The sequence below is a fragment of the Kribbella monticola genome (assembly GCF_003261635.1).
Lineage (GTDB): Bacteria > Actinomycetota > Actinomycetes > Propionibacteriales > Kribbellaceae > Kribbella > Kribbella monticola.
In genome coordinates this window covers 230,687-288,357 of the sequence record NZ_QFXK01000022.1, presented here as the reverse complement: position 1 = coordinate 288,357, position 57,671 = coordinate 230,687, and the positions used below count along the sequence as shown (strand labels likewise).

At 68.9% G+C, this 57,671-nt stretch carries 48 protein-coding genes (2 of these 48 running past the window's edge); 18 read left to right on the top strand and 30 right to left on the bottom strand.

Annotated elements, in window-relative coordinates; all coding sequences use genetic code 11:
* From DIZ26_RS10365 to DIZ26_RS10330, 8 genes are all read right to left on the bottom strand, one after another.
* Positions 1-639, bottom strand: partial view of a S1 family peptidase gene (locus tag DIZ26_RS10365; RefSeq protein WP_112239769.1) — the 5' portion only. The gene continues 591 nt to the left of window position 1, outside the view; 639 of the gene's 1,230 nt are visible here — the first part of the coding sequence; it begins with the start codon at positions 637-639; its stop codon lies off the left edge, out of view.
* 103 nt (positions 640-742) lie between these two features.
* The gene (gene ilvC, locus DIZ26_RS10360; RefSeq protein WP_112239767.1) at positions 743-1,762 is read right to left on the bottom strand and encodes a ketol-acid reductoisomerase; all 1,020 of its coding nucleotides are present in this window, start codon (positions 1,760-1,762) and stop codon (positions 743-745) included.
* A 149-nt stretch (positions 1,763-1,911) separates the two neighbouring features.
* On the bottom strand, positions 1,912-2,616 hold the full coding sequence (gene ilvN, locus DIZ26_RS10355; RefSeq protein ID WP_112239765.1) for an acetolactate synthase small subunit: 705 nt from the start codon (positions 2,614-2,616) through the stop codon (positions 1,912-1,914).
* Entirely contained in the window at positions 2,616-4,364 is a 1,749-nt protein-coding gene (locus DIZ26_RS10350; protein WP_112239763.1) for an acetolactate synthase large subunit, read from the bottom strand. The genes ilvN and DIZ26_RS10350 overlap by 1 nt, the downstream gene beginning before the upstream one ends.
* 355 nt (positions 4,365-4,719) lie before the next feature.
* Positions 4,720-6,429: a dihydroxy-acid dehydratase gene (gene ilvD / locus DIZ26_RS10345; protein WP_112239761.1), complete on the bottom strand. Its 1,710-nt coding sequence runs from the start codon at positions 6,427-6,429 to the stop codon at positions 4,720-4,722.
* A gap of 47 nt (positions 6,430-6,476) precedes the next feature.
* Positions 6,477-6,758, bottom strand: a complete 282-nt coding sequence (locus DIZ26_RS10340; RefSeq protein WP_112239759.1) for a ubiquitin-like small modifier protein 1 — start codon at positions 6,756-6,758, stop codon at positions 6,477-6,479.
* Positions 6,758-7,849: a WD40/YVTN/BNR-like repeat-containing protein gene (locus tag DIZ26_RS10335; RefSeq protein WP_112239757.1), complete on the bottom strand. Its 1,092-nt coding sequence runs from the start codon at positions 7,847-7,849 to the stop codon at positions 6,758-6,760. The genes DIZ26_RS10340 and DIZ26_RS10335 overlap by 1 nt, the downstream gene beginning before the upstream one ends.
* 78 nt (positions 7,850-7,927) lie before the next feature.
* The gene (locus DIZ26_RS10330; protein WP_112239755.1) at positions 7,928-8,860 is read right to left on the bottom strand and encodes a 2-hydroxyacid dehydrogenase; all 933 of its coding nucleotides are present in this window, start codon (positions 8,858-8,860) and stop codon (positions 7,928-7,930) included.
* A gap of 143 nt (positions 8,861-9,003) precedes the next feature.
* Here DIZ26_RS10330 and DIZ26_RS10325 point away from each other — a divergent pair, with 143 nt between their 5' ends.
* On the top strand, positions 9,004-10,383 hold the full coding sequence (locus DIZ26_RS10325; protein WP_232828236.1) for an FAD-binding oxidoreductase: 1,380 nt from the start codon (positions 9,004-9,006) through the stop codon (positions 10,381-10,383).
* On the top strand, positions 10,380-11,669 hold the full coding sequence (locus DIZ26_RS10320; RefSeq protein ID WP_112239753.1) for an SAM-dependent methyltransferase: 1,290 nt from the start codon (positions 10,380-10,382) through the stop codon (positions 11,667-11,669). Before DIZ26_RS10325 ends, DIZ26_RS10320 begins: the two co-directional genes overlap by 4 nt.
* Before the next feature lie 45 nt (positions 11,670-11,714).
* On the opposite strand, the gene DIZ26_RS10315 is transcribed toward DIZ26_RS10320, so the two are convergent.
* Positions 11,715-12,218 carry a hypothetical protein gene (locus tag DIZ26_RS10315; protein ID WP_112239751.1) on the bottom strand — a complete coding sequence of 168 codons (504 nt, stop codon included), beginning with the start codon at positions 12,216-12,218 and terminating at the stop codon, positions 11,715-11,717.
* Between the two features lie 133 nt (positions 12,219-12,351).
* On the opposite strand from DIZ26_RS10315, the gene DIZ26_RS10310 reads away from it, so the two are divergent.
* Positions 12,352-13,497: a PQQ-dependent sugar dehydrogenase gene (locus DIZ26_RS10310; protein ID WP_232828235.1), complete on the top strand. Its 1,146-nt coding sequence runs from the start codon at positions 12,352-12,354 to the stop codon at positions 13,495-13,497.
* Between the two features lie 5 nt (positions 13,498-13,502).
* Here DIZ26_RS10310 and DIZ26_RS10305 read toward each other — a convergent pair whose 3' ends face one another.
* Together DIZ26_RS10305 and DIZ26_RS10300 are read right to left on the bottom strand one after the other, a co-directional pair.
* On the bottom strand, positions 13,503-13,964 hold the full coding sequence (locus tag DIZ26_RS10305; protein WP_332872721.1) for a hypothetical protein: 462 nt from the start codon (positions 13,962-13,964) through the stop codon (positions 13,503-13,505).
* 166 nt (positions 13,965-14,130) lie between these two features.
* On the bottom strand, positions 14,131-15,147 hold the full coding sequence (locus DIZ26_RS10300) for a helix-turn-helix transcriptional regulator (protein WP_112239747.1): 1,017 nt from the start codon (positions 15,145-15,147) through the stop codon (positions 14,131-14,133).
* 116 nt (positions 15,148-15,263) lie between these two features.
* On the opposite strand from DIZ26_RS10300, the gene DIZ26_RS10295 reads away from it, so the two are divergent.
* On the top strand, positions 15,264-15,659 hold the full coding sequence (locus tag DIZ26_RS10295; RefSeq protein WP_112239817.1) for a RidA family protein: 396 nt from the start codon (positions 15,264-15,266) through the stop codon (positions 15,657-15,659).
* Positions 15,660-15,709: 50 nt separating this feature from the next.
* Complete coding sequence (locus DIZ26_RS10290; protein ID WP_198676024.1) at positions 15,710-16,186, top strand: DUF488 family protein, N3 subclade; 477 nt, start codon at positions 15,710-15,712, stop codon at positions 16,184-16,186.
* A gap of 914 nt (positions 16,187-17,100) precedes the next feature.
* On the opposite strand, the gene DIZ26_RS37420 is transcribed toward DIZ26_RS10290, so the two are convergent.
* The 4 genes from DIZ26_RS37420 to gatC all read right to left on the bottom strand — a co-directional run bounded on the left by DIZ26_RS37420 (position 17,101) and on the right by gatC (position 22,576).
* Complete coding sequence (locus DIZ26_RS37420; RefSeq protein ID WP_157979668.1) at positions 17,101-18,789, bottom strand: HNH endonuclease signature motif containing protein; 1,689 nt, start codon at positions 18,787-18,789, stop codon at positions 17,101-17,103.
* Between the two features lie 483 nt (positions 18,790-19,272).
* Complete coding sequence (gatB, locus tag DIZ26_RS10280; RefSeq protein ID WP_112239743.1) at positions 19,273-20,775, bottom strand: Asp-tRNA(Asn)/Glu-tRNA(Gln) amidotransferase subunit GatB; 1,503 nt, start codon at positions 20,773-20,775, stop codon at positions 19,273-19,275.
* Positions 20,772-22,277 carry an Asp-tRNA(Asn)/Glu-tRNA(Gln) amidotransferase subunit GatA gene (gene gatA / locus DIZ26_RS10275; protein WP_112239741.1) on the bottom strand — a complete coding sequence of 502 codons (1,506 nt, stop codon included), beginning with the start codon at positions 22,275-22,277 and terminating at the stop codon, positions 20,772-20,774. Before gatA ends, gatB begins: the two co-directional genes overlap by 4 nt.
* Positions 22,277-22,576, bottom strand: a complete 300-nt coding sequence (gene gatC, locus DIZ26_RS10270) for an Asp-tRNA(Asn)/Glu-tRNA(Gln) amidotransferase subunit GatC (RefSeq protein WP_112239739.1) — start codon at positions 22,574-22,576, stop codon at positions 22,277-22,279. Before gatC ends, gatA begins: the two co-directional genes overlap by 1 nt.
* Positions 22,577-22,802: 226 nt before the next feature.
* Here gatC and DIZ26_RS10265 point away from each other — a divergent pair, with 226 nt between their 5' ends.
* Complete coding sequence (locus DIZ26_RS10265) at positions 22,803-23,447, top strand: ACT domain-containing protein (protein WP_112239737.1); 645 nt, start codon at positions 22,803-22,805, stop codon at positions 23,445-23,447.
* Positions 23,448-23,625: 178 nt separating this feature from the next.
* Here the strand turns inward: DIZ26_RS10265 and DIZ26_RS10260 are convergent, their stop codons facing one another.
* The 7 genes from DIZ26_RS10260 to DIZ26_RS10230 all read right to left on the bottom strand — a co-directional run bounded on the left by DIZ26_RS10260 (position 23,626) and on the right by DIZ26_RS10230 (position 32,907).
* Positions 23,626-23,850, bottom strand: coding sequence for a hypothetical protein (locus DIZ26_RS10260; RefSeq protein ID WP_112239735.1), 225 nt, complete (start codon positions 23,848-23,850; stop codon positions 23,626-23,628).
* Between the two features lie 40 nt (positions 23,851-23,890).
* On the bottom strand, positions 23,891-25,177 hold the full coding sequence (locus DIZ26_RS10255; RefSeq protein WP_232828234.1) for a hypothetical protein: 1,287 nt from the start codon (positions 25,175-25,177) through the stop codon (positions 23,891-23,893).
* Between the two features lie 406 nt (positions 25,178-25,583).
* A complete protein-coding gene (gene ligA / locus DIZ26_RS10250; protein ID WP_112239730.1) occupies positions 25,584-27,713 on the bottom strand; it encodes an NAD-dependent DNA ligase LigA in 2,130 nt (709 codons plus the stop codon).
* Positions 27,714-27,853: 140 nt separating this feature from the next.
* A complete protein-coding gene (locus DIZ26_RS10245; RefSeq protein WP_112239729.1) occupies positions 27,854-28,861 on the bottom strand; it encodes a uroporphyrinogen decarboxylase/cobalamine-independent methonine synthase family protein in 1,008 nt (335 codons plus the stop codon).
* Between the two features lie 25 nt (positions 28,862-28,886).
* Positions 28,887-29,975: a tRNA 2-thiouridine(34) synthase MnmA gene (mnmA, locus tag DIZ26_RS10240; protein WP_112239727.1), complete on the bottom strand. Its 1,089-nt coding sequence runs from the start codon at positions 29,973-29,975 to the stop codon at positions 28,887-28,889.
* Entirely contained in the window at positions 29,975-31,177 is a 1,203-nt protein-coding gene (locus tag DIZ26_RS10235) for a cysteine desulfurase family protein (RefSeq protein ID WP_112239725.1), read from the bottom strand. Before DIZ26_RS10235 ends, mnmA begins: the two co-directional genes overlap by 1 nt.
* A gap of 1,073 nt (positions 31,178-32,250) precedes the next feature.
* Positions 32,251-32,907: a nucleotidyltransferase domain-containing protein gene (locus DIZ26_RS10230; RefSeq protein WP_112239723.1), complete on the bottom strand. Its 657-nt coding sequence runs from the start codon at positions 32,905-32,907 to the stop codon at positions 32,251-32,253.
* A 120-nt stretch (positions 32,908-33,027) separates the two neighbouring features.
* Between DIZ26_RS10230 and DIZ26_RS10225 the strand changes: the two genes are divergently transcribed.
* From DIZ26_RS10225 to DIZ26_RS10180, 10 genes are all read left to right on the top strand, one after another.
* The gene (locus DIZ26_RS10225) at positions 33,028-34,419 is read left to right on the top strand and encodes a serine hydrolase domain-containing protein (protein ID WP_112239721.1); all 1,392 of its coding nucleotides are present in this window, start codon (positions 33,028-33,030) and stop codon (positions 34,417-34,419) included.
* A gap of 15 nt (positions 34,420-34,434) precedes the next feature.
* Positions 34,435-36,024, top strand: a complete 1,590-nt coding sequence (locus DIZ26_RS10220) for an ABC transporter substrate-binding protein (protein WP_198676023.1) — start codon at positions 34,435-34,437, stop codon at positions 36,022-36,024.
* Positions 36,025-36,081: 57 nt separating this feature from the next.
* Positions 36,082-37,074 carry an ABC transporter permease gene (locus DIZ26_RS10215; RefSeq protein WP_112239717.1) on the top strand — a complete coding sequence of 331 codons (993 nt, stop codon included), beginning with the start codon at positions 36,082-36,084 and terminating at the stop codon, positions 37,072-37,074.
* Positions 37,074-38,987, top strand: coding sequence for a dipeptide/oligopeptide/nickel ABC transporter permease/ATP-binding protein (locus DIZ26_RS10210; RefSeq protein ID WP_112239715.1), 1,914 nt, complete (start codon positions 37,074-37,076; stop codon positions 38,985-38,987). The genes DIZ26_RS10215 and DIZ26_RS10210 overlap by 1 nt, the downstream gene beginning before the upstream one ends.
* Positions 38,984-39,763 (top strand): ATP-binding cassette domain-containing protein, encoded by a 780-nt coding sequence (locus DIZ26_RS10205; RefSeq protein WP_112239713.1) that lies wholly within the window; start codon positions 38,984-38,986, stop codon positions 39,761-39,763. The genes DIZ26_RS10210 and DIZ26_RS10205 overlap by 4 nt, the downstream gene beginning before the upstream one ends.
* On the top strand, positions 39,760-43,092 hold the full coding sequence (locus tag DIZ26_RS10200; protein ID WP_112239711.1) for a serine hydrolase: 3,333 nt from the start codon (positions 39,760-39,762) through the stop codon (positions 43,090-43,092). Before DIZ26_RS10205 ends, DIZ26_RS10200 begins: the two co-directional genes overlap by 4 nt.
* A complete protein-coding gene (locus DIZ26_RS10195) occupies positions 43,092-44,207 on the top strand; it encodes a M20 family metallopeptidase (protein WP_112239709.1) in 1,116 nt (371 codons plus the stop codon). Before DIZ26_RS10200 ends, DIZ26_RS10195 begins: the two co-directional genes overlap by 1 nt.
* Positions 44,204-45,073: a GNAT family N-acetyltransferase gene (locus tag DIZ26_RS10190; protein WP_112239707.1), complete on the top strand. Its 870-nt coding sequence runs from the start codon at positions 44,204-44,206 to the stop codon at positions 45,071-45,073. The genes DIZ26_RS10195 and DIZ26_RS10190 overlap by 4 nt, the downstream gene beginning before the upstream one ends.
* Entirely contained in the window at positions 45,073-46,176 is a 1,104-nt protein-coding gene (gene menC / locus DIZ26_RS10185) for an o-succinylbenzoate synthase (protein ID WP_112239705.1), read from the top strand. Before DIZ26_RS10190 ends, menC begins: the two co-directional genes overlap by 1 nt.
* A gap of 252 nt (positions 46,177-46,428) precedes the next feature.
* Positions 46,429-48,090, top strand: coding sequence for a PucR family transcriptional regulator (locus DIZ26_RS10180; protein WP_112239815.1), 1,662 nt, complete (start codon positions 46,429-46,431; stop codon positions 48,088-48,090).
* 61 nt (positions 48,091-48,151) lie between these two features.
* Here the strand turns inward: DIZ26_RS10180 and DIZ26_RS10175 are convergent, their stop codons facing one another.
* Together DIZ26_RS10175 and DIZ26_RS10170 are read right to left on the bottom strand one after the other, a co-directional pair.
* Positions 48,152-49,111, bottom strand: coding sequence for an electron transfer flavoprotein subunit alpha/FixB family protein (locus DIZ26_RS10175; protein WP_112239703.1), 960 nt, complete (start codon positions 49,109-49,111; stop codon positions 48,152-48,154).
* Between the two features lie 15 nt (positions 49,112-49,126).
* Positions 49,127-49,909, bottom strand: a complete 783-nt coding sequence (locus DIZ26_RS10170) for an electron transfer flavoprotein subunit beta/FixA family protein (RefSeq protein WP_112239701.1) — start codon at positions 49,907-49,909, stop codon at positions 49,127-49,129.
* A gap of 130 nt (positions 49,910-50,039) precedes the next feature.
* Between DIZ26_RS10170 and DIZ26_RS10165 the strand changes: the two genes are divergently transcribed.
* Entirely contained in the window at positions 50,040-50,765 is a 726-nt protein-coding gene (locus DIZ26_RS10165; protein ID WP_112239699.1) for a class I SAM-dependent methyltransferase, read from the top strand.
* A 192-nt stretch (positions 50,766-50,957) separates the two neighbouring features.
* Complete coding sequence (locus DIZ26_RS10160) at positions 50,958-52,226, top strand: hypothetical protein (protein ID WP_112239697.1); 1,269 nt, start codon at positions 50,958-50,960, stop codon at positions 52,224-52,226.
* 77 nt (positions 52,227-52,303) lie between these two features.
* Here DIZ26_RS10160 and DIZ26_RS10155 read toward each other — a convergent pair whose 3' ends face one another.
* The 6 genes from DIZ26_RS10155 to DIZ26_RS10130 all read right to left on the bottom strand — a co-directional run.
* Positions 52,304-53,284 carry a hypothetical protein gene (locus DIZ26_RS10155; RefSeq protein WP_232828233.1) on the bottom strand — a complete coding sequence of 327 codons (981 nt, stop codon included), beginning with the start codon at positions 53,282-53,284 and terminating at the stop codon, positions 52,304-52,306.
* Entirely contained in the window at positions 53,277-54,125 is an 849-nt protein-coding gene (locus tag DIZ26_RS10150) for an acyltransferase (protein ID WP_112239693.1), read from the bottom strand. The genes DIZ26_RS10155 and DIZ26_RS10150 overlap by 8 nt, the downstream gene beginning before the upstream one ends.
* 20 nt (positions 54,126-54,145) lie before the next feature.
* On the bottom strand, positions 54,146-55,093 hold the full coding sequence (locus tag DIZ26_RS10145) for a class I SAM-dependent methyltransferase (RefSeq protein ID WP_112239690.1): 948 nt from the start codon (positions 55,091-55,093) through the stop codon (positions 54,146-54,148).
* Positions 55,093-55,872: an enoyl-CoA hydratase/isomerase family protein gene (locus tag DIZ26_RS10140; RefSeq protein WP_112239689.1), complete on the bottom strand. Its 780-nt coding sequence runs from the start codon at positions 55,870-55,872 to the stop codon at positions 55,093-55,095. The genes DIZ26_RS10145 and DIZ26_RS10140 overlap by 1 nt, the downstream gene beginning before the upstream one ends.
* 90 nt (positions 55,873-55,962) lie before the next feature.
* On the bottom strand, positions 55,963-57,000 hold the full coding sequence (locus DIZ26_RS10135; protein WP_232828232.1) for a Gfo/Idh/MocA family protein: 1,038 nt from the start codon (positions 56,998-57,000) through the stop codon (positions 55,963-55,965).
* On the bottom strand, positions 56,997-57,671 hold the 3' portion of the coding sequence (locus DIZ26_RS10130; RefSeq protein WP_269815380.1) for a Gfo/Idh/MocA family protein. It continues 498 nt past the right edge of the window; 675 of the gene's 1,173 nt are visible here — the last part of the coding sequence; the start codon falls outside the window, past its right edge — the gene reads right to left on this strand; its stop codon occupies positions 56,997-56,999. Before DIZ26_RS10130 ends, DIZ26_RS10135 begins: the two co-directional genes overlap by 4 nt.

The following is a 57,671-nucleotide window of genomic DNA, read 5'->3' as shown; positions in this document are numbered from 1 at the left end:
CTCGGGCAGCGGGCGCGGCTGCGCCGTCGTACCGGCCTGCTGGATCGATTGTCTGCCACTCTGATCGAACCCGATGATCGCGCGCGAAGCCTTCGCATCCGGCGATGCCGTCGCGATCGTGGCCGTGGAACCGTCCAGCCGGCCGGCCAATTGCAGTACGGCGACGCCGTCGTCGCTCGTGCCCACCACCGGGGCGCGGCGGATCCGGCCGTCCGTGGTCACCACGGCGACCGACACCGGCTGCCGGATGGCCGACGCGGCGGTGAGCACCTTCCCGTCGTCGAACAGCACGCCGGTCGCCTCCCCCGTCCCGGCACACGTACTGGCCAGCACCCGTACGACGCTCGGCCCGCTCGCCTTCTGCACGGTGCCCGTATCGAGGCTCGACAGCGCAGCACCCTGAGTCTGCTCCCGCAGCACCCAGCCCGCGCCGACACCAGCCGAGATGATCAGCACCACCAAGGGGATGGTCGTCAGCAGTCCCAGAGCACGGGGCCGCGGGGCCGGCGAATCCGGCTCCACCGGCGCGGGTCGCGGCTGGATCGTCGTGCGGCTCCCGGCCGTCACTTCGTCGTCCACGGTCGCCCAGCTCGGGATGCGACGGGGTGGCTTCGGCAGATCGCCCGGGCCGTCCGCCATCGCTACCTCCCCTTGGCCGGTATCACCGCCGATTCTGTCAGACAAAAGGGCGACGCCCGGGCCCCCGCGACAGCGGCGACCCGGGCGTCCGGCGTACGGCGGATCAGCGCGCGGCGCTGCCCTCGACGTAGTCGTCGTCGTGCGACTTGACCCACGCCATCAGGCCACGCAGCTCCTTGCCGACAGCCTCGATCGGGTGCTCCTGGCTCTTCTTGCGGAACTCCGCGAACTCCGGCGCACCGGCGTCCTGGTCGGCGATGAAGCGGGCCGCGAAGGTACCGTCGGTGATGTCACCGAGCACCTCCTTCATCCGCTGCTTGACCGACTCGTCGATGATCCGCGGACCGGACACGTAGTCGCCGTACTCGGCGGTGTCGGACACCGACCAGCGCTGCTTGGCGATACCGCCTTCGTAGATCAGGTCGACGATCAGCTTGAGCTCGTGCAGGCACTCGAAGTACGCGACCTCGGGCTGGTAGCCGGCCTCGGTGAGCACCTCGAAGCCCGACTGGATCAGCTGGGACACGCCGCCACAGAGCACGGCCTGCTCGCCGAACAGGTCGGTCTCGGTCTCCTCGGTGAAGGTGGTCTTGATACCGCCGGCGCGCAGGCCGCCGATCCCCTTGGCGTAGGAGAGCGCGAGGTCCCAGGCCTTGCCGGTCGCGTCCTGCTCGACAGCGACGAGCACGGGCACGCCGCGGCCTTCGCTGAACTCACGGCGGACCAGGTGACCGGGGCCCTTCGGGGCGACCATGAACACGTCCACGCCGGCCGGGGGCTTGATGTAGCCGAAGCGGATGTTGAAGCCGTGACCGAAGACGAGCGCGTCGCCGTCGACCAGGTTCGGCTCGATGGCCTCCTTGTAGAGCGACCGCTGGGCCGGGTCCGGGGCGAGGACGACGATCACGTCGGCCTCCTCGCACGCCTCGAACGGGGTCAGCACCCGCAGGCCCTGCGCCTCGGCCTTGGCCCGGCTCTTGGAGCCCTCGGGCAGGCCGACCCGGACGTCGACGCCGGAGTCGCGCAGGGACAGCGCGTGGGCGTGGCCCTGGCTGCCGAAGCCGAGCACGGCCACGTTGCGGCCCTGGATCACCGACAGGTCGGCGTTGTCGTCGTAGAACATTTCTGCTGCCACTGGGAGCTCGTCTCCTTGATTTCTCGGAAGGTCGTGCCGGTACTACGGGGTGCCGGCCGGGGGTTTGGTTCGGTCCTGCCGCCGGGCAGGTGGTGGGCCTGGGTACTGCTTGCCGGGGCTTCCCGGCGCCGCGCTGCTCAGGCCGGGCGTACTCCGGCGGCGGGGCGACCCGGCGGCGGCGCCGGCACCGGGTGGTTCGGGTGGTGGGCGGCCGGTGAGTTGCCGGATGGACTCGTCGTACCGGTCGGACTGCTCGCGGAACCCGCCTGGCTGGTGGCCGGGCGGGCCTGCAGCGCCGGGGCTCCGGAGGCCACGTGCGGTGGCGGGACCGGGACCGGGCGCAGGGTGCGATCGGAGATGGAGCGGCTGCCCCGGCCGATCGCGACCATGCCGGACTGCACCAGCTCGCGGACGCCGAACGGCTCCAGCACCCGCAGCATGGCCTCGAGCTTCTCGGGGTTGCCGGTCGCCTCGATGGTGATCGCGTCCGGAGCCACGTCCACCACCTTGGCACGGAAGAGCTGGACGGTCTCCAATACCTGGCCGCGGCTGAGGGTGTCGGCCTTGACCTTCACCAGCAGCAGTTCGCGCTGCACGGTGGCGGTCGGCTCGAGTTCGACGATCTTGATCACGTTCACCAGCTTGTTCAGCTGTTTGGTGATCTGCTCCAGCGGCTGCTCGTCGACGCTGACCGCGATGGTCATCCGGGACACTTCCGGGTGCTCGGTCGGGCCGACCGCGAGCGAGTCGATGTTGAACCCGCGCCGCGAGATGAGCGCGGCCACGCGGGCCAGCACACCGTGCTTGTTCTCGACCAGGATGCTCAGGGTGTGTTTCGACATTACAGCTCCTCCCCGTCCCACTTCGGTGCCATGTCGCGGGCGATCTGGATGTCGTCGTTACTGGTGCCGGCGGCAACCATCGGCCAGACCATCGCGTCGCGGTGGACCACGAAGTCGACCACGACCGGCTGGTCGGTGACCGACATCGCCTTGTCGATGGTCGCGTCGACCGACTCCTTGTCGGAGCACCGCAGCCCCACGCCACCCATCGCCTCGGCCAGCTTGGCGAAGTCCGGGATCCGCGCGGAGTGCAGGTCGGTGTTGGAGTAGCGCTTGTCGTAGAACAGCGTCTGCCACTGCCGGACCATGCCCAGCGACTGGTTGTTGATGACGGCAACCTTGATCGGGATGCCCTCCAGCGCACAGGTGACGAGCTCCTGGTTCGTCATCTGGAAACAGCCGTCGCCGTCGATCGCCCAGACGGTCTTGTCCGGGCGCGCGACCTTGGCGCCCATCGCGGCGGGCACGGAGTACCCCATCGTGCCGAGGCCGCCGGAGTTCAGCCAGTGCAGCGGCTTCTCGAACGGCAGGTAGTGCGCGGCCCACATCTGGTGCTGACCGACGCCGCTGGTGTAGATCGCGTCCGGCCCGGCGATCTGGCCGATCCGCTGGATCACGTACTGCGGGGACAGGCTGCCGTCCTCCGGCTCGTCGTACCCGACCGGGTATTTCGCCTTGACCGAGTCCAGCAGGCCGCGCCAGGCCGAGTAGTCCGGCGTCCGGCCGTTGCTCGCGATCTCCGTCTGCAGCGCCTGGATGAGGTCGCTGATGACCTCCTTGCAGTCACCCACGATCGGCACGTCCGCGGCCCGGTTCTTGCCGATCTCGGCCGGGTCGATGTCGGCGTGGATGACCTTGGCCTCGGGCGCGAACGAGCTCAGCTTGCCGGTCACCCGGTCGTCGAACCGCGCGCCCAGGCAGATCAGCAGATCGGAGCGCTGGAGGGCACCGACGGCCGAGACCGAGCCGTGCATGCCGGGCATCCCGAAGTGCAGCTCGTGGGTGTCGGGCAGCGCGCCGCGGGCCATCAGCGTGGTGACCACCGGGATGCCGAGCAACTCCGCGAGCTGCTTCAGCTCGGCGCTCGCCTTCGCCCGGATCACGCCGCCGCCGACGTACAGGACCGGCTTCTCCGCCGCGGCGATCAGCCGGGCCGCCTCGCGCACCTGCTTGGGGTGCGGGCGGGTGACCGGCCGGTACCCCGGCAGCGACAGCTCGGTCGGCCAGTGGAAGTCCACGGTCGCCTGCATCGCGTCCTTGGTGACGTCGACCAGGACCGGGCCGGGGCGACCGGTGGAGGCGATGTGGAACGCCTCGGCGATCGTGCTGGCGATCTCGTTCGGGTCGTTGACCAGGAAGTTGTGCTTGGTGATCGGCATCGTGATGCCGCGGATGTCGGCCTCCTGGAAGGCGTCGGTCCCGATCGACGCGCTGGCGACCTGGCCGGTGATCGCGACCATCGGCACCGAGTCCATGTAGGCGTCGGCGATCGGGGTGACCAGGTTGGTCGCGCCCGGGCCGGAGGTCGCCATACAGACGCCGGTCTTGCCGGTCGCCGAGGCGTAGCCCTGCGCGGCGTGGCCGGCGCCCTGCTCGTGACGTACCAGGATGTGGCGGATCTGGGTCGAGTCGAGCATCGGGTCGTACGCCGGGAGGATCGCGCCGCCCGGGATGCCGAAGACGGTGTCGACGCCGGCATGTTCCAGTGCGCGGATCAGAGCCTGTGCCCCGGTCAGCTGCTCACTCATGAGTGCCTTCCCTTGTCAGTCACGGTAGATCTTTTCGGTGCGGCTTGCGCGATCGATCGTCCTCGGCCCTGGGGCCTGGTGGCCAGGCCCTGGATCGCAGGAACCGGCCCCGAACAACAGAAAACCCCCTCCGCCGGGTGGGCTGAAGGGGGCGCGCTCGACTCGGTGGTCGCGTCAGTCGGCGCGCCGCACAAGTACGAGGAGAATCGATCGCATGCAGTCACCTTTGCCGACTCCCCTCGATCCGGTCAAGCCTGCCGGCTGTGTGTCTCATTGAGTGAGACGACCGTCTTACAAATGACCAGTTTAGAACTGCCTCCAGGAACTAACGCTCCTGGGGGCAGTCAGGTCATGCTCAGATGCAGACGGCGCCTTCGGAGGCGGAGCGGACCAGGCGGGTGTACTTGCCCAGCACGCCCTTGGTGATCGCCGGGGTCTTCGGGGTCCAGCCCTCGCGGCGGCGCTCCAGCTCCTCGGGCTCGACGTGCAACTCGAGGGTGCGATTCTTGACGTCGAGCGTGATCCGGTCGCCGTCGCGGACGAACGCGATCGGGCCGCCGTCGACCGCCTCCGGAGCGACGTGGCCGACGCACAACCCCGTCGTACCGCCGGAGAAGCGGCCGTCGGTGAGGAGCAGGACGTCCTTGCCGAGGCCGGCGCCCTTGATCGCACCGGTGACCGCGAGCATCTCGCGCATGCCCGGACCGCCCTTCGGGCCCTCGTAGCGGATCACCACGACGTCGCCGGCCTTCATCGAACCGTCCTCGACCGCGTCCATCGCACCCCGCTCGCCGTCGAACACCCGCGCGGTGCCCTCGAACACGTCGGAGTCGAATCCGGCGCTCTTCACGACCGCACCCTCCGGCGCCAGCGTGCCGTTGAGGATCGTGATCCCGCCGGTGCCGTGGATCGGCTTGTCCAGCGCCCGGATGATCGTGCCGTCGACGTCCGGCGGTGCGATGTCGGCCAGGTTCTCGGCCATCGTCTTGCCGGTCACGGTCAGGCAGTCGCCGTGCAGCAGACCCGCGTCGAGCAGGGCGCGCATGATCACCGGGATGCCGCCGACGCGGTCGACGTCCGTCATCACGTAGCGGCCGAACGGCTTCAGGTCGCCCAGGTGCGGGACCTTGTCGCCGATCCGGTTGAAGTCGTCGAGGGTCAGGTCGACCTCGGCCTCGCGGGCGATCGCGAGCAGGTGCAGGACGGCGTTGGTGGAGCCGCCGAGCGCCATCACGACGGCGATCGCGTTCTCGAAGGCTTCACGGGTGAGGATCTGCCGGGCGGTGATCCCCTTGGCCAGCAGGTTCACCACGGCCTCGCCGGACTTGCGGGCGAACCCGTCGCGGCGGCGGTCCACCGCGGGCGGAGCGGCCGAGCCGGGCAGCGACATGCCCAGTGCCTCGGCGGCCGAAGCCATCGTGTTCGCGGTGTACATGCCACCGCAGGCGCCTTCGCCCGGGCAGATCGCGCGCTCGACGGCGTCGACCTGCTCGCGGGTGATCAGGCCGCGGGCGCACGCGCCGACCGCTTCGAAGGCGTCGATGATCGTGACGTCCTTGTCCCCGAGCCGGCCCGGCATGATCGAACCGGCGTACAGGAACACACTGGCGAGGTCGAGGCGGGCGGCTGCCATCAGCATGCCGGGCAGCGACTTGTCACAGCCGGCCAGCAGCACCGAGCCGTCGAGGCGCTCGGCCTCCATCACCGTCTCCACCGAGTCGGCGATGATCTCGCGGCTCACCAGCGAGTAGTGCATGCCGACGTGGCCCATCGAGATGCCGTCGGACACGCTGATCGTGCCGAACTCCAGCGGATACCCGTTGGCCGCGTGCACGCCGTCCTTGACGGCCTTCGCGAGCCGGTCGAGGGACAGGTTGCACGGGGTGATCTCGTTCCAGCTCGACGCTACGCCGATCTGCGGCTTGACCCAGTCGTCGTCACCCATGCCGACGGCACGGAGCATGCCGCGGGAGGCAGTGGCCTCGAGCCCGTCGGTGACGGTCCGGCTTCTGGGCTTGATGTCAGGTGTGTTCTTCGCAGCGTCTGTACCGGTGTTCGTGGACATGTGTCTCACTGTATGACCGTCCACTTCGTGGTCACCACCGGCCCGGTTCAGCCGCCGGCCACGCTGGGGAGGATGAGCAGTTCGTCGCCGTCGGACAACGGTGTACTCAGGCCGTTCAGGTCGCGGACGTTGTCGTTGCCGAGGAACACGTTGACGTGCCGGCGGAGCGCGCCCTGCTCGTCGACCAGCCGGCGCCGCAGTGCCGGATGATCGCCTTCCAGGGTGGCGAAGACGCCGCCGACCGTCGCTTCGGCCGGCTCGACCTCGACCCGCTCCGCATCGCCCGCGAACGGTCTCAGCACCGTCGGCAGCCGCACCCCGACCTTCATCAGCCGAGAACCGCCGCGCGGACGGTCAGCACGTCCGGGAGATGACGAGCCACCTCGGTCCAGTGGTCACCGGCGTCCGCGCTCGCATAGACGCACCCGTCGCGCGTGCCGACGTACACACCTGCCGGGTCGCCCTGGTCGGTGCAGAGCGCGTCACGCAGGACCGGCGCGTACGAGGGGACGTCGGGCAGCCCGTTCGACAAGGCCTCCCAGGTGGAGCCAGCGTCGCGCGAGCGGTAGACCCGGCACTTCGCGTCGGTGGGGATCCTGTTCCCGTCGGCGATCAGCGGGAAGACGTAGACGGTGTCCGGCTCGTGCGGGTGCACCACGATCGGGAAGCCGAAGTCCGACGGGAGACCGTCCGCGATCGACTTCCAGATCGTGCCGCCGTCGTCGGACCGGTAGACGCCGTGGTGGTTCTGCGCGAACATCCGCTCCGGTACGTCGGGGTGCGCGGCGAGCTTGTGCACGCATTGGCCGAACTCGGGATACGGGTCGGGGAAGAAGTACGCCTTGATGCCCTGGTTCGCCGGCTCCCAGGTCTCGCCGCCGTCCGCGGTCCGGTAGACCCCGCCGGTCGACATGGCGACGCTGACCTTGCCGGGGTCGGTCGGATGCGGCAGCACGGTGTGCACGGCCTGGCCGCCGAAGCCGGCACCCCAGTCCTTGCGGTGCGGGTGGTCCCACAGGCCGCGGACCAGCTCGAACGTCACTCCCCCGTCGGTCGACTTCCACAACGAGGACGGCTGCGCACCGGCGTACACGACTTCTGGCCGGTCGGGCGGACCGGGCTGGATCTGCCAGACCCGCTCGAGCGAGGCGTCCGCCTCCTCGGGGAAGCCGATCGAACCCTCCGGTGGCTCCGCCCAGGTCTGACCGAGGTCGTCGGAGTGGAACACCGCCGGCCCCCAGTGCTCGCTGGTGCCGCCCGCGAACAGCCGTGGTCGCTCGCCGCGCGTGTCGATGCCCACCGAGTAGACGCCCTGCATCTCGAACGACGGCCCTTCCAGGACCCACTCCCGGCGCGCGGCGTCACTCCGCCCGACCCAGAGCCCCTTCTTGGTCCCGATCAGCAACACAGCCTCGGACATCGTCGTCCTCCTTCTCCCCGGAACAGCCTCGGCCCGGAACGGCCGTTCAGTCAGCTAAGCGGACCTCACCGACAGTTTTCATCGGGCCGGCCCGGCCACCACGTTGATCAGTGGTTCGCCTCTCGCGTAGCGCTCCAGCTGGGCGCGGACCAGCCGGGCGACCCGGGGCTCGAAGGCCGTCGAGGCGCCGCCGCGATGCGGGTTCACCAGCACATTCGGAGCAGACCACAGCGGATGGCCGGGGGGCAACGGTTCGGGGTCGGTGACGTCGAGGGCGGCGCGGATCCGGCCCGAGGTCAGCTCGGACAGCAACGCGTCCGTGTTCACGACGACACCGCGGGCGACGTTGACCAGCAGCGCGCCGTCCTTCATCCCCGCCAGGAACTTCTCGTCGACCAGACCGCGGGTCTCGGCCGTCGCGGGGGTGAGCAGCACGACGACGTCCGCCTTCGGGAGCAGACTCGGCAGCTCGGTGATCGGGGCGACGCCTTCGCGAGCGCGGCGCGCCACCCGGAGTACCTCGCACTCGAAGCCGGCGAGGCGGCGCTCGAGCGCCTCGCCGATCGAGCCGTAGCCGAGGATCAGCACGGTCCGGTCGGCAAGTGAGTCGTCCATCTCCGCGTACGACGAGGGCCAGTGCCCGCGCTCCTGGTCGCGCACGGCCCGCGGGAGATTCCGGTATGACGCGAGGATCAGCGCGACGGCGAGCTCGGCGGTGGACGCGTCGTGCACGCCCCGCGCGTTGCACAAGGTGACGTCTTCGCCGAGGAAGGGCAAGAAGTTCTCGAAGCCGGCTGTCTGGGTCTGGACGACCTTGAGCGCGGGCATGTCCTGGATGATCTCGGCGAGGGCCGAACTGCCCATGTAGCTGGGAACGTAGAACTCGACCGTCTCCAGCGACGGCGGCCGGTCACCTCCCGCGAAGTACTCGACGTCGAATCCCGCCGGCAGCCCACCGAGGAAGCTGTCCGCGTCCTGCCAGGGCAGCCACGCCTTCACCGCATCAGCCATGTCCAGAACCTACCCGCAGCCGCGGACAGAACTCGATCACGTCCGGCAGGCGGTTAGGACCACTGGACCGCGTGGTCCTAAAGGGGACTCGAAGATGGTGAGAATTCCGTGCCTGACCACGCGATCGGTCGTACTCTGGATCGGTGCCTTCGACATCGGATCTGGCCGCTACTCTCGATCACGATCAGGCCGTAGGACGGCTGCGAGCGTCCTACCAGCGCATCCCGGCGGGGCAACCCGTCCGGCTGGCCAAGCGCAGTTCGAACCTGTTCCGCCCCCGGACGACGGTCGAGACCCCGGGTCTGGACGTGTCCGGCCTGACCGGCGTGATCAGCGTCGACCCGGTCGGGCGCACGGCGGACGTGCAAGGCATGTGCACGTACGAAGACCTGGTCGCCGCGACCCTCCCGCACGGGTTGATGCCACTGGTCGTCCCGCAGTTGCGCACGATCACGCTCGGTGGCGCGGTCACCGGGCTCGGGATCGAGTCGACGTCGTACCGCAACGGCCTGCCGCACGAGTCCGTCCTCGAGCTCGACATCCTGACCGGCTCGGGCGAGCTCGTCACGGCGCGCCCCGAGGGCGAACACGCCGACCTGTTCCGGACCTTCCCCAACTCCTACGGCTCCCTCGGCTACGCGACCCGGCTGCGGATCGAGCTCGAACCGATCTCCCCGTACGTCGCGCTTCGGCATGTCCGCCTCGGTCTGGACGAACTGGGCCCGGCGATCGAGTCGATCGTTGCCGCCGGCACCTATGCCGACCAGCCGGTGCACTTCGTCGACGGCGTCGTCTTCACCCCCGACGAGGCCTATCTGACCCTCGGGCGGAACAGCGACGCCGCAGTACGGACGAGTGACTACACCGGTCAGCAGATCTTCTACAAGTCGATCCAGCAACGATCGACCGACTTCCTCACCGCCAACGACTACCTGTGGCGCTGGGACACCGACTGGTTCTGGTGCTCGGCCGCCTTCGGTGCTCAGAACCCTTATATCCGGCGGGTCTGGCCCCGAAAGCTTCGGCGCAGCGACGTCTACCACAAGATCATCGGGTTCGAGAACCGCCATCAAGTTGCCGCGCGCATCAATCGCCGCCGCGGCAACCCCGACCGCGAGCGCGTCGTCCAGGACGTCGAGATCCCGGCCGCGCAACTGGCCGGCTTCCTGCGCTGGTTCGACGCCGAGGTCGGAATGCGGCCGGTCTGGCTCTGCCCGCTGCGGCTGCGCGGCGACGAGTCCTGGCCGCTGTACCCGTTGAAGCCCCGCGAAACCTACGTGAACGTGGGTTTCTGGGGCACCGTACCGATCGCCCCGGGCGCCGCCGACGGCGACGTGAACCGGCGGATCGAAGCGGCCGTCGCCGACTTCGACGGCCACAAGTCCTTGTACTCCGACGCCTACTACGACCGGGACACGTTCGACCGGCTGTACAACGTCCCGGCCCTGACCGAAGTGAAGAATCGCTACGACCCCGACGCCCGGCTCACCGGGCTCTACGAGAAGGCGGTGACGCGTCGATGACGGCAACACTTCCGACGCAGGTTTCGATCGCAGCGGCGCTGACAGCGGTGGCGCCGGCCGGGCTCCCTTTCCGCTTCACGGCGTACGACGGCAGCTCGACCGGGCCCGAGGACTCCGCGGTCCACATGCACCTGGCCACCGAGCGTGGGCTCTCCTATGTGCTGACCGCGCCGGGTGACCTCGGCATGGTCCGCGCTTACGTACAAGGCGATCTCGAGATCACCGGCGTCCACCCGGGCAACCCGTACGACCTGATGAAGCTGATGCTCAACGAGCTGCACTTCCAGCGGCCCTCGCCGGCCGAGGCGCTGCGCATCGTTCGCGGGCTGGGCTGGAGTCACCTCAAGCCGCCGCCCCCGCCGCCGCAGGAGCACCTGCCGAAATGGCGTCGTACGTTCGAAGGCCTGCGGCATTCCCGGACCAGGGACAAGGTCGCGATCCACCACCACTACGACGTGTCGAACAAGTTCTACGAGTACATCCTCGGCCCGTCGATGACCTACACCTGCGCCGTCTTTCCGACGCTGGACGCGACGCTCGAGGAGGCACAGTACGAGAAGTACGACCTGGTCGCGCGCAAGCTCGATCTGAAGGCCGGGCAGCGGCTGCTCGACGTGGGCTGCGGCTGGGGCGGCATGGTCCGGCACGCGGCCCGCGAGTACGGCGTGAAGGCGGTCGGCGTGACCCTGTCGGCCGCGCAGGCCGAGTGGGCGCAGGAGGCGATCAAGCGCGAGGGCCTGGAGCACCTCGCCGAGGTTCGGTTCTCCGACTACCGCGACGTGTCCGAGCGCGACTTCGACGCGATCAGCTCGATCGGACTGACCGAACACATCGGCGTCCGCAACTACCCGTCGTACTTCGGTTTCCTGCTCGACCGGCTGCGTCCCGGCGGCCGGCTGCTGAACCACATGATCACCCGGCCGGACAACCGGTTCCGGCCGACCGGCGCCTTCATCGACCGCTACATCTTCCCCGACGGCGAACTGATCGGCTCCGGCCGCATCATCGCCGACGCCCAGGACGCCGGGTTCGAGGTCCGGCACGAGGAGAACCTGCGCGAGCACTACGCGCTGACGCTGCGCGGCTGGTCCGAGAACCTGGTCGCGCACTGGGACGAAGCGGTCGAAGAGGTCGGCTTCGCGACCGCGAAGATCTGGGGCCTGTACCTGGCCGCCTGCCGGGTCGGCTTCGAGCGCAACAACACCCAGCTGCACCAGATCCTCGCCGTCAAACTCCACGACGACGCCTCGTCGGACTTCCCCCTCCGCCCGACCTGGCTCAGCTGAAACCCCTCTGGCGCGCCGGTCCCTCGATCGATGGGGCCGGCGCTGTCAGGTCCCTAGCCTGTTCGGCGCCTTGGCCAGCTGACGGATGCGGGCCGTCCGGCCGCGCTCCTCGATGATCCGGCGCGCCTCCGCTTCGACGTACGGCGGAATCCGCAACTGCAGCCAGTCGCTCCAGCTGTTGAGCCCGGCCTCGACCTCCTCGCGGCTCAACGGTTGTTCGCGCGCTCGCAGCAACACCCGCCACTCCGTACTGCGCCGCTCGGCGAACTCCCGCTCGTCTTCGGCCAGCCTCTCGATCCACTGCGCGTGCTCGTCAGGGCCGACCTGCTCGAGCATGTACACCACCACAGCCCGGGCCAGCGCTCGATCGGGCTCTTCCTCCACCACACTCAGCAGCAGCTCGCGAAGCCCCGCATCGGCGGCCGCCACTCGATACAGCTGCCACCGCCCGTAGTCCGCGTAAAGATCCGGCGCCTCCCCCACCGCCGCCACCAGCTTGGTCAGCAAGGCGGCGAACTCCTCCCGCAACGGCAACCTGATCGGCTTCACACGGAGGACTGTACGAACAACCGCCGACTCCGCACAGTCGATTGGCTAACCCGGGGCCCTGTTGGTTGGTTAAGAGTGTCGGAGAGAACAGCGTTCGGCTGGGGGCGCCGCGTAGTTTGGGCCAGGTGGCCGATTGAAGGAGACGAAGGTGCTCAAGGCAAGCGGCTGGGTTCGTACTGCGGTGGTGCTGGCGGCCGCGGGCGCCTTGGTGGCGGGTTGCAGCGACGGCGGCGGCGACGCGGAGCCGTCCGTGTCCACCGCGTCGCCTACCGACGTACCGTCGAGTCCTGCCGGATCCACCCAGCCTCGCGCCTTGAAGCTGACCGTCGCCGGGACGGTGGCGACTGGGATCGAGGTGCCGTGGGGACTGGCGTTCCTGCCCGACAGGTCGGCGTTGGTCGGTGAGCGTGACTCGGGCAAGGTGAAGCGCATCGCGGGTGGGCGCGTCACCGAGGTAGGGACCGTGCCGGGCGTCGCCTCGTCGAGCGAGGGCGGGCTGCTCGGGCTCGCGGTTGATCCGAAGTACCCGGCGAGGCCTTTCGTTTATGCGTACTACTCGACCGGCAAGGACAACCGGATCGCGCGGCTGACGTTCGAGAACGGGCGGATCGGCAGCCCGGAGGTGATCCTCGACGGGATCCCGATGTCGGCGATCCACAACGGCGGCCGGCTGCGGTTCGGCCCCGACGGCTTCCTGTACGCCGGAACGGGTGACGGCAGCGACCGGCCGAACTCGCAGAACGACGACTCCCTCGGCGGCAAGATTCTCCGCCTCACCACCGACGGCAAGGCGGCGCCGGGCAACCCGGGTGGACGGCTGTGGTTCTCGAAGGGGCACCGGAATGTACAGGGGCTCGCTTTCGACGGCTCGCAGTTGTACGCCGCCGAGTTCGGGCAGGACACCTGGGACGAGCTGAACGCGATCACCTCCGGCGCCAACTACGGCTGGCCGGCGGCAGAAGGCGTCAGCCAGCTCGACGGCATGGTCGACCCGATCGCCCAGTGGCGCACGAGCGACGCGTCACCGTCGGGAATCACGTTCGCCCAGGGACACATCTTCATGGCGGGCCTCCGAGGCGAGCGGCTCTGGGCGATCCCGGTCGCCGACGGACGGCGTACTGGTGAACCGGTCGCCTACTTCACCAAACGCTTCGGCCGCCTCCGCACCGTCGAAGCCGCCCCCGACGGCTCCCTGTGGCTAACCACCTCGAACACCGACGGCCGCGGCAACCCCAAACCCGGCGACGACCGAATCCTCCGCGTCACCATCACCCACTGAACGGATCAGGCTGCGTGGGAGAGACCTGGATCCTGCGACTCGGGCGTGCGGTGGTTCTGCTGGTCGAGGAGGGCTCGGGCGACTGAGGCGTCGGTGGCTGTGGCGCGGACCTCGTAGCGGGCCGGGAGCAAGTCGGTGAAGACAGCGTCCGGGCGGTTGTGGATGAGGCCGCGGAACAGGCCGATGAGGCCGCCGACCAGTACGCCGTACACGGCGCCCCAGAGGAGCACGGCGAGGCCGCTCAGGTTGGTGTCGGCGACGAGCGTCACGAATACCGCCGCCAGCAGGCCGGCAGCGAGGCCGGTGCCCGCGTTCTTGGCGGCGAGCCGGGCGGTGGAGATCCGAGGTCTCTCGGTCAGGACGAGTTCGGCCCCGACGATGGCCAGGCTGTCCCGGCCCATCCCAGACGATCGCAGAATCCCGACCGTCTCCTGTGCCTCCCGGTAACTCGCCGCGGAGACAATCACCGTGTCGTGAACCAGTACCTCAACCCCAGGCCGCAAGACATTCCCTTCCAACGCGAACCGAACCGGACTCCCCCACTAGTACCAGCTCCAGGCAAAGCGAAACCCCCGCGTCCAGTAACGCGCGTCAACATTGGGGGTGACGGTCGTAGCTTTCGCAGTGACGCTCTTAGCTTTCGGGGTGACGCTCGTAGCGGGAGGCGATCGCGGCGGCGCGGTCGTGCAGAGAGTTGCGCAGCCATTGCGGGGCCAGCACTTCCGCGTCGGTGGCAAGCTGCCACAACGCCCACTCTGCGTGTCGCTCGTCTTGGAAAGTGACCTCCATTCGCAGCCAGCCATCGGCCGCGCCTCCCTTGGCACCGGCTTCCGCTCCCGCATCGGCTTTAGCTTCGGCGAGGACAGCGAGCGCTGTGCCGACCAGCTCCTCGCGGCGCTTCGGGTTCACTCTTGCCAGCACGGTGACCTGGTCGCCGCCGGTCCGGAAGCGCACGCTGCGTTCCCGCCAGGCCCGGTCCAGGTCGACCAGGTCCGGTCGTTCGGCCGTTTCGGTCAGCTTCTCCGCGGCCGAGATCCGCGACAGCCGGTACGTGCGGTCCTCGCCTTCTCGTGCGGCCAACAAGTAGCCCTGATCTCGAACGGTCACCATGCCGATCGGATCCACCGTGCGCCACTTCGGCTCCTGCCCCAGGGCCGCGTAGTGGATGCGCAGCTTGCGGCCGGCGAGTACTGCACGCCGTACCTCGGCCACAACTCCGTCCGGCGCCTCTTCGGTGAGCTGTCGGCGCGACAGGAGATCGGTCTCCGGGTCGATGAGTAACCGCTGGACCGCGTCGGCTGCAGAGTCGCGCGAGCTGTCGGGAAGCGCGTCGGCCACCTTGAGCATCGCGGAAGCAAGCGCGGATCCGAGCCCGAACGCCTGCGCACCGCGCCGCGATCCCGCGATCAGCAAGGCGAGCGCTTCTTCGTGGTTGAGTCCGGTGAGCTCCGTCCGGAAGCCCGGCAACAGCGCGAACCCACCGTGCCTGCCGCGCTCGGCATAAACCGGTACGCCGGCGGCCGACAGCGCTTCGATGTCGCGTAGGACGGTGCGGGTGGAGACCTCAAGCTCCCGGGCGAGTGTGTCCGCGGAGAGCCGACCACGCTGGCGCAGCAGCAACACCAGCGAGACCAACCGGTCGGCGCGCATGCGGGAACTCTACCGAAATACACGACAGGGGATGTCGTGATTTGTGGCCAGGGTGGACGTCAAGGCCGGCCGGCGAGCCGGCGTACGAACTCTCGATGAACGGAGCCGATGTGGCGATGGAACGAACGGCGGTCAACCCGTGGACGTGGTCGGCCGAGCTGGGCTACCACCAGGGCGAGATCGTCTCGGGACACACCCGGACTCTCTATCTTGCCGGGCAGACCGCGATGAGCAGCGACGGCCGGCCCCAGCATGCCGGTGACATGGCGGCCCAACTGTCGCTCACGCTCGACAACCTGGAGGCTGCGCTCGGCGTGGCCGGGATGTCGCTGGCGAATCTGGTCCGGCTCAACGTCTACACCACCGACGTCGACCTGCTCTTCCAGCACTACGGCGTACTGGCGTCGCGGCTCGGCGCAGCCGGCGTGGCGCCGCCGACCACGATGCTTGGAGTGACGCGGCTTGCGATCCCGGCCCTGATGGTCGAACTTGAAGGAACTGCCGTCGCCTGACGTGCCCGTTGGCCGGTACGAGTCGCAGGTAGGAGGATCTGTTGACAGCCATGGTGACGATCGGCGTCTACGGATTCACGGCCGACACCTTCCTCGAAAGCCTCGCCGACGCCGGCGTGGGCCTGCTACTCGACCTCCGCCAGCGCCGCGGCGTACGAGGCCCCCAGTACTCCTGGGCGAACTCGACCCGACTCCAGCACCTTCTCGCCGACGCGGGCATCCACTACCGGCACGTGAAGGAGTTGGCGCCGACAACCGAGCTGCGCCAACTCCAGTACCGCGCGGACGACCGCCACCACGTCGGCAGACGCAACCGCGTCCAGCTCGCCCCCGAGTACGCCTCGCGCTACACCCACGAAATCCTCGACCCCTTCGACCTCGACGCCTTGGTAGCGCAACTCCCGCCCACCTCAACAACCGCCCTCCTCTGCGTAGAACGCGACCCAGAGGCCTGCCACCGCTCCCTGGTAACAGCCCGCCTCCGTTCCAACCACGGCTTGCCAATCACAAACCTCCGCCCAGCCTGACCCCGCCGCCGTCAACCGATGCCCGAGCCCCAACCGCTTTCAGAACCACTCGACGAGCTCCCAACCCTCAACAACCTCCAGCGACCGCACCCCCAGCGCCCCCACCCACAGGCCAACGCAGGAGGCCCCAGGCAGCGCAGCACACGACTCCCCCGCCAGCGACCCGGCCCGTCACGAAGCAGGCTCCTCGAGACCACCGGCCACTGCAGCACACAACTCGCGCACGAGTGACCCGTCCCCCTCGCGAAGCGGCTCCTCAAGACCACCGGCCAACGCAGCAGCGCAGTAAACGGCCCGCGCACGAGCGACCCGACCCCTCGCCAAGCAGGCTCCTCAAGACCACCGGCCAGCGCAGCACACAACTCGCCCGCCAGTGACCCGGCCCCTCGCGAAGCAGGCTGCCCGAGGTGACCGGGCAGCGCGGTACCCGGCTCGCGGTGACCCTGCAGCGCAGCGTGCGGCTACCCGTCGGGCTGGGGGTGTGGCGCATGGATGGCGATCTGGGCGCATGCGCGGATCGTGCGGGAGTCCGCGGATGGTCATCTAGTGCTGCTGGATGATCTCCGCTTGTGCCCTTGGCGTGGTGGCCGGCAACCGGGAGCCCTTGTGCACAAGGGCATCGGGCACGGCGTACCGGCGGCCGGGATGGCCGGTTGGGGGCTAGCCGGTGTCGAGCGTTTCGGGCGCCCAGGGATCGAAATCTGTTGGGTGGCTGGTGAGGGGCGGCGGGTCGCCGATCAGCGGAAAGGCGCGCGCTGGGCGGAGAGTTGGAGTGGGGCTACCGGGCCAGGGCGCGCCATCGGTACCGGTGAGTGGGCGCGCTGAGGTTTCGGCACCGGGCGAGTGGGCGGTGCCGGTGAGCGGGCCTACTGAGGATTCGGCACCGGGCGAGTCGGCGGCGCCGGTGAGCGGGCCTACTGAGGATTCGGCACCGGGCGAGTCGGCGGCGCCGGTGAGCGGGCGCGCTGAGGCTTCGCCACCGGACGAGTCGGCGGCGCCGGTGAGCGGGCGCGCTGGGGCTTCGCCATCGGGCGAATGGGCGGCGCCGGTGGGTGGGCGTGGGTCGATGGATGGTTGGTGCTGGTGGGTGGGCGTGGTGGGGTGGCGGCGCCGGGTGGGCTGTCGGTGAGTGGGCGTTGGGTGGTTGTGTCTGGGGTGTCGGTGGTGGCCTGGGTGTGGGAGGGGGCTGGGTTGAGGGGGCGGGTGATGCCTGGGATGAAGGGTGGGGTGCGGGGTGGGTCGGCCCAGGTGGGGCGGGTGACGTGGGGGATGCCGTTGATGATGGTGACTGTGTAGTGGCCGGCGTGGACGGCGATGTGGTCGGTGCCGCAGAACAGCGCGAGGTTTTCCAGGCTGGTGGCGCCGCCGTCGATCCAGTGCACGATGTGGTGGGCGTGGCAGTAGCGCGGTGGGGCGCCGCAGATGACGCAGCCCTTGTCGCGGCGGTTCAGGGCACGGCGGATCGCCTTGGTGACGTAGCGTTCCTCGCGGCCGACATCGAGGGGTTCGGACTTCGAGCCGAGCACGATCGGGATGATTCCGGCATCGCACGCCAGTCGGCGCACCGCGGCCGCGGACAGGCCATCGCCGAACTGGAGGTCGCCGGTGGCGTCACGGCCCGCGGCTTTCAAGTCGGTGTAGTCGATCGTGACGGTGACGTGCGGCTTCACCCCGCCGTGCGCGGGCAGGTCACCAGCGCCGGCGGCGACAGTGAGGACGTGAGTTAAGGCGTCGGCGTGGCGCTTGTCCCGCGGTCGAGGGTCGGGTTTGCCATCGGGAGTCTTGCGGGGTTTCGCGGCGGCCTCGATCAGGGTGCGGAACAGTTCGGCGTTGTCGTTGGTCAGAAAGCCGGAGAACTTCACGCCGTTGTCGGCGTTGGCGAGGCGCAGGGTCTCGCGGCGGGCAGCGGCCTCTTCGGCCGGTTCTGGTCCGTCGGTGTCCAGTACGTCGCGGGCCTGCCGCGCCAGACGCTTCAAGTCGGCCGGGGTCAGGTGCCGGGCGGCTTCGACCAGTTGTTCCTCCGCGGCCCGCAGAAGCTCCACCGGCACCATCGCCGCCGTCGGAATCGCTTCTAACCCGAACACGATCGCCTCAGCCTGCTCCGGATAAACCAACACCGGCAATACCCGACCATCGTCGCCTTCCGAGCGCCCGCTTTCGTCTGTGTGCTCAGCGTTCACTTCAACTGCTGTGGTCGCGTCGGGCTCGGTGTATTGGATGGTGGGGTTGGGGCCGGGCGGGGCGTACGGGTTGGGAAGGGCGGCGGTGACGGTTGGGTACTTCGGGAGGGCGCGGGCCAGGGCGAGGTCGCGGCGTACGGCGGGGAGGTTGCGGCGGTAGCGGGTGGAGAGGAAGCGGGCGGTGTCTTGGCCGGTGGTGTCTTTGGTGTGGCCGGTGTCGTCGAGGCGGGCGACGACTTCCAGGCTGTACGTCTGGAGGCGCGCCATCTCGGCGTGCAGCGCATCGAGAGTGGCGACTGCTTGCTCGCCACTCATCGTGCACGGACGCTGCGGGACCTCGACTTCCATAACCCCAAGCCTAGACACCGCCACCGACAGTTTCTGATGCCACAATTCCTTGTTTAAAAGGCGATTCGCGATCATCCAGAACAGCTAAGTTGTCCACAGCAACGCTCGAGTTGTGGAAAGAATGAGGCGCTTGGTGGAGGTGCGCGCGGGTTTCCCGGGCGGCGGGTGGGATGGCGGGAGGCGGTGAAGTGGGTCCCCCAGGGCGCAGGGTTGTGTAACTCCCAGGTGGCGGGGTGGCCGGTCCTCCGGGCTCAGGTCGAGTCCGGCAGAGCTGGTGTACGACGAGGTGGTGGCGACCGGGGCGTGGACACGCCCGCCAATAACCGGACCCACCAACGAGTCGCTCCACCGCACGAGGCGCGATGCAGGAGTGGCGGAAGCGGGCGGGCTGAAGCACGACGCAGGAGGTGCGTAGGTGCAGCAAGTCAACCCACCAACCACCTGCACCTCGCACGTTCCGCGATGGCAGGAGCGGCGGAACCGTTGGTGGGTGGGAGCCCCGAAGGACGTGCTTGGGTGAAGGAGAGCCCGGGTTTGGGGCCCGGGCTCTCCGTCTAACTAGATGCCTAGTTTGGTGTTGAGGAGTTCTCGGACTTTGGCGGCGTCGGCTTGGCCGCGCATGTCCTTCATGACGGCGCCGATCAGAGCGCCGGCGGCGGCGGGTTTGCCGGAGTTGACCTTTTCGACGACGTCGGGGTTGGCGGCGATCGCGCGGTCGATGGCTTCGATCAGGGCCGAGTCGTCGGAGACCAGGGCCAGGCCGCGGGCGGCCATGATTTCGGCGGGGGTGCCTTCGCCCTTGACCAGGCCGTCGAAGACCTGGCGGGCGAGCTTGTCGTTCAGCGCGCCTTCGTCGACGAGCTTCTGCACCTCGGCCACCTCGGCCGGGCCGACGCCCAGGTCACCGAGGTCCTTGCCGCTCTCGTTGGCAGCGCGGGCCAGTTCCCCGAGCCACCACTTCTTGGCGGCAGCAGCATCGACGCCGAGCTCCACAGTACGAACGATGTACTCCACCGCCCCGCCGTTGATGACGTCGCGCATCTCCAGGTCGGTGAAGCCCCACTCCGTCTGCAGCCGGGCGCGGCGCAAAGAAGGTGCCTCAGGCAACGTTGCACGCAAGGACTCGACCCATTCGCGCGACGGCGCGATCGGGACCAGGTCGGGCTCGGGGAAGTACCGGTAGTCGTCGGCGTCGGACTTCTCCCGGCCTGAGGTGGTGATGCCGGTGTCCTCGTGCCAGTGCCGCGTCTCCTGCAGGATCTTTCCGCCGGACGACAGGATCGCCGCCTGCCGGGTGATCTCGTAGGTGATCGCGCGCTCGACCGAACGGAACGAGTTCACGTTCTTGGTCTCGGTCCGGGTGCCCAGCGTGGTCGAGCCCTTCGGCTTGAGCGACACGTTGGCGTCGCAGCGCAGCGAGCCCTGGTCCATCCGTACGTCGGAGACGCCGATCGACAGCAGCAGGTCGCGCAACTGACTCACCAGCGCACGGGCGACCGCAGCCGCCTTCTCCCCCGGGACCTCGATCGTCTTGGTGACGATCTCGATCAGCGGGATCCCGGCCCGGTTGTAGTCGACCAGCGAATGCGACGCACCGTGGATGCGGCCGGTCGCGCCACCGACGTGGAGGGACTTGCCGGTGTCCTCCTCCATGTGCGCGCGCTCGATCTCGATCCGGTACGTCTCGCCGTCGACGACCACGTCGGTCCACCCGTTGAAGGCGATCGGCTCGTCGTACTGCGAGGTCTGGAAGTTCTTCGGCATGTCCGGGTAGAAGTAGTTCTTCCGGGCGAACCGGCACCACTCGGCGATCTCGCAGTTCAGCGCGAGCCCGATCTTGATCGCGGACTCGACGCCGACCGCGTTGACCACCGGCAGCGCGCCGGGCAGGCCGAGGCAGACCGGGCAGGTCTGCGTGTTCGGCTCGGCACCGAACTCGGTCGGGCAACCGCAGAACATCTTCGACTTCGTGTTCAGCTCGACGTGGACCTCGAGGCCCATCACGGGGTCGTACTGCGCCAGCGCGTCGTCGATCGGCAGCACATCGGCAACGACAGTCATCGGGTGACCTCCAGCTCAGGAGCCTTCGACATCAGCACGCCACCCCACTGGTCGGCCAGCGCGGACTCCAGCGCGGCGCCGACCTGGTACAGCAGGTCGTCGCGCATCACCGGTGCCATCACGTGGAAGCCGACCGGCAGCCCGTCCTCGTCGGCCAGGCCGACCGGGAACGAGGCCGCGGCGTTGCCGGCCAGGTTCGACGGGATCGTGCAGAGATCGTTCTTGTACATGGCGATCGGGTCGTTCACCCGGTCGCCGATCGCGAACGCGGTCGTCGGCGTCGCGGGCGAGACGAGCACATCCACCTGCTCGTACGCCCGGGTGAAGTCGCGCGCGATCAACGTGCGCACCTTCTGCGCCTGACCGTAGTACGCGTCGTAGTACCCGCTGGACAGCGCGTGCGTGCCGAGCATGATGCGGCGCTTCACCTCCGCGCCGAAGCCGGCCTCGCGGGTCAGCCTCATCACCTGCTCCGCGTCGTTCTCGCCATCGTCGCCGACTCGCAGGCCGAACCGCATCGCGTCGAACTTGGCCAGGTTGGACGAGGCCTCGCTCGGCAGGATCAGGTAGTAGGCCGGGAGCGCGTACTGGAAGTGGGGGCAGGAGACCTCGACCACCTCGGCGCCGAGCTTGGTGAGCAGCTCGACCGCCTCGTGGAAGCGGGCCTCGACGCCGGGCTGGTACCCCTCGCCGCCGAGCTCCTTCACGACACCGATGCGCAGACCGTTCACGTCACCGCGCCGGGCCGCCTCTACCACCGGCGGGACCGGCTGATCGATCGAGGTGGAGTCCATCGGGTCGTGTCCGGCGATCACCTCGTGCAGCAGCGCCGCGTCGAGGGTGGTCCGGGCACACGGGCCCGGGGTGTCCAGGCTGGACGCCAAAGCGATCAGCCCGTACCGCGATGTGCCGCCGTACGTGGGCTTGACGCCGACCGTGCCGGTGAACGCGGCCGGCTGCCGGATCGAGCCACCCGTGTCGGTACCGATCGCGAGCGGAGCCTGGTACGCCGAGATGGCGGCCGACGAGCCACCACCGGAACCACCGGGGATGCGCGCGAGGTCCCACGGGTTGTGGGTCGGGCCGTACGCCGAGTTCTCCGTCGACGAGCCCATCGCGAACTCGTCCATGTTCGTCTTGCCGAGGATGACGATGCCGGCCGCCTTCAGCCGCTTCACCACGGTCGAGTCGTACGGCGGCTTCCAGCCCTCGAGGATCCGCGAGCCGGCGGTCGTCGGTACGCCGTCCTGGGTCAGCACGTCCTTCAGCGCGAGCGGTACGCCGGCCAGCGGGCCGAGCTTCTCACCGGCAGCGCGGCGCTTGTCGACGTCGGCCGCCTGGGCCAGCGCGCCGTCGGTGTCGACGTGCAGGAACGCGTGCACAGCGGTGTCGGTGGCCGTGATGCGATCCAGGTGGGCCTGAGTGATCTCGACCGAACTGGTCTCGCCGGACGCCATCAGCTCCGACAGCTCAGCAGCGGTCTTGCGGGTCAGGTCACTCATCACGCCTCCTCGCTCAGGATCCGCGGCACCCGGAAACGCTGGTCCTCGGCCGCCGGGGCGCCGGACAGCGCCTGCTCCGGCGTCAGGCAGGGCACGTTCTCGTCCTTGCGCATCACGTTGCTCAGCGGCAACGCGTGCGAGGTCGGCGGGATGTCCTCCGCGGCCACGTCGCTGACCTGCGCGACCAGGCCGATGATCTGGTCGAGCTGCGGTGCGAGGTGGTCGAGCTCGTCGTCGGAGAGCTCGATCCGCGCCAGTCGCGCCAGGTGGGCGACCTCTTCGCGGGTAATCGATGGCATGAAAGGGATCCAATGGTCTCGCAGGATGGCCGGACCTCTGGTTCAGCCCGACCGGGCCATCCTAGTGGGCCACCGGCACCTCCTTGCGCCCTATATCCCGGAGGCTGTGGACAAGTGAGTTCGGACCAGAAAGTGAGAGGCCGGGCGTGTCTTCGGGTTCCGCTCTGTAACATTGGCCGCGACAGGGCGTAACTTGCGTGGTAATCGGCTGGGAGATGATCGTTCGGTGTTCTTGCTGCGATTGATCATCCCGGACCGTCCCGGTTCGCTGGGCACCGTAGCAACGGCCCTCGGCGAGGTGAACGCCGACATCCACGCGATCGAGATCGTCGAACACCGCCGTGAGAACGGCACCGCCGTCGACGACATCGTGGTCGACCTGCCACCGGGCGTGCTGCCCGACCGGCTGGTCTCGGCCTGCAACAGCGTGCCCGATGTCGAGGTGATCTGGTTCTCCCGCTACGGCGCGGGTGGCGGCCTGCACATGGACCTCGAAGCCGTCGAGCAGATGACGTCCGCACCGGCCGAGGCCGTCGACATCCTGGTCGAGCAGGCGCCGTCGGTGCTGCATGCCGACTGGGCCGCCTTGCTGGACGGCACCGGCAGCGAGATCAAGGTCGCCCTGGAGACGAGCGCGACGCCGGAGTTCGGCGACCTGGTCAACCAGTGGCTCCCGCTGGAGAAGGCGACCACGCTGGCCGCTCCCAGCCACCAGGGTCTCTCGGAGTCCGTGCTGGTCGCCGCGCCGCTGGAGTCGAACCGCCGGGTGCTGGTGATCGGCCGCCGCGGTGGACCCGAGTTCCTCGGCTCGGAGGTCGCCCGCCTGAGCTACCTGGCGAGCCTCGCCGTCACCATCCGCGCCACCGCCTGACGCCAAGCCCCGCAGCCAGAGCCGCCCGTACGGCGGCCAGCCGGCGACCCGTAGTTCCGTACGGCGGCCAGCCCGCGACCCGTAGATCCGTACGGCGGCCAGCCGCGACCCGTAATACCGAAAAGAGCCGCTCTGCCCGGGACTCCCGGAACAGAGCGGCTCTTGAGCGTTCGGTGACTCAGAGGAACTTGTAGTACGCCAGCGTCCACAGGCCGGCCAGTACGAGCAGGATCACGACCCCGATCAGGACGACGATCGTGATCGCCTGGGTGTTCTTGCCGCCCGGCTCGGGCAGGTCGAACTGGGTCGGCCCCCAGGCGCCGCCGCCGTCCACCCGCTGCATCGCCTCGGGTGGCGGCTTCGACACCTGCCGGGCTTCCCGCGATTCCCGCTCGAACTTCATCGCACCTCTGGTCCGGTCGACGCCTGTCCTTCCACAGTACTCACACGTAGAAGGACTCGTACCGGATGGAGACCGTCCGCGATCCGTAGTCTGAGTCGGAGGTGTCGCCGGTGATCTCGACCCGCCAGCCGGACACGTACCCGGCGTACGACTTGCCGTCGCTGTGTGACGTCACGTAGGACTTCAGCGCCTCGACGTCCGGGCCCTTGAGGATGCCGAATCCGTCCGCGATCGCACCCGGCATCGCCGCCTTGACGTCGTTGGGGTCGCCGCTGACCCGGATGTCGAACGAGCTGAGGCCGCCGTTGCTGCTGCCGTAGCCGTCGATCAGCTGCGAGCCGTACTTGCCGACCGTCTTCTTGCACAGCGAGGTGCAGGTGTACTTCTTCGCCTTCAGCGCCGCGTTCAGCTGCGCCTCGGTGATCTGGAACTGCTTGCGCGGCATCTCGAACGAGTCGGAGCCGGACTTGCCGCCGGACATCTGCAGGTCGTCGCCGTAGTTGGTGAGCTCGAACTCGCCCCAGGTGCTGCCGACCTTGGTCCGCTTCTGACCGGTCTTCACCGCCTGCTGGACCTTCGCCACCTCGCTACCACCGAAGGTGTCGTTGCCGATCGCCTGCAGCGCCGCGTCGAAGGTGACGGCGGCGTTGTTGACGTTGTCGTTGTCCTCGGAGCGGATCTTGACGCCGATGATCGTGCCGTCGGACTGGAACTGGAAGATGACCTCGGCCGACTTCGCGCCGTCGTACTTGAAGCAGCCGCGATGCGCGCCCTGTGGGCCGTTGAACAGATCGCTGCAGCCGAAGCCGGCCGCCTGCAGCTTCTCGGTCGCGGTCTTCGCCTGACCGGTCGCATTGCCGAGCTCGCCGTTGGTCGGCGCGGTCGTCTGGTCGCCACCAGGAGTCGACGCGCCATCGGTCGGGGCGTCGGTCGGCTGGGTGCTGGTGGTGGCCGGCGGGTTGTCGGCTTCCTTCTTGTCGTCGCCGCCGAGCGCCTTGACGCCGAGGAAGACGAGCAGGCCGATCAGTACGACACCGACCACGCCACCGCCGATGAACAGCGGCATCTTGTCCTTGCCGAAGCCGCCGCCACCCGGGCCCTTACCGCCCGGTCCACCGGGCTGCCAAGGCTGCTGGGCGTGCTGCTGCTGCCAGCCGGGTTGCTGACCAGGCTGCTGGCCGGGCTTGTTCTGGCTCCACGGCTGCTGCTGGTAGCCGCCCTGCTGCGGGGCCTGCGGCTGCTGTCCCCAGCCACCCGGGGTCGGCTGGCCCTGTCCGGGCTGCTGTCCCCAGCCTTGCTGCGGAGGTTGACCCTGCTGCGGCGGCACCGGAGGCTGCTGGGCCGGTTGCTGTGCAGGTGGACGCTGGCCCCAGCCGCCGCCCTGGGGAGGCTGTTGCTGGCCCCACCCACCCTGTCCCGGTTGTCCCCCTTGCTGCCCGCCCGGCTGGCCCCCCGGCTGCCCAGGACCCCACGGTCCCTGTGGCGGCGTCGTCATAATCGCTCCTTTGAACCCACTGGTAGACGGTGCAAACTAACAGTCCGACGGATCAAGTCGTCGCCCGGCTCCATCGAATGTCACCAGTCGGGACATCCGTACTCCGCCGCGCCGCCCGCCGGTACTACGGACTGCCCGGTTCCGATACCGCGCGTCGCCCGGTTCCGTACTACGGACTGCCCGGCTCCGGTACCGCGCGTCGCCCGGTTCCGGTACTACGGACTGCCCGGTTCCGGTACTACGCGTCGCCCGGCTCCGCGTTGGTCGCCATCGCCGCTGCGGCCTCGGGGCCGTCGTCCAGCAGCACCTGGAACCCGGCCGCGTCCAGGATCGGCACCCCGAGCTGAACCGCCTTGTCGTACTTGGATCCCGGCGAATCGCCGACCACCACGAACGACGTCTTCTTCGACACCGAGCTGGCCGCCTTGCCGCCGCGGGAGACGATCGCCTCGGTCGCCTCGTCGCGGCTGTAGCCCTCGACGGTGCCGGTGACGACGATCGACTGGCCGCTCAGAGTCTGCTCGACGACGGGACCGGTGCGCTCCTGGCGAAGCTGGACGCCGGCCGCCTTCCACTTGCGCACGATCGCCTGATGCCAGTCCACGGCGAACCACTCGATCACCGCGTGCGCGATGGTCGGCCCGACGCCCTCGATCTCGGACAGCTCCTCCTCGGTGGCGGCTTCGATCGCGTCGATGTCGTCGTACGCCGCGGCCAGCGCGGCCGCCGCGGTCGGACCGACATGGCGGATCGACAGCGCGACCAGACCGCGGGACAACTGTTGCGTCTTGGCCTGCTCGAGATTCGCGAGCAGCTTCTGGGCGTTGGCCGAGAGTGCACCGGCCTTGGTGGTGAAGAACGAACTGCTGACCAGGTCTTCCTCGGTCAGGTCGAACAGGTCGCCCTCGTCGACGATCAGACCGCTGCTGATCAACGCGTCCGCGGCCTTGAAGCCGAGCACCTCGATGTCGAAGGCCGACCGCCCGGCCAGATGGAACAACCGCTCACGCAACTGCGCCGGGCACGACTGCGAGTTGGGACAGCGGATGTCGATGTCCCCTTCCTTCATCGGCCGAAGCGTCGTCCCACACGACGGGCACTCGGTCGGCATCACCCAGGGCCGCGCGTCCTCCGGCCGCAGGTCGATCACCGGCCCGAGAATCTCGGGAATCACGTCGCCGGCCTTCCGCAGTACGACGGTGTCGCCCGGGTAGACGCCCTTGCGCTCCACTTCCTTCGCGTTGTGCAGCGTCGCGAACTCCACGGTCGACCCCGCGACGCGGACCGGCTCCATCACCCCGTACGGCGTGACGCGACCGGTGCGGCCGACATTCACCTTGATCGCGAGCAGCTTGGTCGTGACCTCTTCCGGCGGGTACTTGTACGCGATCGCCCAGCGCGGGGCGCTCGACGTCGAGCCGAGTGCGCGCTGCAGGTCGACCTCGTCCACCTTGACGACGACGCCGTCGATCTCGTGGTCGACGGAGTGCCGGTTCTCGCCGTAGTACGCGATGAACTCGTTGACCTCGTCGAGGGTGGCGACGCGGCGGGCCCGGTCGCTAACCGGGAGGCCCCACTCCTTCAGCTGCTCATACGCCTCCGACAGCCGAGTGACGTGGTAGCCCTCGACCTTGCCGAGACCGTGCACGACGAAGCGCAGCGGCCGGCTCGCGGAGACGCGTGGGTCCTTCTGCCGCAGCGATCCGGCCGCGCTGTTGCGGGGGTTGGAGAACGGGTCCTTGCCGGCTTCGACCAGCTGGGCGTTCAGCTCGGTGAAGTCCTCGACGCGGAAGTACACCTCGCCGCGGACCTCCAGGAACGCGGGCGGCTTGTCGGTCTTCAGCTCGTTCGGGATGGAGTCGATGGTGCGGGCGTTCAGGGTGATGTCCTCGCCCGTGCGGCCGTCGCCGCGGGTGGCGCCGCTGACGAGGCGGCCGTTCTCGTAGACGAGGTCGAGTGCCAGGCCGTCCACCTTCAGCTCACAGAGGAATCCGCTCTCCTCGATCTGCTTGGCCGTCACCTCGCGCTCCAGCCGCTTGGCCCAAGCCTCCATCTGCTCGGCGGAGAACGCGTTGCCGAGGCTCTCCATCCGCTGCGGGTGCTCGACCGCGGTGAACAGGGTCGAGATCGGCACGCCGACCTTCTGCGTCGGGGAGTCCGGCGTCCGGAGCTCGGCGTACTGGTCCTCGATCGCCTCGAGCTCGTGCATCAGCGCGTCGAAGTCGGCGTCGGAGATGGTCGAGGTGGCCATGTAGTACCGGAAGCGGTGCTCCTCGATCTCCCGGCTCAGCGCAGCATGCCGCTCCCGCACCTCGGCAGGCGCAGCGGGCTGATCGGCGGCTGTGGTGTCGGGGATCTCCTCGCTCATGGGCAGAATCTACCCGCGCCCGCCGACAGAATCCGGCATCCTCCGCTCGGAACAGAAGCGGAAGGAAGGAAAGCGGAGCGCAGACCGCCGCCGACAGGATCCGGCATCTGGACGACCCGGCAGGAGCTGAGGGCCTGCGGCTACTCCTCGGCTTTCTCGCCGATCACTTCGGCGGTCTTGCGGAGGAGTTCGAGGCGGGCCTGCGCGTCGGCGCGGGAGGGGGAGCCGGCCAGCCCGCAGCCGGGAGTGATCACGACCTGTTTGAGGAGTTCCGGGTCGAGGCCGAGCTCGCGCCACCGGCGTACGAGGGTTGTCGCCGCCTGCTCCTGGTTGGGGATCGGCCCAGTCGTGGGCACCACACCGGCGTACAGGACCGTGCCGGCCTCTACTGCGAGGGCGACCTGCTCCCAGGCGGCTTCGGTGAGCTGGGCAACGTCTACTGCCACTCCCCCGGCCCCTGCCTTGCGGAACACCTCGATAGGCGGCCGTGCCGCACAGCAGTGCACCAACGTGATCGCAGGCGCTACTGCCTCGATCACCCGGCTCAGCAGCTCCACAGCGCCAGGCCCGTCGACAGAGCGGTGCTTGCTCCACCCACTAGCTGTGGGAACAGCACCAGCCAGTACTGCGGGGAGCCCTGGCTCATCCAGCTGTACGACGAGGTCAGCACCCGGGACACGTCGACGTACTTCGGCGACGTGCTGCTCCAGGCCGTGCGCGAGCCCCTCTGCCAAGTCACGGCGAGCACCGTGGTCGGCCAGCACCTTGTCGCCACGAGGCAGCTCGACAGTGGCGGCCAGCGTCCACGGTCCGGTGCTCTGGATCTTCAGCGGCCCCGTGTAGCCGTCGGCAACCTCTTCGAGAGTGTCCAGGTCCTGCTGCAGCAGTGACCGGGCCCTGCGCTGGTCCATGCTCGCGCGCGGATCGCTGCCGCCGGTCAATCGCCAGCCCGCCGGTTGAAGATCAGCTGCCAGCTCGATCAACAAGGCCATCGAGCGACTGAGCATGTCGCCGTACGGCCGCGCAGGGAGCTCCGGCACGAAGGGGATCGTGACAGCGTCCAGCACGTACTTCGTCCACTCGGTGAAGTTGTCACCGGGCAGCGAGCCCATCCCGGTGGTCGCGGCTGAGCCGAACGGACTTGTCACGGTGTGCCTCTCCAGAGCATGCAGGTCAGACGTGCTGGGTTGCGCGCTCGACAGCGTCGATGGTGGCCGAGCCGATCACCCGCGTACCGTCGTACAGAACCACTGCCTGACCGGGGGCGACCGCATCCGCCGGCTCGTCGAACTCGACCAGCACCTGGTCGTCGACAACTCGCGCGGTGACAGCGATCTCCTCGCCGTGCGCGCGCAACTGCGCCTTCACGTGCAACGTCTCGGTCGGCGTCGGACCACACCAGCGCGGATGAGACGCGGTCAGCCGCTCGACCGCCAGTTCCGCGCGCGATCCGACAGTGACCCGGCGGTCGACCGGCGAGATGTCCAGGACGAACCTGGGCTTGCCGTCGGCGGCCGGCGTACCGATCTTGAGGCCCTTACGCTGGCCGACCGTGAAGCCGTGCGTGCCCTTGTGCTCGCCGAGCTTGTTGCCCTGGGCATCGACAATGTCGCCCGGCGCCTCGCCGAGCTGCTTGCTGAGGAAGCCCTCGGTGTTGCCGTCGGCAATGAAACAGATGTCGTGACTGTCCGGCTTGGCCGCGACCGACAGACCGCGACGCTCGGCCTCGGCGCGGATCTCGGTCTTCGGGGTGTCGCCGAGCGGGAAGAACGCGTGCGCGAGCTGCTCCTGATTGAGGACGCCCAGCACGTACGACTGGTCCTTGGCCGGGTCGACCGCGCGGTGCAGCTCACGGCCCTGCGGGGTGTCGACGATCTGCGCGTAGTGGCCGGTGGCAACGGCATCGAAGTCGAGCGCGAGGGCCCGCTCCAGCACCGCGCTGAACTTGATCTTCTCGTTGCAGCGCAGGCACGGGTTCGGCGTACGGCCGGCGGCGTACTCCGCGACGAAGTCGTCCACCACGTCGGCGGCGAATCGCTCCGCCATGTCCCAGATGTAGAAGGGAATGCCGATCACGTCGGCTGCTCGCCGGGCGTCGCGGGAGTCCTCGATCGTGCAGCAGCCGCGCGCTCCGCTGCGGTACGACTGCGGGTTCCGGCTCAGGGCGAGGTGTACGCCGACGACGTCGTGCCCGGCCTCGACCATCCGCGCCGCCGCGACGGCGGAGTCGACCCCGCCGGACATGGCTGCGAGTACCCGCATCAGTTGTTCCTTCCTACGTTCTGCAATCCTGCGGACTTCGCCCGCTCGACCACCGGCCCGATGTTGTCCAGTACTGCGTCGATGTCGGCCCGGGTGCTGGTGTGCCCCAGCGTGAATCTGAGCGAGCCGCGCGCCCGCTGGTCGTCGTACCCCATCGCCAGCAACACATGACTAGGCTCCGCCACGCCGGCGTTGCAGGCGGATCCGGTGGAGACCTCGATCCCGCGTGCGTCGAGCAGGAGCAGCAGCGAGTCACCCTCGCAGCCACTGAACGACAAGTGTGCATTGTTGGGCAAACGCCCGACCGGGTCACCCGACAGCTTCGCGCCGGGGACGGTGTTGAGGACGCCGCGGATCAGCGCGTCGCGCAGTTCGGTGAGCCGCTGGGCTTCCTCTTGCTGATGCTTGATCGAGTGCTCCAGCGCCACGGCGAATCCGGCCGTCGCGGGGGTGTCGAGGGTGCCGGAGCGTACGTCGCGCTCCTGCCCGCCGCCGTGCACGATCGGCACCAGCTGCGTTTCCTTGCGGACCACCAGCGCGCCGATCCCGAACGGGCCGCCGAGCTTGTGCGCGGACACCGTCATCGCGTCGACACCTGAGCTCGCGAAGTCGACCGGCACCTGGCCGATCGCCTGGACCGCGTCGGTGTGCATCGGGATGTCGTGGGCCTTGGCCAGCTCAGCGATCTCTCGGATCGGCTGCAGGGTGCCGACCTCGTTGTTCGCCATCATCAACGTGACGAACGACACGCTCTCCGGGTCGTGCTCGATCGCCTCGGCGACGCTGTCCGGCCGAACCCGGCCGAGCTCGTCCACCGGCAGCCACTCGATCTCGGCGCCCTCGTGCTGAGCCAGCCAGATCGCCGGGTCCAGTACGGCGTGGTGCTCGATGCCGCTCAGCAGGATCCGGCGGCGCTTCGGCTTCTCCGCGAGACGCGCCCACCACAGCCCCTTGAGCGCCAGATTGTCCGCCTCGGTACCGCCGGAGGTGAACACGATCTCGCTCGGCTGCGCGCTCAAAGCGTCCGCGATCGTCTCCCGCGACTCCTCCACCGTCCGCCGAGCCGCCCGCCCCGACCCGTGCAACGAAGACGCGTTGCCGGTACGCCCGAGGTGCGAGGTCATCGCCTCGATCGCCACAGGCAACATCGGAGTCGTCGCGGCATGATCCAGGTAGACCGTCCGGCGCGCAGGTGAACTCATAACACCCATAAGAGTAAGTCCCCCACAGATGTTCCCGATCCACCTCTCATTTCGGGAATAAATCAGCCGGTACTGCGGGTAGTCCCCCCGTCGCGCCTCCTCCGTCGGCCGCTCGACCCACCCACCCCCAGGTCGCGGCTCCTTCGTCGCCGCTCAACCGAAGGCGAACCGGATCGCCCGACGCCCCGCCCTCGGGGGTGCTCGCGAAGCCCCGACGCCGGCACCGTGATCGACACGGACGGGTCGATCAGCGGCTCCGGCGATCGGCTCCTTCGTCGCGGCGCTCGCCCGCCCCAGGTCGCGGCTCCCGCCCCGCCCCAGGTCCCGGCTCCTCCGTCGCCGCTCGAACCAAGGCGAGCCGCATCGCAGGGCTCGCACCTCGACGGGTGCTCGGGCGAGTCCCCGAAGCTCTCCCGTCGCGGCTCAGTCGCCTGAGCGACGACGGGAGAGCTGCGACCCGGGGCGCTGGGTTCAGCGTGAGGGCGAACGCCCAGGCCTGCATTCGCTTGAGTGGCGACGGACGAGCCGCGACCTGGGGTGGTCGGTCGAGCGGCCGACGTGGGGCGCAATGAGGGTTCCCCCGCAGTACTCCGGTGAGCAAGAGGCGGGTCAACTCCTGCTCGAAGGGTTCCCCCACTGGTCGGACAGTGGGGCAACCCTCTGACGGGGAGTGAACCCCAAAAGACTGCGGCGAACGAGCAGCCGCCGGTCCGCAGTGCCCGGATGGTGTCCGAGGCCCGCACGGATGGCTCGCGGAGGGCGGTCCGAGTTTCCAGGCGGAGCCAGCCGAGCGGTGGGCCAGATCGCCGGTGAGTTTGTCGTGGGCGGACGCCGCCCCGCCTTCGATTGAGCCCCGACGAAGCCGCGATCCCGGAGGCGAGGCCGGCGGGCCGGCTGGTCTTCAGTCGAGCGGAGACGGAGATGCCGCGACCCCCGAGCGCTGGGTTCAGCGCAAGGGCGAACGACCAGGCCAGCCCTGGCATGAGCGGCGACGGAGGAGCCGCGACCCCGGGTGGGTGGGTCGAGCGGCCGACGCAGGAGGCGCGACGGGGAGATCTACCCCGCCGTACAGCTCATCCCCCGCGGATCTCCTCCAGCCAGACGTGGTCGGGGTGTAGGTGGTGGACCATGTCGGCGAGCCAGGTGCGCTTCTCGCGGGACAGGAGCGGGAGGGTGGTGGTGAGGTCCTGGTGGTCCTTCGGGCGGTTGGAGCGGGCTTTGTAGGCGAGCGCCATCTCCGGATTGAGGTAACGGATGCCATCGGAAGCGACCCACGTGATGTCGTCGAGGGCGTAGTCGAGGGACGGGTCGCGGCGGAAGATCCAGCGGCCGTCGCGGTCGGGGTTGAGGACGACGTCGTACTTCCAGGGGGCGAGGGCGTGTTCACGGAGCCAGACCTGGTCGGCGGTGTCCGGCACCTCCGGTTTGTCGATGCTCAACGGGGAGAGGAACCCGCTGCCGGCCGACCACACGTGGTATCGGCCCTCGGCGTGGCGGATCAACTCGGGGACGTTGCGCCGCCAGAACGACACGTCCAGGTCTTCGTGGTGGCGCGGTACGCCGGTGAACGCCTCGATCGACCAGCCGCCTGCCACCCACCAGTCGAGCCCGAGGCCGTCCCAGAACTCCTTCGCCTCGGCCCGGGTCGCTGGTTCGACCGGGCCGAAGCGGCGCTGGAAGTCCAGTTCTTCGGGGCTCAGGTCGTCGGCGTACCAGTAGCGCTTCTCCATCCGGAAATCCTCGCATCGCCGTAGGTCAGCCGGCACACCTCGTCGGATCCGACGAAAAACGTCTGTTCAGTCGTCAGCGGCGACGAATACTCGGCGGCGGCGCGGCCCTAGCGTCGGTGCATGGCGACCCTGAGCGAGATCGAGAAGTGGCTACAAGACCGGCTGCCGGCATTGCTGGCCGAGCACGAGGTCCCCGGTACTGCGGTCGCAGTGCTGTTCGGCGGCGAGGTGATCGACCACGGGGCCGGCGTGCTGAGCAAGGCGACCGGTGTGGAGACGACGGCCGACACGGTGTTCCAGATCGGCTCGATCACCAAGGTGTGGACGACGACGCTGGTGATGCAGCTCGTCGACGAGGGCAAGGTGGACCTGGACAAGCCCGTCCGCGACTACCTGCCCGAGTTCGTCCTCAAGGACGACGAGGCGGCGGCAGTGATCACCGTCCGCCAGTTGCTCAGCCATCAGGCCGGGTTCGAGGGCGACATCTTCAACGAGACCGGCAAGGGTGACGACGCCGTCGAGAAGTTCATGCCGACGCTGGCCGAGGTCGGCCAGCTCTTCGCGCCCGGCGAGCTGTTCTCCTACAACAACGCCGGCTTCGTCGTCCTCGGCCGGCTGATCGAGGTACTGCGTGGCAAGCCGTACGACGCTGTGCTGCGCGAGCACCTCTTCACCCCGCTCGGCCTGACGCACGCGGCCACCGACCCGTACGAGGCGATCCTCCATCGCGCCGCGGTCGGGCACATCCGCCCTGCACCCGACGAGGCACCGGTGCCCGCGCCGATGTGGGCGATGACCCGCGGAATGGCGCCGGCCGGCGCGATGCTCGCGATGCGACCGCGCGACCTGCTCACGTTCGCCGCCCTGCACCTCAACGAAGGCAAGGCAGCAGACGGTACGGCGGTACTCAGTGCCGCGAGCGTCAAGGCGATGCAGGAGCCGCAGGTGAAGGTGCCGGCCCTCGGGCTGATGGGCGACTCGTGGGGACTCGGCTGGGAGATCTTCGACTGGGACGGCACCACGGTGATCGGCCACGACGGCGGGACCATCGGCCAGAACGCCTTCCTGCGTATCGTGCCCGAGCACGGGTTCGCGGTCAGCGTCCTGACCAACGGCGGCGACACCATCGAGCTCTACAAAGCCGTCGCCGGCCATGTGGTCAAGGAGCTCACCGGCCTCGACCTGCCCGCGCTCCCCACGCCTCCGGACACCGCAGTACCGATCGACGCGGACCGGATGCTCGGCACCTACAGCTGCGAAGTCGCCGACTTCACCATCCGCCAGAACGACGACGGAAAGATCTGGCTCGACCAGACACCGAAGGGAATCTTCGCCGAGCTCGGCCCGGCACCCGAGCCGGTCGAACTGGTCGGCCGCAACGCGGAGAGCCTGATCGCGGTCAAGGCCGAGAACGGGGTGCACCTGCCGCAGGTCTTCCTCGGCGACGACGGCAGCGGCCATGCCCTGTACCTGCACAACGGCCGCGCCATCCGCCGCGCCACCACCGCCTGATCCCAGGAGCTGATGATGAGATCCGCAGCCACCATCGCGGTCGCCGGAGCGCTCGCCGCAGGACTGGCCCTGTCCGCCTGCAGTTCGGGCGAGCAGACCACTGGGGCGGGCAAGCCGGTCGCGGGCAAGACGCTGACCATGGCGCTGAACGCCGACCCGGGCAACCTCGATCCGCAGTTCACCTCGCTGTCGATCACCAAGCAGGTCGACGCGTTCCTCTACGACTCGCTGCTCAACATCGACGGCAGCGGCAAGGACGTGGCGGGTCTCGCGGAGAAGTGGGAAGGCACGACCACCACCGCGAAGTACACGCTGCGCAAGGGCATCACCTGCGCGGACGGGACTCCGCTGACCGCGAGCACGGTCGCCGAGAACATCACCTTCGTCGGCAACCCGGCCAGCAAGTCCACCCGGATCGGTGTCTTCGTACCACCCGGAGCCAAGGCGACCGGCGACGACGCGACCGGCACGGTCACCGTGACCGCAGCCGCGCCGGACGCCTTCCTGGTCCGCAACGTCGGTGGTCTGCACATCGTCTGCGGCAAGGGCATGAAGAACCGCACGCTGCTCAAGCAGGGCTCGGACGGGACCGGCCAGTTCAAAGTCACCGAGGTCGTGCCGGGCGACCACTACACGCTGACCCGGCGCAAGGAGTACGCGTGGGGTGTGGGCGACTTCAAGGCGGACCAGCCCGGGATGCCGGACAAGGTCGTGCTCAAGGTCGTCGCCAACGAGACCACCGCGGCGAACCTGCTGCTGGCCGGCCAGGTCAACATCGCGGCGATCTCCGGACCGGACAAGCAGCGGCTGGAGGCGCAGAAGGTCTTCTCGCGCAGCATGGGCACTCCGCTGGGTGAGCTCTGGTTCAACCAGAAGCCCGGTCTGCCGACCGCGGATCTCGCTGTCCGCAAGGCGTTGACGCAAGCTCTCGACCTGGCTCAGCTCGGCAAGGTGATCACCGGTGGCACCGGGAAACCGACCACCAGCATGACCGTGCCGGGGACAGGTCCGTGCAACGACGACACGGTCACCGGCAACCTGCCCGGCCACGATCTGGACGCGGCCAAGGCGACTCTCGACGCAGCCGGGTGGAAACCGGGCACGGGCGGCATCCGGGAGAAGGGCGGGACCAAGTTGTCGCTCGTCTCCTACTACCTGACCAACCTCGGGCCGACAATGCAGTCCGGCGCGGAACTCTTGCAGAAGGCGTGGACCGAGCTGGGCGTCCAGGTCTCCCTCAAGGCCGTGTCGACCGCGGAGATCAGTACTGTCGTCCTGGCCGGCCAAGGGACCTGGCACACCGGCCTGATCCCGCTGACGACCTCGCTGCCCAGCCAGCTGGTGAGCTTCCTGTCCGGCCCGACCCCGCCGGGTGGCGGCAACTTCTCCTGGATCAAGAACCCGGAGTACGACGCCGCGGTCGCCAAGGCCGCGAAGACCGCCGGGGCGGACGGATGCGGCGACTGGGCCTCGGCCGAGCGTGCCTTGTTCAAGGAGGTCAACGTCGTGCCGTTCGTCAACTCGACGGTGCCGATCTTCGCCAAGGGCGCGACCTTCGAACTGAACGATGGCGTCGACCCCGGATCGATCCGGATGATCGGGTGACCCGGTGACGGCGACAGTCAGCGCTCCCCTGATCGAACCGCGTACCGAGGTGCCCCAATGACCGCGACGGCCAGCGTTTCCGGTGCGGCGGCGAGCTTCGGTACCCATCCGTGGGTGCGGTTCGCCGCCCGCCGGCTCGGGCGCCTGGTCGGGTCCGTGCTGGTACTGGTCAGCGCCGCTTTCCTGATGATCCACCTGATCCCGGGCGACCCGGTGCGAGGCGCACTCGGCCCTGCGGCCGCACAGAGCGTGGTCGACGCCCAGCGCGAGTCCTTGGGTCTCAACGACCCGCTCTGGGTGCAGTACCTGCACTTCCTGCAGCACCTCTTCACCGGCAACCTCGGTACGTCGATCACGACCGGCCTCCCGGTCTCCGACGTGATCCGCGATCGCCTACCCGCCACGCTGCAGCTCGCCGTCGCCGCCTTCGTCGTAGCCGTACTGATCGCGCTGCCGCTCGGCCTCGCGATGGGCGTCCTCACCCGAGCCGGCCGCCGACCACGTGCCGAGCTGAGCTTCACCTCGACCACAGTGGTGCTCGCCGCGATCCCGGAGTTCCTGCTGGCAGTCGGGCTCGTCTACGTCTTCGCAGTGACGCTCCACTGGTTCCCTGTCGCTGGGCGCGGCAGCGCGTCGTCGTACGTGCTGCCCGTGCTTGCACTGGCGATCGGACCGGCCGCGGTGCTCGCGCGCATCTGCCGGGTCGAGCTGCTCGCAGTACTGCAGACCGACTATCTGCGGACAGCACGAGCCAAACGCCTTCCCGCTGTCGCTGTGTATCTCCGGCATGCGCTGCCCAACGCGGTGACAGCAACAATCACCCTCGGCGGTCTCCTCTTGGGTGGAATGGTCGCCGGGACAGTGTTGGTCGAGAACGTCTTCAGCTGGCCAGGTCTCGGCAGCACGATCGTGTCCTCGATCCTGGCCAAGGACTACCCGCTGGTGCAGGGCGTAGTACTCGTCTACGGCGCCGGCGTGCTGCTGGTGAACCTGGCAGTCGACGTGATCCTCGCCGTGCTTGACCCCCGATCCACCATCCGGGAGAGCTGATGAAGAGGACAGCTCGCTGGATCGCAGTACTACGGACGCCGGTCGGCGCCGGCGCAGGGGTACTCCTCCTCGCAGTACTCCTGCTCGCTCTGGTCGCACCGCTGCTCTGGTCGCATCAGGCGACCGCGATCGACACGGAACACCTACTGGAGGGCACTTCTGCCAAGCACTGGCTCGGCACGGACAACCTCGGCCGAGACATCTTCTACCGCGTCCTGGTTGCCTCTCGTACGTCGATCCTGCTGGCCCTGATCGCCACCTCCATCGCGGTGGTGTGCGGACTCGCGCTCGGCTGTGCACCGACTGTCCTCGGTCGACGCGGCGGACGACTGGCGACGGCCGTGGTGAACATCGCTGTCGCGTTCCCCGGTTTGCTGCTCGCGCTGTTCTTCGCGGTCGTCTTCGGAGTCGGCGCGAAGGGCGCGGTACTGGCGATCGGGCTCGCCGGAGCACCGTCGTTCGCGCGGCTGACCCAGACGCTGGTTGCCGGGATCGAGAAGCGGGACTTCGTCGCCGCCGCACGGATCGCCGGGGTCGGCCGGTTCCGGATGCTGTCGCGGCACATCCTGCCCAACATCGCCGAGCCGCTGGTGGTGAACGCGACGATCGGTGCCGGCGGCACCTTGCTCGCGTTCGCCGGCCTGTCGTTCCTCGGCCTGGGCGTGCAACCGCCTGCCTACGACTGGGGGCGGTTGATGGGCGAGAGCCTCAACAGCATCTACGTGCACCCCGCCGCGGCATTGGCACCTGGCGTCGCGGTCGTCATTGCGGGCCTGGCGTTCAATCTCTTCGGTGAGGCCGTGGCAAAGGGCTTCGGCGTACCGGTGCTGAAGGGATCGCGGTTGCCGCAGGGGGAAACCGCTCCGGCTGCCGAGGTCGACGAAGACGCCGTGCTGGTCGTCAAAGACCTGCACGTCAGCTTCCCCGGCCCGGTCACGCCAGTGCGCGGGATCAGCTTCACGATCGGACGCAGCGAGATCGTCGGGGTGGTCGGCGAGTCCGGTTCGGGCAAGAGCCTCACTGCACTTGCAGTCGCTCAATTGATCGAGTCCCCCGGCCAGGTACGAGCTGCTGAGCTGTCGTTCCTCGGAGCGCCTCTGCTCGGCCGGGCAGCGGTCCGCAGTACTGCGGCCGCGCGGCGGCGGTTGCTCGGTACGTCGTTCGCGATGGTCTTCCAGGACCCGATGACGTCGCTCAACCCGACGATGCGGGTCGGCGCCCAACTCGCCGAAGGCGCCCGCGAACACCAGGGCATGTCCCGGCGCCAGGCGATGAACCGAGCGGTCGACCGGCTGCGGGCGGTCCGGATCCCGCTGCCGGAGCGGCGCGCGCATCAGTATCCGCACGAGTTCTCCGGCGGGATGCGGCAGCGGGCGATGATCGGGATGGGCCTGATGGGTACGCCCGCGCTGATCGTCGCCGACGAGCCGACCACCGCCCTCGACGTCACCGTGCAGCGGCAGGTGCTGGAGCTGCTCGAACAGATCAGGACCGAGAACGAAGTCGCTGTGCTGCTGATCAGCCACGACATCACCGTCGTAGGTCAGGTCTGCGATCGCGTGCTGGTGATGTATGCCGGCCGGATCGTGGAGGACCTGCCCGCGAGCGAGCTCTACACCGGTGCTCGCCATCCCTATACCCGAGCGCTGTCGGCCGCAGTACCGGATCTGGACACTCCGCTGGACGAGCCACTCGCGGTCATTTCGGGACGGCCGGTCGACCCGGCGCACTACCCATCCGGTTGCGCGTTTGCGGCTCGCTGCGAGTTCGCCACCGACCGGTGCCGGACCGAGGATCCCGCCTTGGTCAGTCACGGTCCGGCACATCAGGTCGCCTGCTGGAACCCACAGGGTTCGGCGGCCTGGCAAGCTCGGTATCCAGGCACGGAGTCGATCCGGACGGGGCAGCGATGAGCGAACTGCGATTCGATCAGGTGTCGGTCCGGTTCGGCACCGGCAGCCGGGCGATCACGGCCGTTGACGACGTCGACCTGGTCGTCCCGTCCGGCCAGGTGGTCGGGCTGGTCGGCGAATCGGGGTCGGGCAAGTCCACCCTGGCGCGTGCGGCCGTCGGGCTGGTCGAGCCGTCGTACGGGCGGATCCTGCTGGACGGCGTACCGCTCGACCACCGCGCCGGCAAGCGTCGACCGCTGCAGATGGTCTTCCAGGATCCCTACTCGTCACTGGATCCGCGGATGACGGTCGGCGACACGATCGCCGAGGCCGTACCCCGAACCGCCGGCAACCGGGCTGACGAGGTTGCCCGGTTGCTCGAACTGGTCGGGCTCGACGCCGCCCGCGCGAATGCCTACCCAGGCGCCTTGTCGGGAGGTCAGCGCCAGCGTGTCGCCATCGCCCGGGCGCTGGCCGGCCAGCCGGACGTGATCATCGCCGACGAGATCACCTCGGCGCTCGACGTCTCGGTGCAGGGCACCGTGCTCAACCTCGTCCGTTCGCTACAACGTGAACTGAAGCTGTCGATGCTGTTCATCTCGCACAACCTGGCCGTCGTCCGCTACGTCAGTGACCTGATCGCGGTGATGTACCTCGGCCGGATCGTCGAGTTCGGCCCCGCCGACCAGCTCCTGACCGATCCACAGCACGACTACACCCGAGAACTTCTCGCGGCCGCGCCCCGCCGCGGCACGACCTCGTCATCGCCGTACCCAAGCCAAAGGACCTCCGCGTGACTCGACACCTGCGCATCGACGATCTGACCGAGCTCGCCGTACCCGAGCAGCCGGCCCTCTCGCCCGACGCCACCCAGATCGCTTACGTACTGCGAACCACCGACGTCGAGGGCGACCGCACGCTGCGAAGCCTGTGGCGCGTCCCCGCGTCCGGCGGCGAGCCAAGGCAGCTGACCAGAGGAGACGCAGACAGTACGCCGGTCTGGTCGCCGGACGGGACGCAGTTGGCGTTCCTCCGCGCCAAGGACGGGCCAGCGCAGCTCTGGCTGCTCCCTGTCGGCGGTGGTGAACCAGAGCAGCTCACTACTCTCCCGCTCGGAGCGGGCGCGCCGCAGTGGAGTCCGGACGGTACCAAGATCGCCTTCAGTGCGGCGGTGGACATCGCTGGCCTGGACGACGAGACACGCGGCCATGCACCGATCGTCACCGAGCGACTCGACTACCAGGCAGACGGCGCCGGCTGGCTCCGGACGATCCGCAAACACCTCCACCTGCTCGACGTCGGAACGAAGAAGTGCAGGCAAGCCACCGAGGGCGACTGGCACGCGGGTGACCCCGCCTGGTCGCCGGACGGCACCAAGCTGGCCTTCGGAGCCGCTACCGCTCCTGACGCCGACCTCAGCCCGACAGCACCGGCGTACGTGCTCGATGCCACCGACGAGAAGGCTCAGCCTCAGCTCGTCGGTCTCGCCGAAGGACTAACAGGTCCGCTCATCTGGACGGCTGACGGCGACGCGCTTGTGGTCGTTGGCAACGTCGCCGGTCCCGTAGGACACGCCGGCCTGCTGCGACTGTCGCTGCAGACCGGCGAGGTGGTGAACCTCGCAGAGTCACTCGACCGCAACGTGATGCCCGGCGGACCGGCGTACCCAGGAGCCCTTCCTACGTTGACCGATGACGGCCGCACGGTCCTCTTCGCCATCCGCGAGCGCGGCTGCAGTCACCTGTACTCCGTCCCCGTCTCCGGCGGCACTCCCCAACCAGTACTGGGCAAAGCCGGCCAGAACGTCTCCAGCCTCACCGTCGCGGGCGGAACCGCCGCGCTGGTGCTCACCACCGAGACCTCGTACGGCGAGGTGGTCACCCTTGACCTGGCGAGCAAAACGGTCACCCCGCGCACCTCGTACGGCGAAAAGCTCGGCGAGGTCGAGCACTTCGCCCGCACCGAGCGCGAGTTCACGATCTCCGACGGGACCGTGGTGGCCGGTTATCTGATCCGCGATCCCGCCGCGACCGGGCCGCAGCCGCTGCTGCTCGACATCCACGGCGGCCCGCACAACGCGTGGAACGCGGTGGCCGACGAGGTCCACTTCTACCACCAGGAACTGGCCGCGCGCGGCTGGACCGTCTTCCTGGTGAATCCGCGCGGCAGCGACGGGTACGGCGAGCAGTTCTTCAACGCCGCGCTCGGTGCCTGGGGGACGTCGGACGCGAAGGACTTCCTCGAACCGCTCGACGAATTGGTTGCCGAGGGCATCGCTGATCCGGCCCGCCTCGCGGTGGCCGGCTACAGCTACGGCGGGTACATGACCTGCTATCTGACCAGTCGCGACGACCGGTTCGCGGCGGCCGTGACCGGTGGGGTGGTCAGCGACCTGACCAGCATGGCGGGCACCTCGGACCTCGGCCACTTCCTCGGCGTCTACGAGCTGAACGGTCCCGCGGACTACACCGAGATGTCTCCGTTCAGCCAGGTCGGCAAGGTGAAGACGCCGACGCTGGTCCTGCACGGCGATGCCGACGTACGGTGCCCGATCGGTCAGGCCCAGCAATGGCACACGGCACTGCGCGAGCAAGGCGTGCCGACCCAACTGGTGCTCTATCCGGACGCGAGCCACCTCTTCATCGTCGACGGACGGCCGTCGCACCGGCTCGACTTCAACCGGCGGATCCTCGACTGGGTCGAGCAGTACGCCGGCGACGCGGCCGGCCCGCGTCGCGCCCGGATCGACGCGGCCCACTGGCAGCACCGGCTCGACACGCTCGCCGCGAAGCACGGCGTACCGGGTGCTGCTCTTGGCATCCTGCGCTTGCAGGACGGCCTCGACGACGAACTGGTGGAAGCCGCGACCGGTGTCGTGTTCAAGGACACGGGTGTCGCGACGACGGCCGATTCGCTCTTCCAGATCGGGTCGATCTCCAAGGTCTGGACGGCGACGCTCGCGATGCAACTCGTCGACGAGGGCCTGCTCGACCTGGACGCCCCGATCATCGAGGTACTGCCCGAGCTGCGGCTGGGCGATCCCGACGTCGCCAAGCAGGTGACGCTGCGGCACCTGCTCACGCACACGAGCGGGATCGACGGCGACGTCTTCACCGACACGGGTCGCGGCGACGACTGTCTGGAGAAGTACGTCGACGGACTGGCCGAGGTCGGCCAGAACCACCCGCTCGGCGCCACCTGGTCCTACTGCAACGCCGGCTTCTCGCTGACCGGCCGCGTGATCGAGAAGGTCACCGGCAAGACCTGGGACCAGGTACTACGCGAACGGATCCTGGTCCCCCTCGGCCTGGAACACACGGCCACGCTGCCCGAGGAAGTCCTCCTGCATCGGGCCGCGGTCGGCCATGTCGGTGAGCCCGGCGAGGAGCCGACGCGCGCGCCGGTCTGGATGCTGCCCCGCTCCCTGGGCCCCGCGGGCACGATCATCTCGACCGTCGCGGACACCTTGGCCTTCGCACGTCTTCACCTGAAGGGCGGTGTCGCTCCGGACGGCACCCGGGTACTGCGCGAGGAAACCGCGGCGCTGATGGCGTCGAAACAAGCCGACCTCCCGGACAAGCACACGCTCGGCGATTCCTGGGGCCTCGGCTGGATCCGGTTCGACTGGGACGGCCGGCGGCTGATCGGGCACGACGGCAACACGATCGGACAGGCCGCCTTCCTGCGGGTCCTCCCCTCGGAGGGCCTGGCCGTTGCCCTGCTGACCAACGGCGGCAACACGCGCGACCTCTACCAGGACCTGTACCGCGAGATCTTCGCCGAGCTCGCCGACGTCACCATGCCGACCCCGCTCGCCCCGCCCGCCGAGCCGCCCAAGGTCGACCTGCACAAGCACGCGGGCCGGTACGAGCGCGCCAGCACGATCGAGGAGATCCTGATCCGCGACGGCGAGGCGGTACTGCGGACGACGGTGACCGGCCCGCTCGCCGAACTGTTGCCGGAGCCGACCCACGAGTACCCGTTGGTGCCCGTCGACGACAGCGGTGACCTGTTCGCCGTACGGCCGCCGGGGTCGCTCACCTGGATGCCGGTCACGTTCTACTCGCTGCCTACCGGCGAGAAGTACCTGCATGCAGGTGTCCGTGCTACTCCGAAGGTGAGCTGATGACGGTCGAGCGGATGCAGGCAGCACTGCCGGAGATGCTCGCCGATCTGGAGACTTTGGTGATCTGCGAGTCGCCGTCGTCGGATCTGACGGCGGTGGCTCGGAGCGCAGAAGTGGTCGCCCGGATCGGAACCCGGCTGCTCGGCAGCGCACCGGAGTACGTGGTGGTCGACGGGCGGACCCATCTGCGCTGGCGGTTCGGTTCCGGCCCAGCGCGGGTCCTGGTCCTGGGCCATCACGACACGGTCTGGCCGGTGGGCTCGCTCAAGACGCATCCGTTCGCCATCGAAGACGGCGTACTGCGTGGGCCTGGGTCGTTCGACATGAAGACCGGTCTGGTGATGGCGTTCCACGCCTTGGCCGCCTTGCCCACGCGCGACGGTGTCACCTTGTTGGTGACGGGTGACGAGGAACTCGGTTCGCCCTCGTCGCGTGCGTTGATCGAGGAAGAGGCTGCGGGCTGTGTCGCCGCATTGGTGCTCGAGGCATCGACTGACGGCGCTCTGAAACTGGAGCGCAAGGGTGTCTCCAACTACGAAGTGAGAATCGCGGGTCGCGCCGCCCACGCCGGCCTGGAACCGGAACTCGGGGTCAACGCCAGCATCGAGGCAGCTCACCAGATCCTCGCGATCAGCCGCCTCGGCGCTGCTGATCGCGGGACGACCGTGACACCGACCAACCTGTCCTCCGGTACGACGCGGAACACCGTGCCCGCCGCGGCGAGCTTCTTCGTCGATGCGCGAGCTCGCGATGTCGCGGAGCAGCGCCGAGTCGATGCGGCGTTGCACGCCCTGACCCCGGTCCTCGACGGCGCGTCGTTGGAGATCGTTGGCGGGCCGAACCGTCCGCCGCTGGAGCGGAAGATGTCCGTCGACCTGTTCGAACGCGCGTCCCGACTCGCGGCTGAGCTCGGAATCGAGCCTTTGCGGGAGATCTCGGTGGGTGGCGGATCCGACGGCAACTTCACGGCCGGCATCGGTACGCCGACGCTCGACGGCCTCGGTGCCGTCGGTGGCGGTGCCCACGCCGACGACGAGCATGTCGTGGTGGCGGAGATCGCGCCGCGGACCGCTCTGCTGACGGCGTTGATCGCGGACCTGCTGGACAACCCATGAGCGACATCGCCTTCAGTACTTCGGTCGAGGACGCCACCCGGGACAGCCTGGCGGCAGCGGCCTCGGCCGGCGTACGGGTTCGCGAGCTGTCCGAACTGGCCGAGCTCGACGAGGTCTACCGGTTGTACGACTCGATCTGGCGGCCGGACCCGAAGAACCCGCCGGTGACGACGGAACTGCTGCGTGCCTTGACGAAAGCCGGCAACTACGTCGGCGGAGCGTACGACGGGGACGAGTTGCTCGGGGCGTGCGTCGGCTTCTTCGGAGCGCCGGCCGAGGTGGCGATGCACAGTCACGTCGCGGGCGTGTCCGGGGCTGCTCGGGGGCGCAACGTCGGGTTCGCGCTGAAGCTGCACCAACGGGCGTGGGCCTTGCAGCGTGGCGTGGCGGCGATCTCGTGGACCTTCGATCCGCTGGTCCGGCGCAACGCCTACTTCAATCTGGTGAAGCTCGCGGCGGTGCCGACGGAGTACCTGACGAACTTCTACGGGCTCATGGACGACGGGATCAACAACGGGGACGACACCGATCGGCTGCTGGTCCGCTGGCAGCTCGACGCGCCCGAGGTCGCGGCGGCCGCTGCCCGGCAACCGCGTGCCATCGTGTTGCCTGAGGCAACCATTGCGCTGGGACGGACGGCGGACGAGCGACCGCTGCCGGGTCGCCCGGGCGACAGCGGGACGGTGCTGGTCGCAGTACCGACCGATGTCGAGGGATTGCGGACGACGAACCCCGTGGCGGCGAAGGAGTGGCGGGCGGCGGTGCGCGAGGTTCTCGGTGGGCTGCTCGCCGACGGTGCACGGGTGACCGGATTCGATCGGGCCGGCTGGTACGTACTCGAACATGCTGCGAAAGGGCTGGTGTGATGAAGCTGACCGGGGTCGAGTTGCGGCGGATCTCGTTGCCGTTGGTGGCGCCGTTCCGGACGTCGTTCGGGACCGAGACGACGCGCGACGCGTTGCTGGTCCGGGTCGTCGGGACCGAGGCCGAGGGATGGGGCGAGTGCGTCGCGATGAGCGGGCCGCTGTACTCGTCGGAGTACGTCGACGGGGCGATCGACGTACTGCGGCGGTTCTTCGTGCCGGCGTTGGCTGCTGTGGAAAGGCTTTCAGCCGTCGGAGTGGCTCCAGCCTTGGCCCGCTTCCACGGGCACCGGATGGCAAAGGCGGCATTGGAGACCGCAGTACTGGATGCTGAACTGCGAGCAGAAGGGCGGCCGCTGGCTCGGGAGCTCGGGGCTGTGCACGATCGGGTGCCGTGCGGAGTGTCGGTCGGCATCATGGACTCGATCGGTGAACTGCTCGACGCGGTCGGCGGGTATCTGGACGAGGGGTACTTGCGGATCAAGCTGAAGATCCAGCCCGGCTGGGACGTCGAGCCGGTCGCCGCCGTCCGCGAACGCTTCGGCGACGTCCTGCTCCAGGTGGACGCGAACACGGCGTACTCCGTGTCGGACGCCCGGCACCTCGCGCGGCTCGACCCCTTCGACCTGCTGCTGATCGAGCAACCGCTGGACGAGGAGGACATCCTCGGGCACGCCGAACTGGCGCGCCTGATCACGACCCCGGTCTGTCTCGACGAATCGATCACCTCGGCTCGCTCGGCGGCCGCGGCGATCACCCTGGGCGCCTGCTCGATCGTCAATGTGAAGCCCGGCCGGGTCGGCGGTTACCTGGAATCGCGGCGGATCCACGACGTCTGCGTCGCGCACGGCGTCCCCGTCTGGTGCGGCGGCATGCTCGAGACCGGCCTAGGCCGGGCCGCCAACGTCGCCCTCGCGGCGCTGCCCGGCTTCACCCTCCCCGGCGACACCTCGGGCTCCAGCCGCTACTACCGCACCGACATCACCACCCCGTTCACGCTCCAGGACGGCCACCTGCCCGTCCCCACCGCCCCCGGCATCGGCGTAGACCCCCTCCCCGACCTCCTCGCCGAGGTCACCACCTCCACCGAATGGCTCCCGCTCTGACTCGCACACCTCCCCTTCCCCGCAGGGTCCACCCCTCTTCGTGGGGTTACCCCATTGCTCTGCCAGTGGGGTAACCCCACGAAGAGGAGTGGAGCCCACCGATGGGTGTGGCGGCGGCGCGGAGCGCTGGGTGGGCGACGGGGGTGGGGGTGGGTGGGTTGTCCGATTCGACGAAATGGGGGGCCGAAACTGTGCCGCCGGACGAGTTAGGGTGGGGGATCCGGCTCTAGCTTCGGAAGGGTGCTGCTTTCCGTGACGAATCGGCCTCGGGCCAGCCTCGGCCGGGTCCTCGACGACCTCGGCGACACCCTGCTGGAACTCGTCCACGGGGACGCCGACCAGCCGGCCGAGCTCGGGGGCGTGGTCATCCACGACCCGGTCGACGAGCCGGTCCTGCCGCGGCACGCCCTCGTCCTCGGCGTCGGGCTCCAGGACACGGCTGCCATCGCTCAACTCCTGCGCGACCTCGGCCGCCAGCAAGCGGTCGGACTCGTCGTCCGCTCCCCCATCACGCCTGACGACACGATGACCGCCGCGGTCGCCGAGTCAGGTGTCGCCCTGCTCGGGCTGACCCGAGGCGCCTCGTGGGACCAACTCGCCGTACTGCTCCGCTCGGTCCTCGCCGAGGGAGACGTGGGCGTCGCCGAGCCGGAGACGCTCGGCGGTATGCCGTCGGGCGACCTCTTCGCCCTCGCCAACGCGGCTGCCGCGCTGCTCGACGCCCCGGTCACCATCGAGGACCGCAGCTCCCGCGTGCTGGCCTTCTCGAACCGCCAGGACGAGGCCGACACCGCCCGCGTCGAGACCGTCCTCGGCCGCCAGGTGCCGCAGCGGTACTCGCGGCTTCTCAACGAACTGGGCATCTTCCGCGAGCTGTACCGCACCGACCAGCCGGTGCACGTTCCACCGCTGCCGATCACCGAGGACGAGTTCACGATCCCCCGGATGGCGGTCGCCGTCCGGGCCGGCGATGAGATCCTCGGCTCGATCTGGGTCGTCGTCCGTACGCCGCTCACCGAGGAACGCACGCAGGCCCTCTGCGACGCGGCGAAGCTGGTCGCCCTGCACATGCTCCGCATCCGCGCCGGCGCCGACGTCGAACGCCGGCTACGAGCCGACCTGGTCAGTACTGCGCTCGAAGGCGGCTCCGGCGCTCGCGAGGCCCTGGACCGCCTCGGCCTGGCCGACCAACCGCTCGTCGTACTCGCCCTCTCCATGCTCACTCCGGCGCACCACCGCAAGGCTGCGGCGGAGACCGACTTGCACGACGCCGCTCAAGCCACCGAACGCCAGCGCCTGGCCGACGCCTTCGCCATGCACCTCGGCGCCGTGCATCCCCGATCGGCTGCCGCACTGGTTGGTGATGTCGCCTACGGGCTGATCCCGGTCCGCGCGGATCGGGCCGACGGCGAGGAGAACGCCGTACGGATCGCCAAGGACTTCCTCGACCGCATCGGCGACCGCGTCACCGCGGCGATCGGCGTCGGACCCGTCGTCCGGGAGAACTCGCATCTGCCACACGCTCGGGCCGGAGCCGACCGGGCCCTCCGCGTACTACGAACCAACCGCGGGGCGCAGCGCGTCGCCCGGCTGGCGGATGTCCACGTCGAGACGCTCCTGCTCGAACTCCGCGACTTGATCGAGGCCCGCGGCGACCAGCCCACCGGCCCGATCGCCCGCCTGATCAGCTACGACCGCGAACACAACTCGAACCTGGTCGAGACGCTCCGCGCCTGGCTGGACGCCTTCGGCGACGTCATCGCCGCGGCCGCCTCGGTCTACGTTCACCCCAACACCTTCCGCTACCGCCTCCGCCGCCTGGCCGAGGTCGGCGTCCTCGACCTCGACGACCCGGACACCCGCTTCGCCGCCATGCTCCAGCTCCGCGTCCTGCCGCCACCGCGCAAGCCCTAGCCGGCAAAGAGAAGCCAGGCCCGCTCGGGGGGATGAGCGGGCCTGGCTGGTCAGGGGCGAATCAGGACTTGCGCTTGGTGACTTCCTCGGTCGCCGCCGGCAGGACCTTGTGCAGGTCGCCCACGACACCGAAGTCGACGAGCTCGAAGATCGGGGCCTCTTCGTCCTTGTTCACCGCGACGATGGTCTTCGAGGTCTGCATCCCGGCGCGGTGCTGGATGGCGCCCGAGATGCCGGCCGCGACGTACAGCTGCGGCGACACCGTCTTACCGGTCTGGCCGACCTGGTACGCGTGCGGGTACCAGCCGGAGTCGACCGCTGCCCGGGAGGCGCCGACCGCAGCGCCGAGCGAGTCCGCGAAGGCCTCGACCGGACCGAAGTCACCACCGGTACCGCGACCACCGGACACGATGATCGCTGCCTCGGTCAGCTCCGGCCGACCGGTCGCCTCCCGCGGCTTCGAGTCGGTGATGCGAGCCGTCTTCGCGGCATCGGAGATCGCCACGTCGAACTCCTCCACCTCCGGCGACGTCTCGGCCGCCTCCGGAGTGGCGGCATTCGGCTTGACGGTGATGATCGGCGTGCCGTGGGTGATCTTCGACTGGACCGAGTAGTTGCCCGCGAAAACAGATTGAGTCGTCACCGGGCTGTTGTTGTCACCAACCTGTACGTCGACGGCGTCGGTGATCAGCCCCGACTCGAGCTTGACCGCCAGCCGGGCGGCGATCTCCTTACCCTCGGCGTTGGACGAGATCAGGATCGCGGCCGGCTCGATCTTCGCCGCGACCTGCTGCAGCGCCTCTGCCTTCGGGGCGACGAGGTACTGCGTCAGCTCGGGGTTGGTCAGCGCGATCACCTTCGTGGCGCCGTACTGGCCCAGCGTCGGCAGCGCGTCCTGGACGCCTTCGCCGATGTAGACGGCGACCGGCTCGCCGAGGCGGCGCGCGATGGTGAGAAGTTCCGCGGTCGTCTTACGGACCTTGCCACCGGTGTGGTCAACGAGAACGAGAACGTTCGACATGATGTGACTCGCCCCTCAGAGGAACTTGTTGGTGGACAGGAACTCGACGAGCTGGGTAGCGCCGCTACCGTCCTCGTCGGTGACGATCGTGCCGGCCGAGCGCGGCGGACGGGCGGTCACCTCGACCACCTCGGTCCAGGCACTCGAGCCACCGACCTGGTCGGCGGAGATCTCCAGGTCGCCCAGCGTCCAGGTCTCGACCGGCTTCTTCTTCGCGGCCATGATGCCCTTGAACGACGGGTACCGCGGCTCACCGGACTGGTCCGACACCGACAACACGAGCGGCAGCGTGCCTTCGATCGTGTCGCTGGCGGTGTCACCGTCCCGGCGGATCGTCACCTTGTCGCCGTCGACGGTGACCGACGAGCCGAGCGTGACGGCCGGCAGCCCGAGCCGCTCGGAGACCATCGCCGGTACGACGCCCATCGACCCGTCGGTGGAGGCCATCCCGAAGACGACCAGGTCGGCCTCGAGCTTGCTCAGCGCCTTGGCCAGGATCAGCGAGGTCGCGACGGCGTCCGAGCCGTGGATCCCTTCGTCGTTCACGTGGACGCCCGCGTCGGCGCCCATCTGCAGGCCCTTCTTGATGGCGTCCGCGGCCTGCTCCGGCCCGACGGTGAGGATGGTCACCTCGCCATCGCCGGCCTCCTTGACGGTCAGAGCGGTCTCGACGGCGTACTCGTCCAGTTCGGACAGCAGCCCGTCGACACCGGCCCGGTCCACCGTGTTGTCCTCGGAGCGGAAGCGGCGGTCCGCGGTGGCATCCGGCACGAACTTCGCGCAGACGACGATCTTCATAGCGTGTGGGACCCCTTCTGGTTAACGGTCACTCCCAGCCTGCCACGGATGTTACCCGCGAGAAACATAAGCACTGTGCGAGTCCTATCACAGTTACCCAAAGGCACCCGGAGAACTCTAGGCTCGGCTGGTGGCTGAGACGTTACCGCTGACCGGGGAGAGAACGGCGCCCGGGATCTGGCACGAGAACTATTGGTACGCCCGGCACCTGGCGGCGTACGAGTGGCTGACCGGCCTGACCCCGCCGGGCGGCCGCGTCCTCGACGCCGGCTGCGGCGAAGGATACGGAGCCGAACTCCTCCGTACTGCGGGCGCCGCGTCGGTGGTCGCCCTCGACTACGACCGTACGGCGTTGCGTCACGTCGCCGAGGTCTATCCGGAACTCAAGCCCCTGCAGGGGAACCTGGTCCAGCAAGGGCTGGCCGACGCGGCCTTCGACCTGGTCGTGTCGATGCAGACGATCGAGCACCTCTGGGACCAGCCGGCGTTCGTCGCCGAGTGCGCCCGCGTGGTCCGGCCCGGCGGCGCCGTAGTACTGACGACCCCCAACCGGCTCACCTTCCCGCCGGGGAACTGGTACCACACCAGGGAACTGACCGGGCCCGAGCTCGTGGACCTGGTGGCGGCCGAGCTCGACGTCACGACCGTGGCCGGCCTGCGGCACGGACCGCGGCTGCGCGCCTGGGAGACGCAGTACGGGCAAATTGTCGACGCCCAGTTGGCGGATGGTCACGAGGACTGGGACCGATCTCTGATAGACCTGGTGCGATCAGTGCGAGCCACCGACTTCATCGTCGAGGAGTCCACCCCGGCCGGGACCGCGGATTCCCTCGACCTGCTGATCGTGGCCCGATAGGCCCGCTGACCAGTCCCCGGCCACGCTCGGCAGATAACCATCCGGCCAAGGCTTACAGAAATTGACCCCAGGTGACTTCTGCAACACCCGCTGGATATGCCAGAGTCGTCCGCGTCCTTCGCGACCTGTCTGGCTGCCGCCCCGGTTGCCACGTCCCAGTCGGACCCTGACCATGGTTTGGAATCCTTGAGAATGAAAAAGCTCGTTGTAGCGATCGGCGTCGCCCTGACCGCCGTCGCCGCCGTCGTGGTGGTCTTCCTCGGTGGGCCGTCGAACGCCTCGCCGATCTCCCAGGACGCCGTCGTCTCCCAGAATCCGTCCGACATCACCCCCCGGGTGCAGGACGGCGCCGTCTACAAGATGCTCAGCCACGGCGGGGCCATCTTCGTCGGCGGCCAGTTCACCAAGGTGAAGCCGTACAACAACCTGGCGACGATCGCGCGCGACCGGCTGTTCGCCTTCAACCCCAAGACCGGCGGCATCACCGGGCTGCACGCCACCTTCAACTCCGAGGTGTGGGCGCTGGCCACCGACGGTACGTCGCTGTTCGTCGGCGGCTACTTCAACACGGTCAACGGGATCAAGCGCACCGGGGTGGTCAAGCTGAACGCCACCACCGGCGCGGTCGACACGAAGTTCAACGCCAACCTCACCGGCTCGGTCACCGACATGGCCTACGTGAAGGGCCGGCTCATCCTCGGCGGCACCTTCTCGCAGAAGCTGCTCGCGGTCAGCCCGGTCACCGGCGGCAACACCGGCTACATCAAGGTCGCGATCGCCGGCGTGCCCTTCCCGGGCAACCCGGACTCGGGCCCGACGAAGGTCTTCCGTCTCGCGGTCAACCCGGCCGGTACCCGGCTGGCGATCGTCGGCACGTTCTCCTCGGTCGGCGGTCAGACCCGGCGGCAGGTGGCCCTGCTGACGCTCGGCACGAGCTCCACCACGGTCAGCGGCTGGTACTCGCCGCTGTGGGACCACACCTGCAGCTCGGCGACCCCGTCGTACTCGCGGGACGTCGACTTCTCGCCGGACGGGTCCTTCTTCGTGGTCGTCACCACCGGTGCCGCGGCGCCGGACGACAAGACCCGGCTTTGTGACTCCGCGAGCCGCTGGAACGTCAACGACCAGCGCACGACGTACCCGGTCTGGGTGAACTACACCGGCGGCGACACGTTGCTCTCGGTCCAGGTGACCAGGTCCGCGGTGTACGTCCAGGGCCACAACCGCTACCTGAACAACCCCAGCGGCAACAACGACGCCGGTCCCGGTGCCGTGTCGCGGCAGGCCATCGGCGCGATGAACCCGCACACCGGCCTCGCCTACTCCTGGAACCCGACCAAGGACCGCGGTATCGGCGGCTACGACCTCCTGCTCGCCGCGGACGGCCTCTGGGTCGGCTCCGACACCACCCACATCGGCGGCGAGATCCACGAACGGATCGCCCTGCTGCCGCTGCCCTGATTGCCCGCAGCAACCAAAGGAACGGCCCCGGATCCTGGTGATCCGGGGCCGTTCCTTTTGGCTGCTCGCTCGAAGCCCTAGGGCCGGATGAAGCGTTCGAGGATCTTGCCGGCGATCAGGTAGACGAGGGCTGCGATGCCCCAGTTGACCAACAGGGTGTTCTTCGCGGTCTGCAGCCGGAACAGGTCCTTGAAGGGGCCGACGAGGTCGTGCCCGCGATCGAGGACGAAGCGGACGATCTCGTTGCTCTGGTTCGCCTGGTCGAGCGCGGTGAACAGCGCGCCGAGGGCCAGCACGGCAGCGGCCAGTACGGCGATCAGCCAGATCACCGAGGCGATCAGGTTCCGGGCCTGCTTCACGCCGGTGCCGACGCTCGACATCGCCGCCTTGCCCTTACTGGCGCTCGGAGCAACCTTCGCCGTCACCGTCTTCTTCACGGCCGTTTTGTTGCCGACGGCACCTGTCGCCGCCGTACCGGTGGCCGGTTTGCCGACCGCCGGCGTACTGGCCGCGGCGGGTTGCCGGGTCAGCGGGGTCGTCGCCGAGGTGTCGTCGGTTTTCGCGCCGGCAGCCCCCGCGGCAGCCTCCGCGGCGGCTTTCTCGCGTTCGCGCTGCGCCGCGACGATCTCCGCGGCGGTCTTCGGCTTGGCGGCCTTCGTCGCCGTCGCGGTCGAGCCGCGGACCGTTGCGCCGGCCGGAGTCTCCTCAGCCTCCACGCCCGGCGGTGTCACCGCCTTCTCGGCATCGGCGGCCGGAGCCGCCTTGTCGTCGTGAGTACCCACGTCGTCCATCTCCTCAGCCGGGGTCGGTTCCTCATCCACCGCCGGTCCCAGCACCGGCGGCTTCTTCCGCTTGTTGCCCGGGACCGGACGCGGCGTCAATCTGCGCCGCACACCTGGTACCGGGACCGGCAACACGTCGTCCACACCGTCCAACGTAGCGACGTCGACACTGTCGGCGACAATCGGCACCGGTTCGACCGCCCGGTGCCGCGCGCCCGTGATGGAGCCGTCGGCAGCAGCCTGGTCGAGACTCGGCTGCCGGTTCACGTCAGCCACGCTGCTTCTCCTCTCCGACGACGACGTCCGGGACATAGTGCCCGACTGGCGAGTAACTTGAGAACCCCCTGGTCACATCTGCTTTATCACCACTGGTAGGTGATCCGTTACCCGACGGCGCGTCGGCCCCCTCGTCCGCTCCCCCACCAGCCGGTACTACGGGCGCTCCCGCGCGCAGGCGGGCCGCGGTCTCCTCGTTGGCCTGCGCCAGTTTCTCCAGGTAGGCCCGGCGCTCCGCCTCCGCCTCGTACCTGCTGACCCGGTCGCGGACCACCACCGCCGGGATCCCGGCCGCCACGGAGTACGGCGGAATGTTGCCCCGGGCAACGCTATTGGCTCCGATCACCACCCCACGGCCGATATCGGCCCCGCGCGTGACGGTCACCTTCGTGGCCAGCCAGCAGTCCGGGCCGATCCGGACCGGCGACTTGACCAGCCCCTGGTCCTTGATCGGCAGGCCGAGGTCCTCGGTCTTGTGGTCGAAGTCGCAGATGTAGGTCCAGTCGGCGATCAGCGTGGAGGCGCCGATCTCGATGTCCAGGTAGCAGTTCACCGTCACATCGCGGGCGAACACCACCTTGTCGCCGATCCGCAGCGTGCCTTCGTGCGCCCGCAACCGGGTCTCGTCGCCCAGGTGCACCCACTTGCCCAGGATGAGCCGGCCGTGCCCCGGTCTGGCAACGATCTCCAGTTTCTTGCCGAGGAAGACGAATCCCTCGGTGACCACGTGCCGGTGCCGCAGCTTGAACACCGCGAAGCGCCAGTACCGTTTCAGGTAGTACGGCGTCCACGCCCGGTGGCGCACCACCCAGCGCAGATTCGCCGCGGTCAGCAAGCGCATCCGTCCATTATGCGCACGTTCTAGGGCTTCACTCCGGTGATCGACACGTTGTAGTAGAGCTCGTCGGGGACTACCTGAGCGAGCACCTTGTCGACCTTGGACAGCTGGAGCCAGGACTTGTAGGCGAACATCCGCCAGCCGAAGCCGAGCTTGCTCTCCGGTACGGCGGCCTCGAAGGTCCGGATCGGCCAGCCGACCCAGGCCGCGAGCAACTCCTCCGTGACGGTCCGTACGCCGGTCGCGCCCGCCCGCTCGGCCGTGCGGGCCAGCGTGTCCGGGTCGAACGTGTGTAGGTCCACTACGGCCTCGAGAGCGGCCGCCCGCGAGGACTCGTCGAGTTCCGCCTGCGGCCGGCGCCAGTGGCTCAGCGCGGGCAGCTTGGTCACGTTGGTGGTCGCCCACCAGGTGAACCGGGAGAGCCGGCGCGCCACGTAATCGCCGTACCGGGTCGGTTCGCCGCAGATGACGAAGCGGCCGCCCGGCTTGAGGACGCGGAGCATTTCGCGGAAGGCGAGTTCGACGTCGGGGATGTGGTGGATGACGGCGTGCCCGATGACGAGGTCGAAGGTGTCGTCGTCGTACGGGAGTTTCTCGGCGTCGGCGACCTTGCCCTCGATCGCGAAGCCGAGGGTGTCCGCGTTCCGCTTGGCGGCCTCGACCATGCCGGGCGACAGGTCGGTGACGTGCGCCTCGGCGAGTACGCCGGCCAGTTTGAGGTTCAGCGTGAAGAAACCGGTGCCGGCGCCGATCTCGAGCGACTTGCCGTACGGCCAGCCGTCGGAGCCGGCGACGTCGGTGAACCGGTCGCGGGCGTAGTCGACGCAGCGTTCGTCGTACGAGATCGACCACTTCTCGTCATACGTGGACGCCTCCCAGTCGTGATAGAGCACCTGGGCGAGCTTGTTGTCGTTCCACGCGGCCTCGACCTCCTCGGCGGAGGCAGCGGGCTTCGGTCCTGCAGTAGTCATCAGATTCCCTTGAACTCGGCCTTGCCCGGGCCGTTCTCGACGAAAGACTTCATCCCGATGCTTCGGTCCTCGGTGGCGAAGAGAGCCGCGAACTGCTGGCGCTCGATCTCCAGACCGGTGTTCAGGTCGACCCCGAGGCCGGCATCGATCGCCTCCTTGGCAGCTCTCAACGCAAGCGCGGCGCCACGCGAGAACTGCGAGGCCCACGCGACGGCCGCGTCGTACACCTCCGCCGCGGGCACGACCTTGTCGACGAGCCCGATCTGGAGCGACTCGGCGGCGTCGACGAACCGGCCCGTGTAGATGATGTCCTTGGCCTTCGACGGACCGACCAGCCGGGACAGCCGCTGGGTGCCACCGGCGCCGGGGATGATTCCGAGCAGGATCTCGGGCTGGCCGAGCTTCGCGTCCTCGGCGGCGATCCGGTAGTCGGCGCACAGCGCGAGCTCGCAACCGCCGCCGAGCGCATATCCGGTGATCGCGGCAACGGTCGGCTTCGGGATCGCGGCGACCGCCGACAACGAGGCCTGCAGCGGACCCGAGCGCTTGACCATGTCGCCGTACGACATGTCGGCCATCTCCTTGATGTCCGCCCCGGCCGCGAACACCCGCTCGCCGCCGTAGATCACCACGGCGCGGACGGCGTCGTCGGCCGCTGCCTGCTCGGCGGCGGCGCGGATCTCGTCCTGGACCTGCACGTTGAGCGCGTTCATCTTCGGCCGATCCAGCCGGATCGTCCCGACCCCGTCACTCACCGTCAGATTGACGAACTCGCCCATCTCGCTCCTCCAGTCAGGCCCTACCCACCGGTCACATCCCGGGGCACGCTACCGGACCAGTCGCCCCAGTCGTACTACGAGGTGCCGTCGCTACAGGTCGACGGGCTGCCCCGACCGGGCCGAGCGGCGGGCGGCATCGACGATCTTCAGCGTCCGCAACCCCACCTCGCCGTCGGGTTGCGGCACCACCGCAGGCGGCTTGCCGGCAACCGCCGGACCGGAAGAGCGCACCGCAGCAAGGAACTCGCCGAGCATCATCCCGTCCAGGTCGCCGCCGACCGGGATGAACACCTCGCCCTCGGCATCCGTGCCGCCGACATGAGGCAGGAACGGGGCGATCTCCACCGAGCCGTTCGTACCGGTGACCTGCAGCGTCACGCCACCCCACGTCGGCCCGTTGTCCGGCACGCTCCACGAGCAGTCGATGGTCGCCAACAGCCCGTTCGCGTACGTGATGGTGACCAGCCCGCCGGTCTCGACCTCCACGCCTTTGTCCTGGTGCAGCACCCGGTTCGCCGCCGCGTACACGCGCGTCGCCTCGACCCCACCGGTCAGCCCGTCGATCAGGTCGGCGCAGTGCACGGTGTGATCCACCAGTGCTCCCCCGCCCGCGTACGCCGCATCGGTGAACCACTGCCGCTGCGCGTACGGGATCTTCCCGTTGTTCGTCCCGATCACCGCGAACACCTCGCCGAGGCGCCCCGCTTCGACCATCGCCCGGAGCCGCCCGTACGACGGTGCGAAGCGCACCGGGTACGCCGTCATCAGGATCACCCCGGCCGCCTCGCACGCCGCGAGCATCGCCTCGCCGTCGACGACCTCGGTGGCAAGCGGCTTCTCACAAAGCACATGCGCCCCGACTGCGGCCGCTCGCTCGACCAGCCCGCGATGCAGCGAGTTCTCGCTCGTCACCACGACCGCATCCGGTCCCCAGCCGAAGAGTTCGTCGTACGAGTCGACGTAGGGCACGCCCAGCTTCCCCGCGAAGGCAGCGCCACGCGGCCCGGCGTCGGGTGCCGCGGCACCATCGGGGTCGGCCGTCAGCACCTCGATGTCGGGCATCCCGGCGAGCAGCCGCGCGTACGACGACGCATGGGTGTGGGCGAACGACGCGATCGCAACCTTCATGCCGATGCTCCTGACGGAGTGAATGTGCTCATGTCCACAGCGCGGCCGGTCGTCATCGATTCGCGCGCGGCCTCGGCCAGATACACCGCGGCGATCCCGTCATCGGCCACCACGCGCGGCTCGGGCCCGCCCCGCAGCGCGCCGGCGAGCTCCCGCAACTGGGTGAGATAAGGACTCTCGTAGAGCGTCGACGACGGGATCAGCAGGTCGCCGGTCGACGCGTCGTCCTGCAACTCCTCGGCGAACCCGGTGTCCTCGGCCGAGGAGTACTCCAGTACGCCGGTGGCGCCGGCGATCGAGAACCCGGACCGGAACTCGGTCCCCTCGGCTCCCCAGGTCGCTCGCAGGTGACTGATCGCCCCGCCCTCGTGCGTCAGCGTCACATGCGCCGCCACGTTGACGGGGCTGATCCCGTCGACCGACGGCGGACTCTGGACGGCGTACACGCTGGTGACCTCGCCGCAGATCCACCGGGCCTGATCGAGGTCGTGCACCATCAGATCCATGATCACGCCGCCGGAGCGCGCGACGTCGCGGTACCAGCCTCTGGCGGCCGGCGTACTGGCCGCGCGGAAGAACCGGGCGACCGCGACCGGGCCGATGCGACCTTCGAGCACGGCAGCATGCGCAGCGGCGTAGGCCGGGAAGAACCGCACGACGTGAGCGGGATA

Coding starts and splice junctions, on each gene's coding strand:
- gatA (WP_112239741.1), bottom strand. CDS start 22,277: ATGAGTGACCTGACCCGCAAGACCGCTGCTGAGCTGTCGGAGCTGATG.
- DIZ26_RS10160 (WP_112239697.1), top strand. CDS start 50,958: ATGAAAAAGCTCGTTGTAGCGATCGGCGTCGCCCTGACCGCCGTCGCC.
- ilvD (WP_112239761.1), bottom strand. CDS start 6,429: ATGTCCACGAACACCGGTACAGACGCTGCGAAGAACACACCTGACATC.
- DIZ26_RS10220 (WP_198676023.1), top strand. CDS start 34,435: ATGAGATCCGCAGCCACCATCGCGGTCGCCGGAGCGCTCGCCGCAGGA.
- DIZ26_RS10215 (WP_112239717.1), top strand. CDS start 36,082: ATGACCGCGACGGCCAGCGTTTCCGGTGCGGCGGCGAGCTTCGGTACC.
- ilvC (WP_112239767.1), bottom strand. CDS start 1,762: ATGTTCTACGACGACAACGCCGACCTGTCGGTGATCCAGGGCCGCAAC.
- DIZ26_RS10230 (WP_112239723.1), bottom strand. CDS start 32,907: ATGGAGAAGCGCTACTGGTACGCCGACGACCTGAGCCCCGAAGAACTG.
- DIZ26_RS10295 (WP_112239817.1), top strand. CDS start 15,264: ATGGAACGAACGGCGGTCAACCCGTGGACGTGGTCGGCCGAGCTGGGC.
- DIZ26_RS10320 (WP_112239753.1), top strand. CDS start 10,380: ATGACGGCAACACTTCCGACGCAGGTTTCGATCGCAGCGGCGCTGACA.
- DIZ26_RS10145 (WP_112239690.1), bottom strand. CDS start 55,093: ATGACTACTGCAGGACCGAAGCCCGCTGCCTCCGCCGAGGAGGTCGAG.
- mnmA (WP_112239727.1), bottom strand. CDS start 29,975: ATGCGGGTACTCGCAGCCATGTCCGGCGGGGTCGACTCCGCCGTCGCG.
- DIZ26_RS10170 (WP_112239701.1), bottom strand. CDS start 49,909: ATGAAGATCGTCGTCTGCGCGAAGTTCGTGCCGGATGCCACCGCGGAC.
- DIZ26_RS37420 (WP_157979668.1), bottom strand. CDS start 18,789: ATGATCGCGAATCGCCTTTTAAACAAGGAATTGTGGCATCAGAAACTG.
- DIZ26_RS10260 (WP_112239735.1), bottom strand. CDS start 23,850: ATGAAGTTCGAGCGGGAATCGCGGGAAGCCCGGCAGGTGTCGAAGCCG.
- DIZ26_RS10190 (WP_112239707.1), top strand. CDS start 44,204: ATGAGCGACATCGCCTTCAGTACTTCGGTCGAGGACGCCACCCGGGAC.
- DIZ26_RS10350 (WP_112239763.1), bottom strand. CDS start 4,364: ATGAGTGAGCAGCTGACCGGGGCACAGGCTCTGATCCGCGCACTGGAA.
- DIZ26_RS10290 (WP_198676024.1), top strand. CDS start 15,710: ATGGTGACGATCGGCGTCTACGGATTCACGGCCGACACCTTCCTCGAA.
- ligA (WP_112239730.1), bottom strand. CDS start 27,713: ATGAGCGAGGAGATCCCCGACACCACAGCCGCCGATCAGCCCGCTGCG.
- gatC (WP_112239739.1), bottom strand. CDS start 22,576: ATGCCATCGATTACCCGCGAAGAGGTCGCCCACCTGGCGCGACTGGCG.
- DIZ26_RS10175 (WP_112239703.1), bottom strand. CDS start 49,111: ATGTCGAACGTTCTCGTTCTCGTTGACCACACCGGTGGCAAGGTCCGT.
- DIZ26_RS10340 (WP_112239759.1), bottom strand. CDS start 6,758: ATGAAGGTCGGGGTGCGGCTGCCGACGGTGCTGAGACCGTTCGCGGGC.
- DIZ26_RS10235 (WP_112239725.1), bottom strand. CDS start 31,177: ATGAGTTCACCTGCGCGCCGGACGGTCTACCTGGATCATGCCGCGACG.
- DIZ26_RS10335 (WP_112239757.1), bottom strand. CDS start 7,849: ATGTCCGAGGCTGTGTTGCTGATCGGGACCAAGAAGGGGCTCTGGGTC.
- ilvN (WP_112239765.1), bottom strand. CDS start 2,616: ATGTCGAAACACACCCTGAGCATCCTGGTCGAGAACAAGCACGGTGTG.
- DIZ26_RS10300 (WP_112239747.1), bottom strand. CDS start 15,147: ATGCGCGCCGACCGGTTGGTCTCGCTGGTGTTGCTGCTGCGCCAGCGT.
- DIZ26_RS10330 (WP_112239755.1), bottom strand. CDS start 8,860: ATGGCTGATGCGGTGAAGGCGTGGCTGCCCTGGCAGGACGCGGACAGC.
- DIZ26_RS10195 (WP_112239709.1), top strand. CDS start 43,092: ATGACGGTCGAGCGGATGCAGGCAGCACTGCCGGAGATGCTCGCCGAT.
- DIZ26_RS10205 (WP_112239713.1), top strand. CDS start 38,984: ATGAGCGAACTGCGATTCGATCAGGTGTCGGTCCGGTTCGGCACCGGC.
- DIZ26_RS10150 (WP_112239693.1), bottom strand. CDS start 54,125: ATGCGCTTGCTGACCGCGGCGAATCTGCGCTGGGTGGTGCGCCACCGG.
- DIZ26_RS10140 (WP_112239689.1), bottom strand. CDS start 55,872: ATGGGCGAGTTCGTCAATCTGACGGTGAGTGACGGGGTCGGGACGATC.
- menC (WP_112239705.1), top strand. CDS start 45,073: ATGAAGCTGACCGGGGTCGAGTTGCGGCGGATCTCGTTGCCGTTGGTG.
- DIZ26_RS10225 (WP_112239721.1), top strand. CDS start 33,028: ATGGCGACCCTGAGCGAGATCGAGAAGTGGCTACAAGACCGGCTGCCG.
- gatB (WP_112239743.1), bottom strand. CDS start 20,775: ATGACTGTCGTTGCCGATGTGCTGCCGATCGACGACGCGCTGGCGCAG.
- DIZ26_RS10135 (WP_232828232.1), bottom strand. CDS start 57,000: ATGAAGGTTGCGATCGCGTCGTTCGCCCACACCCATGCGTCGTCGTAC.
- DIZ26_RS10210 (WP_112239715.1), top strand. CDS start 37,074: ATGAAGAGGACAGCTCGCTGGATCGCAGTACTACGGACGCCGGTCGGC.